The sequence below is a fragment of the Massilia luteola genome, assembly GCF_034420155.1.
GTDB lineage: Bacteria > Pseudomonadota > Gammaproteobacteria > Burkholderiales > Burkholderiaceae_D > Telluria > Telluria luteola.
In genome coordinates this window covers 1-57,671 of record NZ_JAXOFN010000006.1, presented here as the reverse complement: position 1 = coordinate 57,671, position 57,671 = coordinate 1, and the positions used below count along the sequence as shown (strand labels likewise).

Below are 57,671 nucleotides of genomic sequence, written 5' to 3'. Positions count from 1 at the left end.
GCGCCCCGTTCGCCGTCGTTGAAGCGGCTGCCTTCCGGACGCGCATACGCATAGGCCGCGTTGATGATGCGGAAATTCGGCACGCCAAATACGAGCTCATCCACCCCGATGCCGGGCAGCAGGCCGGATTCGCCGCGCAGGCGGTCGTTGGTCGCGTTGTCGAGGTCGAACAGGTCGCGCAGCATGCCTGCGCCGTCGGCCAGCGGGGCCAGCACGGAATCTTCGAGGTCGGCGAAGCGCGAGGGGATCAGGCGGCACGTGTCGAACTGCCGCAGCGCCGTCAGGCGGGGAATGAGCTTCACTCACAATCCTCCGCGGCGGGCGTCGAGGAGGCGGCGCACGGTCTGCATCGCCAGCAGGCCGCCGCCCAGCATATACGCCAGCGGGGTGCGGCCGTTGAAGATCGGATTGGTATTCGGGAGGTGGGGCCATTCGTCGGCGAGCTTGTCGCCGTACAGGATGTGCAGGGCCTTGTAGATGCCGAGCAGGTAGGAAATGCGTGTGATGCGGTCGACTTCGAGCAGTCGCGCGGGGTGCTTCTTCCATTCGTAGAACGAGGACGACGACAGGCCGCCGAGCAGCTCGCGCGCATCCTCGTCGCGGATCCGCCAGGCGTCGGCGAGCCGGAAGAATCCTTTCAGGGCCGACTCGGACAACCGTTCGCGCTCGGCGCGGGCGGACAGGTCGACGAGTACCGCCGGTTCGAACCGGCTCTTGGGGTAGGCGTAGGCGAAGCTCATGGGAATCCTCCGGTTTTGGATTATATATACTCCGCTTCCGGACAGCGTGCAAGCGTCTTGTGCAAAGCGTATCGCCATGCCAGAATGCAAAGCTTGTCAAACCATCATCCTGGCAAACGACGAAAAGGGGGGCGCGATGCGTCTGCTGTCGATTGGGGTCATGTGCATCAGCATGCTGATGCTGGCTATGGCGGGCGCGGCGCGGCCGTCGCACGACGAGCTGAAGAAACAGGTGGCCGACACGGAACGCGCCTTCGCCGCCACGATGAAGGCGCGCGACCACGCCGCGTTCATCTCCTTCCTGGCCGACGAGGCCATCTTCTTTTCCGGCGCGACGGCACTGCGCGGGCGCGACGCCGTCGCCGACGCGTGGCGCAAATATTACCAGGGCGAGCGCGCGCCGTTCTCGTGGGAACCCGAACAGGTGGAAGTGGTGGAGTCGGGCACGCTGGCCTACAGCGGCGGCCCGGTCTACGACGCCGGCGGCAAGATGGTGGGGCGCTTCAATTCGATCTGGCGGCTGGAAGCGCCCGGGCGCTGGAAGATCGTGTTCGACCGGGGCGAGGCGCCGCCGTGCCGCTGCGGCGCCGCGGCGGCGGCAAAGAAGGACTGACCGCCCCCGCGCTCAACAATGTGACTAGTTGCTCGTGCCGAGTTGACACTCTCCAGGCCTGTCCCGATACTCGTCCGCACCCCAACGACGACAGGCAGGAGACATGGATAAGCTCACGATTCGCACCTATGCACCGATCGCGCTGCTGACGCTCGCGCTGACGCAGTCCGCCTTTGCCGCGCAAGGCAAGCAGGTCGAAAAACTCGATCGCGGCGTCATCGCCATCGCGACCGGCAGCGGCGTCTTCATCAGCTGGCGCGTGCTGGGCGTGGACGAGCCCGACACCCGCTTCAACCTCTACCGCGACGGCGTGCGCCTGAACGATGTCCCGCTCGAGGCGAGCAACTTCACGGACGCCACCGGCACGCCGGCGGCGCATTATGCCGTGCGGCCTATCGTCAAGGGGCAGGAAAAGAAGGACGAGCCGGCCGCCGCGACCTGGAACCAGCCTTACCTGCGCATTCCGGTGCAGCGGCCCGCGGGCGGCGTGACGCCCAAGGGCGAAGCGTACACCTATGACATCAACGACGGCACGCCGGCCGACCTGGACGGCGACGGCCAGTACGAGCTGATCGTCAAGTGGCAGCCGAGCAATGCCAAGGACAATTCGCAGTCGGGCTACACGGGCAACACCTATGTCGACGCATACAAGCTCGACGGCACCCGGCTGTGGCGCATCGACCTCGGCCGCAACATCCGCGCCGGCGCCCATTACACGACGATGGTGGCCTATGACCTCGACGGCAACGGCAGGGCCGAGGTGATGCTCAAGACGGCCGACGGCACCGTCGACGGCCAGGGCAAGGTGATCGGCGACGCCAGTGCGGATTACCGCAATGCCAATGGTTATATCCTGTCCGGCCCCGAGTTCCTGACCGTGTTCGACGGCCGCACCGGCCGCGCGCTGGCGACCACGAACTACCTGCCAGCGCGCGGCTCGGTGGCGGCCTGGGGCGACAGCTACGGCAACCGCGTCGACCGCTTCCTGGGCGGCGTCGCCTACCTGGACGGCCGCCGTCCCAGCGCCGTGTTCTCGCGCGGCTACTACACCCGCGCCGTGGTGGCCGCCTGGGATTACCGCGACGGCGTGCTGTCCAGCCGCTGGGTGTTCGACACGGACAAGGAGGGGAGCGCCGTGCGCGGCCAGGGATCGCACTGGTTCGCGGTGGCGGACGTCGACGGCGACGGCCGCGACGACATCGTCTACGGCGCGGCCGCGATCGGCAGCGACGGCCATATGCTGTACAGCACCGGCCTGTGCCACGGCGACGCGCTGCACGTCGGTAAGCTCGACCCGAGCCGCGCCGGCCTGCAGGCGTATATGGTGCACGAAACCCCGTCCTGCTACGGCGCCTACGGCTCCGAGATGCACGATGCGGGCACCGGCCGGATCCTGTGGGGCGTGAGCGGCAGCGGCGCCGACGTCGGCCGCGGCGTGTGCGCGGACGTCGATCCGAATTACCTCGGCGAGGAATGCTGGGCCGCGCGCGGCGGCCTGATGGCGGCCAGCGGCCACCAGATCAGCACGAAACGGCCAAGCAACATGAATTTCGCCAGCTGGTGGGATGGCGACCTGGGCCGTGAGCTCCTCGACGGCACCGCCATCAACAAGTGGCAGCCGGCGACGGCGAGCGTGGTGCGCCTGCTGGACGGCGGGCCGTTCGGAGCGGCGTCGAACAACGGCACCAAGGCCACGCCGGTGCTGTCGGCCGACATCCTGGGCGACTGGCGCGAGGAAGTCGTGTGGCGCACGGCCGACAACTCGGCGCTGCTCGTGTTCAGCACGACGACGCCGACCACGGCGCGCATCCCGACCCTGATGCACGATCCGCAATACCGCGCGCAGGTGGCGGGCCAGAACGCGGGCTACAACCAGCCGCCGCATCCCAGCTACTACCTGGGCGTGGGCATGGGGCCGGTGGTGCAGGCGCCGATTTTTACGCGCTAGGTCCGTAGCATAAACGACCGCTCAAGTATCAAGACGTCGTCCCGCGAAGGCGGGGGTCCAAGTTGTCCGCGTTATCGTGACGCGTGCAAAATTGGGTTCCCGCCTGCGCGGGAACGACGATTGTAAGCCGGTGGACTGATGTGTGAGCGCGCATCAGCCGCCGCCCGACGTTGTTTTGGGGACGCGAGCTAAACCGCCTCGGCGTGCTCCACCAGCAACTGCACCTTGGTGACACCGTTGTACTCGTTGGCGTCGAGCCGGAACGCGACCCGCGCCTTGTCGCCCAGCGCGTCCGTGTGCCCGAACCAGATCGCGTCGTAGCGCCGGCCGTTGCGCTCCAGCAGCAGCTTGAGGTGCTTGTCCTTCAGGATGCGCTGGCTGACGACGCGGAATTCGTCGCAGAATACGGGCGGTGCGAAACCCTGGCCCCACACCTGGCCGTCCAGCAGTTCGATGAATTGCGTGCTGTAGAAATCGTCCTCCAGCGGGCCGTCCGTCTCGACGATGCGTTCGAGCTGGGCCTCAGTCAACCAGGCGCGGCCGACGGCTTCGAACGCCTGCGCGAACGCGTCGAAGCGGTCGGCTCGGATCGACAGCCCGGCCGCCATCGAGTGGCCGCCGAATTTGTCGATCAGGCCGGGGACCTTCTTCGACACGAGGTCCAGCGCGTCGCGCAGGTGGAAGCCCGGGATCGAACGTCCGGAGCCCTTGATCCAGCCGTCGCCCGCGGGCGCGAACGTGATCGTCGGGCGGTAGAATTTTTCCTTGAGGCGCGAGGCGACGATGCCGATCACGCCCTGGTGCCAGCCGTCGTCGAACACGGCGATGGTGCTGGCGTCCGCCGGGTTGAAATCGTCGAGGTGCAGCAGCGCCTCGCCCTGCATGTCGGCCTCGATCTCGCGCCGCTTCAGGTTGATGTCGTTGAGCTGCTGGGCGATGGCCCACGCGCGGCCTTCGTCGTCCGTGATCAGGCATTCGATCCCGAGCGCCATGTCTTCCAGGCGGCCGGCGGCGTTCAGGCGCGGACCCAGCGCGAAGCCGAGGTCGAACGGCGACGCGCAGCGCGCTTCGCGGCCCGCCACGCGGAACAGCGCCGCCACGCCCGCGTGCATGCGTCCCGCGTGCATGCGCTTGAGGCCTTGCGCGACGAGGATGCGGTTGTTGGTGTCGAGCTTGACGACGTCCGCGACCGTGCCCAGCGCGACGAGGTCGAGCAGGTTGTCGAGCTTCGGCTGCGTCTGCGCGTCGAACACGCCGCGCCGGCGCAGTTCCGCGCGCAGCGCCAGCAGCACGTAGAACACGACGCCCACGCCGGCCAGGTGCTTGCTCGGGAAGCCGCATTCCGGCTGGTTCGGGTTCACGATCACGCGCGCGTCCGGCAGGGCGTCGCCCGGCAGGTGGTGGTCGGTGACGACGACGTCGATGCCGCGCGCCTTGGCGGCGGCCACGCCGTCGATGCTGGCGATGCCGTTGTCCACGGTGATGATGATGTCCGGCGCCTTTTCGCGCGCCGTCAGGTCGACGATCTCCGGCGTCAGGCCGTAGCCGTACTCGAAGCGGTTCGGCACGATGTAGTCGACCCGCGCGCCCATCGCCCACAGGCCGCGCAGCGCGGTGGCGCAGGCGGTGGCGCCGTCGCAGTCGTAGTCGGCCACGATGGTCATCTTCTTGCCTGCCGCGATGGCGTCGGCCAGATAGGTCGCGGCCGCGTCGATCTGGCGCAGCGCGCCCGGCGGCACCAGTGCCTGGAGCTCGATCGCGAGCTCGCGCGGGTCGGTCAGGCCGCGCGCGGCGTACACGCGCGCCAGCACGGGGTGGATGCCGCCCTGGCGCAGCATTTCGGATTGGCGTACGGGGCAGGGGCGGGTGGCGATGCGGGTCTTCAAAGCAGTCGTTCCAGGGTCGGGCGGCGCCAGAATTTACGCTGCGCCAGTGGTGTCGTTGTCGTTTCGAGGAGGCCGTCGCGGTGGCTCAGCACGAGCCGCACCGACTTGGCGCGGCCCTGCGCCAGCGCCGCGAGCAGCGGCGTGAACAGCTCCGCTTCCAGGCGCTGCATCTGATGCAGCCAGCCGCTCCAGTCGGCCGCGATGCCGGGTGCCGCCACGTTGCCGCAGGCGAGCAGCCAGACGCCGTCCCCGCCCAGCAGGGTATCGAGTTCGGCCAGGCTGTCCATGCGCCGCTCGGCCAGCGCCGCCAGCCAGCCGGGCGCCTCGAACGCGGCCACGCGCGGGCGCGCGACCGTCTTGCCGGCCGCCTTCGCGACCAGTTGCTGGGCGTGCTCGGTCGCCACGCTGGCGTTCCCCCACGGCCAGAACGAATTGATCGGCAACTGGCCGCGCGCCTCGCGCGCCGCGTTGGCCGGATCGGTGAACCAGGTCACCTGCACGTCGTTCTGCAGCTTGCGGAAGGCGCGTGCCTGGGCGCCGGACGGCATCCAGTCGGTCAGGTTCATGTTCACGGCGGCGTCCGGACTCGCCGTCGCGAGCTCGGTCCAGTCGTCGGCGCGCATGAACCAGGTGTCGTGCGTGCCCCAGGCCAGCGTGTAGCCGGCGTCCTCGAAGCAGGGCCGGGCGCTGTCGAACAGGGCGCGCGCCTCCGGTTCGTGCAGGTCGAGCGCGCGGGTGTCGCCCATTTGCAGGTGCGTGCGCGCGATCTGGATGTGCGTCGGATTCACGACGAACCACATCCCCCCTTCCGGGTCGAGGCCGACGCCGCGCATGGCACTGGCCGCGACGCCCGGCACGAGGCCGCGCGCGAGGCCCAGCGCCCGTGCGATCCACAACTCGTGCGGCAGCACGCGCGCATCGGCATCCAGCGGGTGGTATCGCCTGTTTGATGTTCTTGACAACAGCGCGGCCAGCGCGGGCGCGTGCAGGGCGCGGGTCAGGTCGGGCGCGAATTCTGGAGCGGGGAGGGCGAACGGCAGGACGAGCGAAATGTGGGCCATCCCGGTATTGTAGGCGAAATCGGCCCGTTCAGATATCCGCTCCCCGCATCCCGTCGGTGCCGGGGAGGGGCGTCGTGACGTCCGGCGTGGCCGTGGGCGCCATCGACGCGTCCGGCGGCAGCCCGGCCGATCCGCCCGGCGGCAGCATGCCGGCCACGGGCGTGAGACCGATCGCCTCGTGATACCAACCCTGCACCAGCGCCAGCTGGCGGTGCTCGTCCTCCAGCGCCAGCGTGAAGCCGGCCAGCGCGATCAAGGTCTCCCGGCCGGCGCGGTCGGCCAGCTCGGCCGTCAGCAGCGCGTGCAGCGATTGGGCCAGGCTCGTGCGCGGATCGCCCAGCACCTGCACGATGCCCCGCGAAGCGGTAGACCTGGGACAAGTAGCTGTCGGGTTCGGCCCTGGCGACGCTCGCCGTCAGCTCGATGGCCAGCTGTTCGTGGGCGATCGTCGTCTCCAGCGGCGAATGGTCGGGCGACAGCAGGCCACCCACCAGCGTCGCCTGATGCTGTTCGACCCGCCGCACCTCGGCCAGCGGCTGGCGCAGCGCCATGTTGCAGCGTGCCGCCCTGTGCGAGAAGCGCACGGTCTCGCGTTCGATGCCGGTCATGAGGATCACGCGCATGCGGGTGAGGGCATCGTCGTCCAGCTTGCTGATCGGCTTGCGCACCATGTCGCGCCACGTGGCGTGCTGCCGGTCGAGCGGCGTGCCCTTGGAATCGAAGACGGAAAATGCCATGGTCGGCCTCCTGTCTCCGTTCGATAGGCCTGCGCGCCCGGAGTTCCGGACATTTTCCAGTGTGTGTATGCAGGAAAAAGTACTTCCAATTGTGACAACGCCCCACATGGATGAGCGTTGTGTGGCAAACTGCGGGACCAACGCATTTACCCCGGAGCCCATGAGCCTCATCCACAAACTGCCGTACGAATGGCTGGTCGGCCTGCGCTACACGCGCGCCGGCAAGCGCAGCAGCCGCAACAGCTTCATTTCCTTCATCTCCCTGATCTCCGTGTCCGGCATCGCGTTGGGCGTGGGCGCGCTGATCGTCGTGCTGTCGGTGATGAACGGGTTCCAGAAGGAGGTCACGGACCGCATGCTGTCCGTGCTGGCGCACATCGAGGTGTTCGACGCGAGCGGTTCGATGCCGAACTGGCGCCAGGCCGAGCAGGAAGCCTTCAAGAATCCCGCCGTGCGCGGCGCCGCGCCGTTCGTCGAGACGCAGGGCCTGCTCGTGCGCGAGGATACGATGAAGCCGGCCGTCATCCGCGGCATCCTGCCGTCGGAAGAGCACAAGGTGTCCGACGTGGCCAAGCAGATCCGCCAGGGCAGCATCGAGAGCCTGCATCCCGGCCAGTTCAACATCGTGCTCGGCTACGTGCTGGCGCGTTCGCTCGGCGTGGGCATTGGCGACAAGGTCAACATGCTGCTGGCCCAGGGCCAGACGACGCCGGCCGGCATGGTGCCGCGCTCGCGCGTGTTCACCGTGACCGGCATCTTCGAGGCCGGCCACTACGAATTCGATTCGGCGCTGGCGTTCATCGACATCGAGGACGCCGAGCGCATGGAGCGCCTGGACGCGCCGAACGGCCTGCGCCTGCGCATCGCCGACATGCACGACGCGCCGATCGTGGCGCAGGAACTCAAGCGCAGCATGTCGGGCGACCTGATCATGCGCGACTGGTCGCAGATGAACGCCAACTGGTTCGCCGCCGTGCAGACCGAGAAGCGCATGATGTTCATCATCCTCACGCTGATCATCGCCGTGGCCGCGTTCAACCTCGTCTCGACGCTCGTCATGACGGTGACGGAGAAGCAGCCCGACATCGCCATCCTGCGCACGCTGGGCGCGTCGCCGCGCTCCATCACGAAGATCTTCATGATCCAGGGCGCCCTCGTCGGCATCATGGGCACGGTCGCCGGCGTCGCGCTGGGCGTGCTGGTGGCGCTCAACATCGACCACATCGTGCCGTTCATCGAGCACGTGCTGGGCGTGCAGTTCCTGTCCAAGGATATCTATCTGATCAGCGAAATCCCGTCCGACCTGCGCTGGCCGGACGTCTTCAAGATCGGCGGCGTCTCGGTGCTGCTGGCCTTCGTCGCGACCATCTACCCGAGCTGGTCGGCATCGCGCGTGAAGCCGGCGGAGGCGCTGCGTTATGAGTAACATGAAAAACGAGACCGGCGGCCCCGCCATCCTGGCCTGCCGCGGCGTCGGCAAGACGTTCCGCGAGGGCGACTACGCCGTCCAGGTGCTCGACCACGTCGACTTCTCGATCGGCCGCGGCGAACGCGTCGCCATCGTGGGCGCGTCCGGCTCCGGCAAGTCGACCTTGCTGCACATCCTGGGCGGCCTGGACACGCCCAGCACCGGCATCGTCACGCTGCAGGGCGAAGACTTCGCCACGCTGTCCGAGACGCGCCGCGGCGACCTGCGCAACCGCTTCCTCGGCTTCGTCTACCAGTTCCACCACCTGCTGCCCGAATTCACGGCACTGGACAACGTCGCGATGCCCCTCTTGATCCGGCGCATGAAGCGCGCCGAGGCGCTCGCGCGCGCCGAGGCGATCCTCGCGCGCGTGGGCCTGACCAAGCGCGCCATCCACCGGCCGGGCGAACTGTCCGGCGGCGAACGCCAGCGTGTCGCGCTGGCGCGCGCCCTCGTCACGGAACCGGCCTGCGTGCTCGCCGACGAACCGACCGGCAACCTCGACCACGCGACCGCGCAAGGCATCTTCGACCTGATGCTGGAACTGTCGAAGACCCTGGGCACCGCCTTCGTCATCGTCACGCACGACCCGGAACTGGCGGGCCGCTGCGACCGCGTGCTGCGCATGACGGAACACGGATTGCAGCCGGCCGAGGCGTAACCACCCCATGTGGATCGACACCCACTGCCACCTCGACGCGCACGAATTCGGCACCGCATCCGCCGGCGTCGCGCGGCGTGCGCAGGCGGCGGGCGTCGGCATGATCGTGATCCCGGCCGTCGCACGGGATAATTTCGACGTCGTGCAAAGGCTGGCGGCGGACGTCCCGAACGCCAGCTATGCGCTGGGCATCCACCCGATCTACGTACCGCGGGCCACGGACGACGACCTGGCCGAATTGCGGCGCCGGGTCGAGGCGTCGCTCGGCGATCCGCGCTTCGTCGCGATCGGCGAGATCGGCCTGGACTTCTTCATTCCGCTGCTGTGCGAGCCGGCCATGCGCGACAAGCAGGAACGCTTCCTGCGCGAGCAGCTGCGCATCGCGCGCGACTTCGGCCTGCCGGTGCTCACGCACGTGCGCCGGTCGCAGGACCAGGTGCTGAAGCACGTGCGCCAGATCCGCCCACCCGGCGGCATCGCGCACGCTTTCAACGGCAGCTTCCAGCAGGCCCGGGCCTTCATCGACGCGGGCTTCCACCTCGGCTTCGGCGGCGCGATGACCTTTACGCGCGCGCTGCAGATCCGGCGGCTCGCGGCGGAACTGCCGCTGGACGCCATCGTGCTGGAGACGGATGCGCCGGACATCGCGCCCGCGTGGATCCACCCGGCCCGCAACAGCCCGGAACAATTGCCCGCGATCGGTGCCGTGCTGGCCGAGCTGCGCGCCGTCGACGTCGCTGCGGTGCGCGCGGCGACCCGCGCGAATGCGCTGGCGGCGATACCCCGCCTGGTCCCGCTGCTGGCCTGAGGCGTCGTTCTCCCCGGCGCGCATGCGCCGCGCATCAATCACATGGGTCGTACCCGCTGACCATCGAAGCGCGCCGCAATCGCAGCCGAAACCGCGACCGCGTCCGCGCCGTCGCGGTTCCCGGATGTTCACGGCGGCGCGTCGCGCGACCCCGCGCGGCGCGCGGCGTGCGACCATCCGCACGCGCCCAAGTTCGCCCCTGCGCACTCTGAGCCAAACCAATCCCGGGCCGTTCGAAGCATGGAAGAATCCATTCTCGTGCCGCAGCCGCGGCGTGTTCACGGGAGAGACAGTGGAAAGCGCGAGCGAGTTCCTGCGGGTCCTGCAGCACGAGAAGGTCCTGAGCACCGCGCACCGGCCGTTGCGCCTGCGCCTGGCCCACGGCGGGCGGCTCGCGGACGACGTGCTGCTGCCCCAGCGGGTCGTGGGCAGCGAGGCGATCTGCGGCGGCATCGACTACCGCGTTGCCTGCGTCGCCAGCAGCCCGCACATCGCGCTCAAGGACTTCATCGCGCTGCCCGCCGAACTCCAGTTCGTCACCGACCGCGGCATGCTGCGCAGCGTCTGCGGCATCGTCACGGAGGCGCGCGCGGGCGACGCGGACGGCGGCCTGGCCGGCTACGAACTCGTCCTGCGCGACGTGTTCGCCGTGATGGAAAGGCGCACCAACAGCCGCGTGTTCCGCTACCAGAACGAGCTCGAGATCGTGCAGCTGCTGTGCGACGAATGGCGCCAGTCGAACACGGTGCTGGCCAACGCGTTCGAACTCGAACTCGACCCGTTGTTCGACATGCGCCAGTTCCCGCCGCGCGAACAGACCATGCAGTACAACGAATCGGACGCCGCATTCGTGCGCCGGTTGCTCGGGCGGCGCGGCATCGCCTGGGTGTTCCGGCCGGGCCGCGGCCGCGGCAGCCCCGTCGACCCCGCGCACGACCGCACGCCGGCGCATACGCTGGTGCTGTTCAACGACCCGAACAGCCTGCCGCAGAACGGCGCCGGCACCGTGCGCTACCACCGCGACACCATGGCGGACGGCCGCGACACGATCCATTCCTGGCGCGCCGCGCGCCGCCTGCAGCCGGGCGTCGCCACCCGCCACAGCTGGGATTACAAGAACGCCGGCAGCCCGGAGTTCATGACGGCCACCGCGCGCAGCGCCGCCGACCAGGGCCCGAGCGGCAATACGCTCGCCGCGTCGCTGGACGACTACCTGATCGAGATGCCGCACGCCGGCAACGACGCCCTCGACCACTGGCGCCTCGGCCAGGTGCGCATGAGCCGCCACGAATTCGAATCGAAGTGCTTCCAGGGCGAGGGCAGCGTGCGCGACTTCTGCGTCGGCCAGTATTTCACGCTCGACGGCCATCCCGAGGTCGACACCCACCCCGCGCCGGAGCGCGACTTCGTGATCACGGAACTGCACATCGTGGCCGACAACAACCTGCCGCGCGGCCTCGACGTCGAGCGCGACCGGCACACGGCACGGCTGGCCGCGGATCCCGCCCCGAGCGCGCTGCCGGCGCCGCGCGCGGGCGACGGGCAGGCGCGCGTGCGCGTCAGCTTTTCCGCCGTACGGCGCGGGATCGCCATCGTGCCGGCATACGACCCGCGCACCGACCTGCCGCATCCGCCGCTGCAAAGCGCGATCGTCGTCGGCCCGGCCGGCGAGGACGTCCATTGCGACGCGCTGGGACGCGTGAAGATCCGCTTCCCCGGCATGCGCACCGCCGACCACCGCCACGCGCACGGCGCCGGCGCGTCCGGCTCGCCGGCCGATTCGGCCTGGGTGCGCGTGGCGTCGAACTGGGCCGGCAACGGCAACGGCAGCCGGCAGCAGGCGGGCGCGCTGGCGCTGCCGCGCGTGGGCAGCGAAGTGCTGGTGGCCTTCCTCGGCGGCGATCCCGACCGCCCGATCATCCTGGCGCAGTTATACAACCAGCGCACGGCGCCGCCCGCGTTCAGCCGGACGGGCGCCTTGCCGGGCAACCGCTACGTGTCCGGCACGCGCACGCACGAAGTGCAGGGCGCGCGCGGCAACCAGCTGCGCTTCGACGACACGCGCGGCGAAATCAGCGCTCAACTGGCGAGCGACCACGGCACGTCGGAACTGAACCTCGGCTGGCTGACGCGCCCGCGCGCCGACGGCACCGGCACGCCGCGCGGCGAGGGCGCCGAGCTGCGCAGCGACCTGTCCGTCGCCGTGCGCGGCGCCCAGGGCGTGTTGATCAGCGCCGAGGCGAGCCCGCAGGCGGAAGGCGGCCAGCTCGATCGCGCCGGCCTGGCGGGCCTGGCCGACGTCATGCAGGGCATTCTCGACGAAGTGGGCAAGCTGGCGGCCGTCCACACGGACGACGAACCGACGGGCAAGCGCCTCGCGGTCCTCGTCGACAAGCTGAAACGCTGGCACGCCGGCAGCAACGTGGCCGAAGGCGCGGCGGGCGGCGGCGAACCGATCCTGGCCGCGACGGCGCCGAACGGCGTCATCATCGCCAGCAACGACAGCCTCGCGCTGGGCGCGAGCGGCAAGGTGGACGTCGTCAGCGCGGGCGACGCCGAGGTCGCGGCCGGCAAGAACATCTTCGTGCGCGCCGCCCGGCGCCTGAGCCTGTTCGCCCACGAGCTGGGCGTACGGCTGGTCGCGGGCCGCGGCGACATCGTCATCCACACCCACCTGGGCAATATCCAGATCAAGTCGGCGGGCCGCATCAGCCTCGTCGCCGCCGAGCGCATCGAGCTGGAGGCGCCGGACGTCAAGATCATCGCGCCGGGCGCGCAGACCGACTGGGCCGGCGGCACGGTCACCCAGCAGACGAGCGGCCGCCAGGTGTTCAAGGGCGCCGGCTTCGACGAGCTCGGACCGGACGGCGCGACCCCCGCCGGCGTGCGCATGCCGGCGTCGCACCTGCACACGGACGAATACGTGGTACTGCGCCACGAGCAGACCGCGAAGCCGGTCCCGAACCAGCGTTACAAGGCGACGTTCGAAGACGGCCGCACCGTTACTGGACGCACCGACGCGGAAGGCCGCACGTCCTTACTGATCGGCGAAATGATCGGCGACGTGCACATGACCTTCCTCCCCGACGACGACACCGCCCACTGACCGGGCCCCAACCCTCGACCACGGAGCGCGCATGGCAGACCCGACCCGCCCCTTGCCCCACCTCGTCCCGCAGCCGGACGGCAGCTGGACCGGCCGCGCCGTCCTGACGCCGACCTCGTTCACGACGCGTGGGCTGTTCACATTGCCGTCGTCAAAGGTCATACCGGTGATCGTGGTGCCGGGGATCATGGGGACGAATTTGAGGGCGGCGACCAGTCCGGCGAAGCGGGCGAATGAGGCACTTGATCCGGGGGAGCCGGCGTGGCGGGCGCCGAATGGGACGTTTGAGGGGTTGAAGACGGCGCATAAATGGAAGAATTTCGGCCCGGTCCGGCGTCAACAAATTTTGGACGCTAAGACGCTTGAGGTGGACAACCGTGGCGATATCCATCTTCCGCTGGAAGCGCGCAACTACGGCACGACCGAGGCCGAAGTGCGGCAGCGCTGGTGGGGTGAAGTCCACTGGGATTCTTACGGTAGGTTGCTGTATGGTTTGCATGTGGGGCTCAACCACACTTTCGAGATGGACCCGTTGGACAATGTACGCGTGATATGTCGTCATTGGAAAGATGTGATGGCATGCGACCCGGCAAAATGGGGCGTGCGGCGTATCGACAAGCTCACTGAACCTGAGTTGGAAAAGCACGCGGGCTATTACTACCCGGTCTACGCATGCGGCTACAACTGGCTCGAATCCTGTGAGGACTCGGCCAAGTCGCTCCGACAACGTATAGAACGCATCATTGCCTTCTGGACTGAGCGCAAGCGTGAATGTCAGAAAGTGATCCTAATTACCCACTCGATGGGCGGTTTGGTCGCGCGTGCTTGCGCTAAGCAGATTCCAGAGCGGATTCTCGGGGTCATTCACGGCGTGATGCCAGCCCTCGGTGCACCGGCCTGCTACCGCCGGATCGCCTGTGGTACTGAGACGTGGAGTCCAAGCAATGGAAAGGTAGATAATATCAAGGCCGAGCACGTTGCCGACATCTTGGGTGAGCACCCGAGAGACACGATGGCCGTAATGGCTACCTCGCCGGGCGCACTACAGCTACTGCCGAATCATCTTTACCCGCAGCCTTGGTTGCATATCTGTCTGGTCAGCAGGGTCAATAATAAAGACGTGCCGCGGGAGGTGGTACATTTGCCGGTCGGAAATCCGTACGATATGTATCGTGATACGCGATCTTGGTACAGGCTGATTGATCCGGTATTGGCAGATCCGGCAAAAAAGTACAACGACGAGGCTGAGGTCATCGATATGATTCGAAAGGCCGTCAATAATGCCGAGCGCTTCCACCGCCAGGTTCTGGATACCTATTATCATCCAAATACCTATGCTTTTTATGGCGCGGACCCGGAACACATGTCCTTTGGCGCGGTGCGCTGGGTAGCGCGCGACCCTGGAGCGGGGGCCGTGTTCACGGAGTCGAACGTCCGCGGAGCGGTCTTGGGGGACTACACTCCAACCGGCGGGCGACGCGTTCGCGTGGAAAGGCGTACCGACATGTATTTTGTTCCGGCGGGCCAGGATGTTGCCGGTGACGGCACTGTGCCGCACCAGTCCGGCGCAGGGCCACGCGGAAAGGTCAGCCAGTTGTTCGACGTCCGTGGATTCGATCATCAAGGGGCGTTCAACAATGACGCAATCCTGATGTTGACCCAACATCTTATTGTCAAGCTGGTTCAGAAGCTGCAATGAAACGCACGGAGAAACAGCAATGGCGCAAGCGTTTCGCATTTCCCGCGCTTCAGAACATTGCCGGAGCCACTGTCGTGACTCATGACCTCTGCCGGAAAAGCACGGACGGGGTTACGAGCCTGATGAGACGCAAGAAAACTCCATGCGCCGTTCAGTACGCACGAGCCACCGAATGTAAATTGGACGGGCGAGCGATTGACGTCCATGGGCTCGATCCTATGGACGCGTTCACGCGGCGAGTTGTTCTGTCGTCGGCCCCGGTTTCCATTGTCAAGCTGGTACCGACGTTGCCATGACTCGAACGAGGAAACACGGTTGGCGGGAGCTTGTCGTCTTGCTCGCAGCTCTCGCCTGTGCGGGAACCTGGGCTGCAGGCCAGGTCCGTAGCATACGGGACAGATCCGAGGTGGCAAAAATGACGGAAAAAATGAAAACGGTATGCGTCGGACGATACCTGGTCGATGTACCGGGCGAGGCTGAGGTAAGCCTGTCGGGCGAAAGGATCTCTGGATTCGCGATTGATACTGTCGAAGAGAGCCAGGCAGCGTTCCGGCAGAGGGTTGCCGCGCGTGAGGCCGACATTGCGGCACGTCGTGCCGATCAGGATGACAACGGCGAGGGGGGCATGATCGAAGCACGCGATTTGCGTATTCCCGGCCTGGTTGGGCGATCATTTGTCTATGGACGTAGCCGCGGTTACATGATGAACGGGGATCGTCGGGTCGACATGGAGTCGGTATCGATCGAGGTCCATGCACATATGGGGGAATTAAGTTTTTTGTTGTCGGCGACGTCCAAGCAGGAGTCCGGTGTCAGAGAGGCGGAAGCCCTGCTGGCACGGTTGCAAATGCGTGGCGAAGAAGAGATCCCGCCTGTGCCGGGCTTCTGTATTTGGCGGGGCGTGTTTGCCGAACCTCTGCCCGAGCACAAGAACGAACACGTGATTCTACATCTCGGCCTGCCCGGCCATCCAGACATGGGTTTGGCTTTGTCCAGCACGCCCAGTGGGCAAACCGGTCGGAGTTTGCTTGAGCGCGTTGCGGAAACTGACGCTGAAGCCACTGCTGACGAGATGTTGCGTGTGACAAAGTTGCGATCGGGAAAGCGCAGTATTAATGGGATCGACGGCGAGGAAGTGCTGGAGAGAGTTCGTGAACTGAACTTTACTACCGGGTACAGCTTTATGTGGGAAGCACCGGGAGTCCAGGATGATCACTTGCGGCCCTATCTGCTATTGAACATGGAGACTGGCACCAACCCGCGACCCGGCGGCAAGCCCGTCGACTCCAGCCTCCATGAAGATGCCGTTTTGACTCTGTGGGACAGTATCTCGTCCAGTATTCGCCTTCGCAAGTCCGATTTGCCGCCGCCTGCCGATCCGCCGCCTGAACCTCCAGGCCCGAAGCTAGGTGCATTGGCAACCGCCGGCGAAGTTTGCCCGCAGTCCGGCTGGTGGAAGTGCCGCGAAGGCGGTCCAGGCGTCGACGTGCAGGGCGGCGCGGTCCAGTGGATCCGCAAGGGCGACAAGATGCCACAGGCGTTGCTGCTGCCGCGCCAGACCTTATGGCAGAAGTTGCGTGCTCTCCAGCCGAGCATCGAGCCCTCCCGGCCGACCACCTGGAAACTGCTCGACAAGCGTGTGCGGCCGCGCACACCAACTATAGTGGCACTTGCTCCGCCGGGACCGGGTAGCGTCACCGCGGATACGCCGACCAATGCAGGTCCGGCGGTCGTCCTTGGTACCAGCGTGAAGACGGGTGAAGTCTGCCCGGCCAGCGGCTGGTGGCGCTGCGAGGAGACACACGCCCTCGACGGTACGCGCTGGTTCCCGCGCGGCAGTACGCTTCCGGCCGCGACCTTTCAAGTACCGGTAGGCGTATTCGGTCGCTCCACCGGTCCCGAGGCCATTCAACGTCGCAGTACGTGGCAACTGATGCGTCAAGCTGCGCTTCTCGCGGATGCCCAAAAGGAGCCGCAGGACGGCACCGCGCCTCCTGCCGTCGGTCCGTCGACGCTGGCGTGAGCCAGCTGCAGCGCGCTCGTACATTCTTTGAAGGGTGGATACATCATGGGAAACGCAAGGCATTCCAGATGATCCAAAACAGCCTTTCTTATCGCTTGCACTACACGGAGGAATCGGTTCATGCCCTGGCGGCACACCGATCGATACCAGCCTACACGAAGGCGCCGTTCTGGCCCCGTGGGACAGTATCTCATCCAGCATCCGCCGCCGGCCAGTCAAGCCTTTGGAAAATCATCCGCCGTCCGACAAACCGGCCGCCGGCCGCCGCGACCGCACATGATCGACCGCCCGCCATAACGGTTTCACCCTTGTGATCGTTACGCCATGCGCAGCTTCATCCTGGGCTTCGTCATCGGCGTAAGCTGCCTGCAAACCGCCGCCACGCTGCCGTCGACAAAGCAGATGGCCGCCTGCGCTGCCGCCGCCGCGCTGCTCCTTCTGGCCTGCGCGTATGCGATCCGCCACCCGGCCGCGCGAATCGCTACCATCGCCAGCGCCGGCCTGCTGGCCGGCTTCACCTGGGCCGCGCTGCTGGCCCAAACGACGCTCGCGCCATCGCTCGCCCCGCGCGACGAAGGCCGCGACCTGCACATCGTCGGTATCGTCGAGACGCTGCCCTACCGCTTCGACCAGGGCGTGCGCTTCGACTTCCGCGTCGAACGCAGCCTCGATGCCGGCGTGGGCGTGCCGCCGCATGTGGCGTTGTCGTGGTATGCCGGCCGGCACGGCGCGGGTCGGGCCGTCGGCGACGTCCAGCCGGGCCAGCGCTGGCGATTGACGGTGCGCCTGCAGCACCCCCACGGGAACGCCAATCCGGGCGGATTCGATTACGAGGCGTGGCTGCTGGAGCAGGGCGTGCGCGCCACTGGCTATGTCCGTGCCGGCGACGACAACACGCAACTGAGCGCCTTCGTGGCCAGTCCGAGCGTGCTGGTCGAACGCGTGCGGGCGGCGCTGCGCGCGCGCATCCAGGACGCCCTCGCGGGCCGCACCTACGCCGGCGTCATCGTGGCGCTGGTGATCGGCGACCAGCGCGGCATCGACCAGGCCGACTGGCAGGTGTTCAACCGCACGGGCATCGGCCACCTCATTTCCATCTCCGGATTGCACATCACGATGATCGCGGGTCTCGCCGCGTGGGCCGTGTCGGCCTTGTGGCGCCGCTCGTTCTTCACGGGCGCGCGGCTGCCGTTGCTGCTGCCGGCGCAGAAGGCGGCGGCGCTGGCCGGGGCGATCGTCGCCTTGCTGTACGTGCTGCTGGCCGGCTTCGGCGTGCCGGCGCAGCGCACGCTGTACATGCTGTCGGTCGTCGCGCTGGCGTTGTGGATGGGGCGCCTGGCGGCCGTGTCGCACGTGTTGTGCGCGGCGCTCGGGGTAGTCGTGCTGCTCGATCCGTGGGCCGTGTTGTGGCCGGGGTTCTGGCTGTCGTTCGGGGCCGTGGCCGTCATCCTGTTCGCGGGACACGGCCGCATCGCGCCGCCGCCCGCCGGTCCGCGCGGCGCGCTGCTGCTGGCCGGACGCACGCAATGGGCCGTCACGGCGGGCCTGGTGCCCCTGACGCTGCTGCTGTTCGGCCAGGTGTCCGTCGTCAGCCCGCTCGCGAACGCGGTGGCGATCCCGGTCGTCAGCTTCGTCGTGACGCCGCTCGCGCTGGCGGGCAGCCTGACCCCCGGCCCGCCGGGCGACTGGCTGCTCCTGCTCGCGCACTGGGTCGTCGAGATGCTCGCCTGGCTGCTGCGCCACATGGCCGGCTGGCCGGGCGCCGTGTGGCGTGCGCCGGCGCCCCAGGCGTGGGTGTTCGCGCTGGGGCTGGGCGGCACGTTGTGGATGCTGATGCCGCGCGGATGGCCCCATCGCTGGGCCGGCGCCGTGGCGCTGCTGCCGATGTTGATGCAGCTTCCGGATCATCCGCCTGCCGGCACGTTCCGCGTGACGGCGTTCGACGTCGGGCAGGGCATGGCGCTGCTGGTCGAGACGGCAGGGCACCGCCTGCTGTACGACACCGGCCCCGCCTACGCGCCCGGCGCGGACGGCGGCAGCCGCGTGATCCTGCCGTACCTGCGCATGCGCGGCATCGCGACGCTCGACGGCATCGTCGTCAGCCACAGCGACACCGACCACACGGGCGGCGCGCTGGCGCTGCTGGAAGGCGTCGATGCCGGCTGGCTCGCATCATCGCTGCCGGACGGGCATCCGATCGTACGCGCGGCGCGCCGGCACGTGCGCTGCGTCGCCGGCCAGCACTGGGAATGGGATGGCATCGCGTTCGACATGCTGCATCCGACCGCGGCCAGTTACGCCGATGCGCGGCTGAAGACCAATGCGCGCAGCTGCACGCTGCGCATCAGCAATGGACACCGCACGTTGCTGCTGGCCGGTGACATCGAAGCAGCGCAGGAAGCGGCATTGCTCGGGCGCGCGCGCAACCGCCTGCGCGCGGACGTGCTGCTGGCGCCGCACCATGGCAGCGGCACGTCGTCGACGCTGGCGTTCCTGCAGGCGGTGCGGCCGGAGGTCGCGATCTTCCAGGTTGGATACCGTAACCGCTATCACCATCCAAAACCGGAGGTCTATGAGCGCTACGGCACGCTGGGCGTCGCGCGCTTGCGCACGGACGAAGCGGGCGCGCTGACGTTCGACTTCGGCACGGACGTCGGCTGGCGCAGCTATCGTGCCGAGCATGCGCGCTACTGGTACATGCGCTACGGTGTGGGTGACCGTGAATGACCTTGGGCCCCTGCCTTCGCGGGGGCGACGAACTTGCTCCCGGCGACACAAGTCAGTCGGATAGACTCCCGGTGCCGGTCAGGCGCGGCAGCGTGATGGTCATCCGCAGACCGCCTTCGGCGCGGTTCGCGGCCGAGATCCGGCCGCCGTGCGTCTCGACCACCCGCTTGGCGATGGCGAGACCGAGGCCGTGGCCATCGACGTTGTTGCGCGTGGGGTTCGAGCGGAAGAAGGGTTCGAACACGTCGCCCAGGTGTTCCGGCGCGATGCCCGGGCCCTGGTCGAGCACCTCGATGTGAACGAGGTCGCCGTCCGGATGCACGCACACGTCCACCCGGCCGCCGGCCCCGTGCTTGACGGCGTTGCGCACGATGTTTTCGACGGCGCTCCACAACAGGTCCGGCGCGGCGTGCACGGTGACCGGCTCCGGCGCGTCGACTTCGACGACCGCGCCGGCCTCGAAGCGGGCGTCGTCGGCGATCTGGTCGACCATCTCGACGAGATCGACGGGTTCCGTCGCAGGCAGCGTCGTCGACGCTTCCAGGCGCGACAGCGTCAGCAGCTCGCCGACGAGGCGGTCCATGCGCACGCTTTCCCGCTCGATGCGTTCCAGCGACGCCTGCAGGCGGTCGGGCTGCTGGTGCGCGAGGCCGATGGCTGCCTGCAGGCGCGCCAGCGGCGAACGCAGTTCGTGCGAGACGTCGTGCAGCAGGCGCCGCTGGCCCTCCATCAGCGCGCGCAACTGCGCGCTCATGCGGTCGAAGTCGTGGCCCAGTTCCGCCAGCTCGTCGCCGATCAGGCGCGGCCCGGCGTGCGCGAACCTCGGCGCGAGGTCGCCGGCGGCGGCGGCGTCGAAGGCGCGTTGCAGGGCGCGGATCGGGCGCGAAAAATACCAGGCGAGGAGCACGGCGAACAGCAGGCTGGCGAGCGTGGCGGCGACGATCGGCAGCCAGCGGCCCACGTGGCGGCCGAATTCCTGCGGCAGGCCGAACCAGCCGCCGCCCGGACCCCCAGGCCCGCCGTCCATGCGCGGGCCGGGACCGTCCGGACCACCGGGGCCACCGGGACCACCGGGGCCACCGACACCACCGGGGCCACCGACGCCACCGGGGCCACCGTCCATGCGCGGGCCGGGGCCGTCCGGGCCGCGCGGGGCGCCGTCGCGCGGGGCGGCATCCGGAGCTGGCCCGCCGGGCGGACCGAAGCCAGATTCGGCGCCGAATCCCGGCCGTGAGGGGCCGTCCATGCCCGGCACGTGCCAGGCGCGCGAGGCGAAGGCGACGTAGCGGCGGCCGTCGGCGCCGGTCAGGTGCGTGACGGCGTGTGAGGGACCGTCGCCGTTCAGGTTGCGCTCGACTTCCTCGCGCAGCTTGGCGGGCACGGGACGGTCGAGCAGTTCGTGGCCCTGCTCGTCGAGCACGTACAGATGCATGCGCCGGCTGCCGGCGGCCAGGTCGCGCAGGGCGTCGATGCCGCCGTGCTTGAGGGTGGCCGCGGCCGCGTCCAGCATGATCGTCGCGGGCGGGCTCGCGTCGAGCGTCGGTTCGCCGTTGCGCTGGCGCGCCTGGTCGCGCAGCCACAGGGTGCCGCCGATGCCGATCGTGGCAGCCACCTGGGCCAGCAGGATGGACAGGAAGAACTTCCAGAACAACCGGCCCATCGCTACTCGCGGATCAGCTGGTAGCCGAGACGGTAGACGGTCTGCAGGCAGGAACGGCCGTCGGCCAGCGTGCCGAGCTTATGGCGCAGGCTGGACAGGTGGACGTCGATGTTGCGGTCGAAGCGGGCCAGCGGCCGGCCCAGGCCCTGCTCGGACAGGTCGCTCTTGCTGACGGGGCGGCCGGCGTTGCGGGCCAGGACTTCGAGCAGGTTGAATTCGGTGCTGGTCAGGTCCAGCGGCCGGCCTTCCCACATCGCGCGGCGCTGTTCCGGCAGCATGGTCAGCTTGCCGACGGTGAGCGTGATGCCGGGGCCGTCGTTCGGCGAGCTTTGCGTGCGGCGCAGGATGGCGCGCACGCGTGCCGTGAGTTCGCGCGGCGTGCAGGGTTTCGTGACGTAGTCGTCGGCGCCCAGTTCGAGGCCGAGGATGCGGTCGGCGTCGTCGCCGCGGCCGGTCAGCATCAGGATCGGCATGCGGCTGGCGGCGCGGATGCGGCGCAGCGTCTCGATGCCGTTCATGCGAGGCATCATCACGTCGAGGATGGCGATCGCGTACTGGCCGGACAACGCTTCGCGCGCGCCGGTCTCGCCGTCGTGGGCGCAGGCGACGCGAAAGCCTTCCTGCTCCAGGTATTCGGAGAACATGCCAACGAGTTCGGTGTCGTCGTCGATGAGTAGGACTTGGTTCATGCTCGCATCTTAGCGCAGGGCGGCCGCGCCGGCCACGGCGGCCGGATTCTCTTTACCTCGTTTTACATGGTGATAACACCTTTTAACGCGGAGGAATCCGACAATGGCGTCTCCAAACAAAAAGGATGACAGACATGAAACTCACAAGCCTTTCCGCGGCGGCCGCGCTGCTCGCCGCCTGCGTCACCACCACCTGCGCCGTCCCGGCCTTCGCCGCCGGCGCGGCCGATGCGCCGCCGGCCGTTGGGCAGCCGGGTCCCGAGAATGATCATGGACGCGGTCACGAGCGCGGCCCGGAAGGATTCGGTTTCGGCGGCCACGGACCCGGCGCGCCGGGTCCGGACATGCCCTTCGACCGCATGCCGCCGCTGCACGGCCTGAAGCTCAGCGAGGCGCAGCAGGACAAGCTGTTCGCCATCATGCACGCCCAGGCACCGGAGCGCCGCGAGTACGACAAGGCGATCCGCAAGGCGCACGAGGCCTTGCGCGACCTGGGCCGCGCCGACAGGTTCGACGACGCGAAGGCCAGTGCGCTGGCGCGCGACCTGGGCCAGGCCGTCGCCGCCGACGCGCTGCTGCGGGCCCGCACGGAGGCGCAGGTGCTGGCCGTGCTGACGCCCGAGCAGCACGAGCAGATGCGCCAGCGCCGCATGCGCGGACGCGACGCGGGCGCGCGCGCGGACGGCCCGCCGGACCGCCGCTGAGCCGGTCGCCGAGGCCGTCGCCGCATGCGGCGCGACCGCGCCGCATGTAGGCGTTTCCCTCTAAACCCCGGAAGGTAATGACATTACAATGGGCCTCGTTCCGACTCTACGCAGCCGCGTCATTCCCTTTCCGATGCCCCAGCCATTACTCCATTTCACCCACGGGAACAGCTATCCGGCGGGATCGTACGGCCGCCTGCTCGACGAGCTGCGGCGCGATTTCGACGTCCGCACGACGGACATGCTGGGCCACGATCCCCGTTACCCGGTGCGCGACAACTGGCACACGCTGATCGATGAACTGACCGCGCAACTGGAGATCTACGGCCGGCCCGCGATCCTCGTCGGGCATTCGCTGGGCGGCGCGGTGAGCATGCTGGCGGCGCACCGGCGTCCCGACCTGGCGCGCTGCGTCGTGATGCTGGATTCGCCCGTCGTCGCGGGCTGGCGCGCGGGCGTGTGGCGCCTCGTGAAGGCGCTGGGGCTGCGCGAACGGCTGTCGCCCGGCGGGATCGCGCGGCGCCGGCGCAACGTGTGGCCGTCGCGCGCGGCCGCCTACGAACATTTCATCGCGAAGCCGATCTTCCAGGCCTGGGCGCCGGGCGCGCTGGACGATTATCTGGACCACGGCTTGAGGCCGCATCCGGACGGCGTCCAGCTGCGCTTCGACCGCGACGTCGAGGCGGCGATCTACAGCACGCTGCCGCACGATATGGACCGTGCGCTGCGCGGGCCGTTTCCCGTGCCGGTCGGCTTCATCGCGGGCACCGATTCCGCCGAGCTGCGCCAGGCCGGCCTGGACGCCACGCGCCGGCTCGTCGGCGACAATTTCGTGACCATCGAGGGCACGCACCTGTATCCGATGGAAAGGCCGCAGCAGACGGCGCAGCTGACGCGCGAGATGATCGCGCGGCTGTTGTCGCAGGCGGAGGAAAAAGCCGGTCGCCCGGCGGCGCTTTTCGCCTAGGCTGCTACGCTTTCGCGTAGAATTGCGGGATTGTTATCCCAATCTTTTTAGAAAAGAAGCCCAGCGATGAGTATCAAGAGCGACAAATGGATACGCCGGATGGCGGACGAACACGGCATGATCGAACCGTTCTCGCCGAAACAGGTGCGCGAGACGGACGGCCGCAAGATCATTTCGTGGGGCACGTCCTCATACGGCTACGATATCCGCTGCGCCGATGAATTCAAGGTGTTCACGAACATCAACAGCACCATCGTCGACCCGAAGAACTTCGATTCGAATTCCTTCGTCGACGTGAAGAGCGACGTGTGCATTATCCCGCCGAACTCGTTCGCGCTGGCCCGCACGATCGAATATTTCAAGATCCCGCGCAACGTGCTGACCGTCTGCCTGGGCAAGTCGACCTATGCCCGCTGCGGCATCATCGTCAACGTGACGCCATTCGAGCCGGAATGGGAAGGCTATGTGACGCTCGAGTTCTCGAACACGACGCCGCTGCCGGCCAAGATCTACGCGGGCGAAGGCTGCGCGCAGGTGCTGTTCTTCGAGAGCGACGAGGTGTGCGAGACGTCGTACAAGGACCGCGGCGGCAAGTACCAGGGGCAGCATGGGGTGACGTTGCCCAAGGCCTGATTGGAACAAGGGGCCGCGGCCCCTTTTTTTACGTCCGGCGCCGCCGTCCCCAGCGCCAACCCGCGAGCAGCACGCCGGCCGCCAGCATCGCCGCGGCCGGTGGCTCGGACACCGGCGACGCGGGCGCAAGCCCGAAGGCGCTGAGCGTCGTGATCTGGTAAAAGCCGATGTTGCCGTCGTACGGGTTGTCGGCGACGATGGCGAAATCGTGGTCGTAGCCGTTCACGCGGTCGAGCACGAGACTGTCCGTCACGAGGCCCTGGAACGCGAACAGCGTGGAGAACCGGGCGAAATCGCCATCGGGATCGCCGGTGCTGTCGACGCGCAGATGGCCGCTCAGGGTCAGGCGCGCATGGCCCGGCACGTCGACGAATGCGGTGGTCGTCGCGGTGGCCTCGGCCGTGTGCTCGTCGTATTCGGCGTGCCCGAACGTTGCGGCCGCGTGGATGTCGTCGAAGAGGCCCGCGATGCGGACCGTCGCGGCGCCGCTGTCGAGCAGCGACGTCACGTGCGTGGGCAGGCGCGACCCGTAGTCGGCATCGGGTTCGCTGTCGTGGTGGGCGTCGACGCGGGCGCCGGCGCGGACCGCGTCGCTGAGACTCCACGTGGCGTTCCGCCAGGCGACGGGCAGCGTACTGCCGTCGATCGTGGAGACCATGCTGAGGCGCAGGTCGGTCAAGTCGACGACGGCGCCGGACTGGGCAAACACGGGCGCGCAGCAGAGCAGGGACAGCGTCAGGACGGCGGCGCGCGGGAGTGGCAGATGCATGACGGACCTCGCTTCGCGTCCGAGGGGGACGCAGTGCCGGTCATTATCCACGGGACCGGGCCGGCGCCGCGCACCTTAGCGCTGGGCAAGCGCATAAAAAAAGCCCGGATCGCTCCGGGCTCATGACCTGCGGGGCTGGCGTCAGTCCTGCTGGACGCAATCCACGAAGTACCCCAGCTTGCCGTCGATCTCGCGCTTGACGAGGCCGTGCACGTCGGTCTCGAAGCCCGGGAAGCGCTCGTTGAAATCGCGCGCGAAGCGCAGGTAATCGACGATGGTCTTGTTGAAACGCTCGCCCGGAATCAGCAGGGGAATGCCCGGCGGATAAGGCGTCAGCAGGATCGCCGTGATGCGGCCTTCCAGGTCCTCGATGGCCACGCGCTCGATCTCGCGGTGCGCCATCTTCGCAAACGCGTCCGACGGCTTCATCGCCGGGATCATGTCCGACAGGTACATCTCGGTCGTCAGGCGGGCGACGTCGCGCGACTTGTAGAAGTCGTGGATCTGCTGGCACAGGTCGCGCAGGCCCCACGATTCGTAGCGCGGGTTCGCGGCCGTGAATTCCGGCATGATGCGCCACATTGGCTGGTTGCGGTCGTAGTCGTCCTTGAACTGCTGCAGGGCGGTGAGGAGCGTGTTCCAGCGGCCTTTCGTGATGCCGATCGTGAACATGATGAAGAACGAATACAGGCCGCACTTCTCGATGATCACGCCGTGCTCGGCGAGGTATTTCGTGACGATCGACGCCGGGATGCCGGAGGCGCCGAACGAGCCGTCCAGCGACAGGCCGGGCGTGACGACCGTGGCCTTGATCGGGTCCAGCATGTTGAAGCCTTCGGCCAGGTTGCCGAAGCCGTGCCAGTCGTCGTCGGCGTGGATCATCCAGTCGGCCTGCGTGCCGATGCCTTCGGCGCTGAAGTCCTGCGGACCCCAGACCTTGAACCACCAGTCGTCGCCGTAGTCCTGGTCGACCTTCTGCATCGCGCGGCGGAAGTCGAGCGCTTCGAAGATCGATTCCTCGACGAGCGCCGTGCCCCCAGGCGCTTCCATCATCGCGGCGGCGACGTCGCACGACGCGATGATCGAGTACTGCGGCGACGTCGACGTGTGCATCAGGTAGGCTTCGTTGAACGCGTCCTGGTCGAGCGCGACGGTCTCGGATTCGCGCACGAGCACCTGCGACGCCTGCGACAGGCCGGCCAGCAGCTTGTGCGTGGACTGCGTCGAGAAGATCATCGACTGCTTCGCGCGCGGGCGGTCGCGGCCGATCGCGTGCATGTTGCGGTAGAAGTCGTGGAACGTGGCGTGCGGCAGCCAGGCTTCGTCGAAGTGCAGCGTGTCGATCTCGCCGTCCAGCAGTTCGCGCAGCGTCTCCACGTTGTAGACGACGCCGTCGTAGGTCGACTGCGTGATCGTCATGATGCGCGGCTTCTTGTTCTTGGCCTCGCGTGCGAACGGATTCGCTTCGATCTTCCTGCGGATCGACTCCGGCGAGAACTCCGCCAGGGGGATCGGACCGATGATGCCGAGGTTGTTCCGGGTCGGCATCAGGAACACGGGGATCGCGCCGCACATGATGATCGAGTGCAGGATCGACTTGTGGCAGTTGCGGTCGACGACGACGATGTCGCCCGGCGCCACGGTCGAGTGCCACACCATCTTGTTCGACGTCGACGTGCCGTTGGTGACGAAGTAGCAGTGGTCGGCGTTGTAGATGCGCGCGGCGTTGCGCTCCGACTTGGCGACGGGACCGGTGTGGTCGAGCAGCTGGCCCAGTTCCTCGACGGCGTTGCAGACGTCGGCGCGCAGCATGTTCTCGCCGAAGAACTGGTGGAACATCTGGCCGATCGGCGACTTGAGGAACGCGACGCCGCCCGAGTGGCCAGGGCAGTGCCACGAGTACGAGCCGTCGTTCGCGTAGTGGACCAACGCGCGGAAGAACGGCGGCGCCAGGCTGTCCAGGTAGGCCTTCGCTTCGCGGATGATGTGGCGCGCGACGAATTCCGGCGTGTCCTCGAACATGTGGATGAAGCCGTGCAGCTCCTTCAGGATGTCGTTCGGGATGTGGCGGCTGGTGCGGGTCTCGCCGTAGATGTAGATCGGGATGTCCGAGTTCTTGTGGCGGATCTCCTGCACGAAGGCGCGCAGGCCGCTGAGCGCGAAGTTGGTTTCCTCGATGGTGCCGCCGCCGAATTCCTCGTCGTCGATCGACAGCACGAAGGCCGAGGCGCGCGACTGCTGCTGGGCGAACTGCGACAGGTCGCCATAGCTGGTCAGGCCCAGCACTTCCATGCCTTCTTTTTCCATCGCCGCGGCCAGTGCGCGAATGCCGAGACCGGACGTGTTCTCGGAACGGAAATCCTCGTCAATGATGACGATTGGGAAACGAAATTTCATGGACAGCTCCAAAGCGAAGCGCCGTGCGCGCCGCCCATCCGGAAGTGGAAGGCGGCCGGGCACGGCACCGGAAAAATGAAGAAGCGGATTTTCGCAGAAATTGCGTGGTCCCGTGCAAAAATTTTTAATAGGTTATCTACACGGGCGCGATCGTGGCGCACTCTTGTTTAACGGCGACGACGGCGGCCGATGCCGAAGCGCCGGGACCCCGGTAGGGTGGGGTTCCCCGAGCCCACGCGCGATGCCAATGCGGCGCTGCCGGGGTGAACGGCGCCCACTGCCGGTGGCTGTGCGGCGCGTGTCATGGTATTACTCGACCTTGTCGTAGGTGACGATGGCGTAATCGACGTCGGCCGTCGGTGAATGCAGGGGCTCGTTCGACACGGCCGTCCACGCGCCGCCGTCGATCTCGGGGAAGAACGTGTCGCAGCGGTAGACCTTGTCGATGTGCGTGACGATCAGCCGGTCGGCGACGCGCATCGCCTCCGCGAAGATCTGGGCGCCGCCGATGATGCTGGCGGACCCGTCGCCGGCGAGGGCGACCGCTTCCTCGAGCGAACCCGCCGTCTCCACGCCGTCGTGGCGCCAGTCGCGGTTGCGCGTGACGACGATGTTGCGCCGTCCCGGCAGCGGCCGGCCGATCGATTCGAACGTCTTGCGCCCCATGATGATCGGATGGCCGAGGGTCACGCGCTTGAAGTGCGCGAGGTCCTCGGGCAGGTGCCACGGCAGCTTGCTGTCGATGCCGATGCCGCGGTTGGCATCCATGGCGACGACGATGGACAGGTGGTTGGCCATGAAACCTCCTCAGACGGCGACGGGCGCCTTGATGGCGGGGTGCGGATCGTAGCCGACGATCTCGAAGTCGTCGAAGGTGTAGTCGAACAGGGACGCGGGCTTGCGCTTGATGACGAGCTTGGGCAGCGGGCGTTCGGCGCGCGACAATTGCAGTTCGACCTGCTCCATGTGGTTCGAGTACAGGTGGCAGTCGCCGCCGGTCCAGACGAAATCGCCGACGTCCAGGCCCGCCTGCTGGGCCATCATGTGCGTGAGCAGCGCGTACGACGCGATGTTGAACGGGACGCCGAGGAAGATGTCGGCGCTGCGCTGGTACAGCTGGCACGAGAGCTTCCCGTCCGCGACGTAGAACTGGAACAGCGCGTGGCACGGCGGCAGCTTCATCTGCGGGATGTCGGCCACGTTCCACGCGGAGACGATCATGCGGCGCGAGTCCGGATTATGCCTGATCTGGTCCAGCACCTGGCTGATCTGGTCGATGTGGCCGCCCGCCGGCGCCGGCCAGCTGCGCCACTGGTAGCCGTAGATGGGACCGAGCTCGCCGTTCGCGTCCGCCCATTCGTCCCAGATCGACACGCCGTTGTCCTTGAGGTAGGCGATGTTGGTGGAGCCGGCCAGGAACCAGATCAGTTCATGGATGATCGACTTCAGGTGCAGCTTCTTCGTGGTCACCAGCGGGAATCCGTCCCGCAGGTCGAAGCGCATCTGGTGGCCGAACACGGAGCGGGTGCCGGTGCCGGTGCGGTCGGTTTTGACCGTGCCATGGTCCAGCACATGGCGCATCAGGTCGAGGTATTGACGCATCGGTGTGGCTCGCAATGAAAGATTGAAAACCCGCGCATTTTAACCGATCGCGGCGGCGCGCCGCATGACGATGCTTACACGCCGCGGTCCACCGCGGCCGCCAGCAGCGCGACGGCTTCGCGCACGCGGCCGTCCGGCGTGTCCAGGAGGTTGTCGCCCACATACACCTCGAAGAACGAGGTGTCCGGCAGCGCGCCGTGGTTCACGCGGTTGAACGTCCAGATGCCGTGGTCGCGCGCCAGGTCGCGGCGGATCTCCAGCGCGCGATCGCGGCTCACGGGCAGATGCACGTGCAGCATATTGGCCTGCGGCCGGGCCGGATTCACGCGCAGCACCGGGTGGTCGCGCAGCACGTCGTACAGGAAGCCGGTCCGCTCGAAGTAAGCGGGCATGGCCGCCAGCCGCTGCTCGAACTGCATCGCGGCCGCGACCACGTACGGAGAGCGGTGGATGACGTTGCCGCCCTGGCGCTTGAACCATTCGGCCGCCTGCGCCACGAAGGCGCGGCTGCCGGCCAGCATGGCGCCGCCGAGGCCGCCGATGCCCTTGTACAGCGATGTATAGACGGTGTCGAAGCCGGCCGCGATCTCGGCCACCGGGCGGCCGTAGCCCGCCGCCGCTTCCCACAGGCGCGCACCGTCCATGTGCAGGTGAATGCCGTGCGTGCGGCAGTGCGCCTTGATGGCCTGCAGGTCGTCCCAGTCCGAGAGCTGGCCGCCGATCTCGCGCATGGGAATCTCCAGCGCGACGGCGGACAGCCGGTCGGGCAGGTTGACGATGTCCGCCGCGGCCCATGGCCGGTGCGGGTCGCCGACGCGCAGCGCGTCGAAATGCCCGAGAAGCTGGTAGTTGGAACGCTCGTGGACGAAGATGTGCGCGGTCGGATGCAGTGCCACCGGGGCGCGGCCGCGGGCGTCGGCGGCGAGGCGCAGGGTGGTCACCTGGGCCAGCGTGCCGCTGATGCAGAACACGGCGGCCTCGAAGCCGAGCAGCTCGGCCACGCGCCGCTCGAAGCCCTGGATCAGGGCGCCGTCGCCATACGTGTCGTGGGCGATGCCGTTGGCTTCGCACCAGGCGGCCATGGCGGCGAACATCTCGGCCGGGGTGCGGGCGCGGTGGCCGGGGAAAACGGTGGTGCAGCGGGCGAGCAGTTCGGTATCGGTCAATCGGGACTCCTGGGATGGGCGGCCCGCGCTACTCTACACCCAGGCGGGCCGGCGCGGAAGGGCGCGGCCGGCGCTTGGCCCGGCGGCGACGCACGCGTCGCGGGCACGGGGTGCCCGCCCTACGGCACGGTCCGATCAGTACTGCGCGAGCGCGGGGCGGGCCGTGGCCGGCTGCTGGTCCAGCTTGAACAGGCGCACGGCGCGCGCCAGCTGGTCGGCCTGTTCCTGCATGGCCTGGGCGGCGGCGCTGGCTTCCTCGACGAGGGCCGCGTTCTGCTGGGTGACCTGGTCCATCTCGCCGATCGAGCGGTTGATGTGCTCGATGCCGGTGCTTTGTTCCGCGTTCGCCGTGCTGATGCGCGCCATGATGGCGGTGACCTTCTCGGCGCTGGCCAGGACCTCGGTCATCGTGACGCCCGCTTCCTGCACGATGCGGCTGCCGGCGTCGACTTCCGCCGTCGACGCGACGATCAGGCCCTTGATCTCCTTCGCCGCCGCGGCGCTGCGCTGGGCGAGGTTGCGCACCTCGGTCGCCACGACGGCGAAGCCGCGGCCCTGCTCGCCGGCGCGGGCCGCCTCGACGGCCGCGTTGAGCGCGAGGATATTGGTCTGGAACGCGATGCCGTCGATGACGCCGATGATGTCGCCGATCTTGCCGGACGACGCCTTGATCGTGTTCATCGTGTCGATCACCTGGTGCACCATGCGGCCGCCTTCCTGCGCGACCATCGAGGTGTTCACGGCCAGCTGGTTCGCTTCGTGGGTGTCGCCCGCGTTGCGGCGCACGGTTGCCGTCAGGTCCTGCATCGAGTTCGCGGTCGAGGCCAGGTTGGCGGCCTGTTGCTCGGTGCGCGCGCACAGGTCCAGGTTGCCGGTCGAGATTTCTCCGGACGCGCCCGCGATCTGCTCGGCGCCGCTGCGCACCTTGCCCACGACCGCCGACAGGCTGCTGCTGATATTGTTCATCGCTTCGGCCAGCAGGCCGATCTCGTCCTTGCGGTCGACGTCCATGCGCACGCTCAGGTCGCCCTCGGCGATGCGCACGGCGGCGTCGCGCGCCCGCACGAGCGGCCGGGTGACGGTGCGCGTCATCACGACGTGCAGGATGGCGGCGAAGATCGCGAGCGCGGCGAGGCCGATCACGATGTAGCGGTTGCGCAGGCGTGCCGCTTCCTTCGTGATCTCGTCCTCGTACGTGCCGCCGGCGATCAGCCAGTTCCAGTCCTTGAACAGCGTGTACGCGGCCACCTTCGTGCGCGGCGCCGTTTCGCCGGCCTCCGCGTTCTGCCACGGATAGGTCATCAGGCCGTGCTGGGTGTCGAGCATCTCCTTGATGAATTCGCGGCCGCTGGCGTCGCGGCTGCCCAGGATGTTCTTGCCTTCCTTGACGGGGTGGACGATCAGGTCGCCGTAGGTCTTGCCGGGCGTGGCGTCCAGCACGAAGTAATAACCGGTGTCGCCGACCTTCATCTTCTTGATGCGGTCGCGCAGCGCGTTGATGTTGGCCTCGACGTCCAGGCCGATGTACAGGATGCCGATCACCTTGCCGGAGGCGTCGTGGATCGGCTCATAGTCGGTGATGAACGGCTTGCCGAACAGCTTGACCAGGCCGACGTAGGCCTTGCCGGCACGGATGGCGGCATACGCGGGGCTCGCGTGGTCGAGGATCGTGCCGACGGCGCGGTCGCCGTTTTCCTTTTTCACGGACGTGGTGACGCGCACGTAGTCGTCGCCGCTGACGACGAAGACCGAGGCGTTGCCGCCGGTCTGGCGGGTGAAGGCGTCGGGCAGCGTGAAGTCGAGGTTCAGCGGCTTGCCCGCGATGCTCAGCGTCGGCACCTGCTTGTCGCCGACCGCGACCATCTTGCTGTCGTCGCGCGTGAATTCGCCGGCGAACTGCGATGCGAAGATACGGCCGTAGCCGACGGCCTGGCTCTTCATGACGTTGTCGAACATCTCGACGGCGTTCACGACGCTCTGCAGCTCGGACTCGACGTTGGCGATGGCGCGCGCATGCAGCATCGAGGACGTCGTCCAGGTGATGGTGAAGACGAGGCCGGCGAGGATGACGCCGACGAGCGCGAACGTAAAGGCCGTGATCTTGGAGCCGACGGTCAAGTTGGCGACGCTGAACGATTTGGTGTTCATGGGAAGTTTGGGAAGCTGTGGCGTTGCGCTATCGTACGCCAACTATCCCTGCGGCAACAAAAGTGTGTCGCTTTTCCGATGTGTTCATGCAACAAAATTTTGCCGGAATGGCACGATTCGCCGCGAAACCACCTCCAGGCTTGTCGCGCCGTCAACTCAATGCTCGACGTGCACGTTGTGAAACTGCAAAGCCGCCAGGTTCGCGTAAATGCCGCCGAGCGCCACGAGCGACGCGTGCGTCCCCGTCTCGACGATGCGGCCGTCCTCCATCACGATGATGCGGTCCGCGCGCTGCACGGTGGCCAGGCGGTGCGCGATGATCAGCGTCGTGCGGCCCACCATGGCCGCTTCGAGCGCGCGCTGCACGAGGCGTTCCGATTCCGCGTCGAGGGCGCTGGTCGCTTCGTCCAGCAGCAGCAGCGGCGGGTTCTTCAGCAGGGCGCGCGCGATCGCGATGCGCTGGCGCTGGCCGCCGGACAGCCGCACGCCGCGTTCGCCCAGGTACGATTCATAGCCTTGCGGCAGGCGCTCGATGAATTCGTGCGCGGCCGCCAGCTTCGCCGCGGCGACGACTTCGGCGTCCGTCGCGTCGGCACGGCCGTAGCGGATGTTTTCCAGCGCGTTGGCCGAGAAGATCACCGTGTCCTGCGGGACGATGCCGATGGCCTCGCGCAGCACGTGCAAATCGAGGTCGCGGATGTCGACGCCGTCGAGGCGGATCGTGCCCGACTGCGGGTCGTAGAAGCGCAGCAGCAGCTGGAACAGCGTCGTCTTGCCGGCGCCGGACGGGCCGACCACGGCCACCGTTTCGCCGGGCTTCACGTCGAGGCCGACGTGGTCCAGCGCGGCCGTGTCGGGGCGCGACGGGTAGGAGAACTGCACGTTCGCTAGGTTCAGCGAGGCGCCGCCCGCCGTGCGCGCGGGCAGCGGCGTCGGGTGCGCCGGGTTGCGGATGCTTGACTGCACGGCCAGCAGTTCCAGCAGGCGTTCGGTGGCGCCGGCCGCGCGCTGGGCCTCGCCCATCACTTCGGACAGCGCGCCGATCGCGCCGGAGACGATCGACGCGTACAGGATGAACTGGCCGAGGTCGCCGCCCGTCATGCTGCCTTCCAGTACGGCGTGCGCGCCCAGCCACAGCACGAACACGATGGCGCCGAATATGAGCGCGATCGCGAGCATCGTGAGGATGGCGCGGGCGCGGATGCGCCGCATCGCCGTCGCGAACGCGTCCTCGACGGACGCGCCGAAGCGCCGGGCCTCGATCTTTTCGTGGGTGAACGCCTGCACGGTCGGCATGGCGTTGAGGATCTCGCCGGCCATCGCCGACGCGTCCGCGATGCGGTCCTGCGAATCGCGCGACAGCTTGCGCACGCGCCGGCCGTACAGCACGATCGGCACGACGACCAGCACCAGCAGGCCGAGGATGATCGACGTCAGCCTCGCGCTCGTCACGAACAGCATCGCGAGGCCGCCCACGAACAGCAGCGTGTTGCGCAGCGCGAGCGAGATGCTGGTGCCGACGACACTCTGGATGAGGGTCGTGTCCGTGGTCAGGCGCGACAGCACCTCGCCGCTGCGCGTGGTCTCGAAGAATGCCGGGCTTTGCTCGACGACGTGGCGGTAGACGGCGCTGCGGATGTCGGTCGTCACGCGCTCGCCCAGCCACGACACCATGTAGAACCTGGCCGCCGTCGCGACCGCGAGCACCGCGGCCACGCCGAACAGCGCAAGGAACGTGGTGTTGACGCTGGCGGCGCTCGCGGCGCCACCCTTCGCGCCGAAGCCGTGGTCGATCATCTGCTTGAACGCATACGGGATCGCGAGCGTGGCGCTGGCCGCGACGAGCAGGGCGATGCCCGCGAACAGGAACTGGCGGCGGTACGGCCGCAGGAAGGGCAGCAGGCCTTTCAGGGCGGCGAGGGCGCCCTTGCGCGTCGCGGGGGACGGGGCCGGGCCGGCTGGCGTGGGTCGGGTGTCGGTGGTGGAACCGTTGCTCATGTCGTTATTCTTTGTTCGTGGTGTTGCGGATGCTTGCGTGTTCATAGCTTCATGGCCGATACATAGCCCGTCAGTTCGAGGTAGCCGCGTCCGGCGGGCCGGCCGTCGCGGCGCACGGTCACGGCGCCTTCCCAGTACACGGACCCGGTCGAGCGGCGTGAATCGAGTTCCTGGTCCGGCAGCAGGGGCTCGATGCGCCATTGCGTCGCGCCGGTCGTCAGCAGGGTCGCCACCGGGTAGGCGGCGTTCGTGCGGGGCGAGGTCCAGGTCCGCTCCGGCGCGAAGCGCACCTGGTCCGGCCCGTACTGCGTCACGCGCGAGTCGGCGTCGCGCCAGGTCGCGTGGGCCCACAGTGTACTACCATCCCTGGCGCGGATCCGGAAGGCCATGAGGGCGCCGCCGTCATCGAGGTTGATGCCGGTCCAGTCCCACCCCGCGGCGCTCGCGTCCAGCACCTGGCTGGACCATTCGTGGTCGAGCCACGCGGTGCCCGTCACGGCCTGCTTGCGGCCGGCGCGGACGATCTCGCCGTCCACCTGCAAGTGCGGCTCGCTGTAGTAATAGCTGGCGTGGCCGGCCTGCGGGCCTTTCTGCGAATAGCCGGCGTCGCCCTGCAGCAGCATGGGTTGCGTGGGGGCGAGGCGCAGCGTGAACGACAGGTCGCCCGCGCGCACGACGACGCGGTAACGGCCGTCGGGTTCGCGGCGCATGCTCCAGTCGTCCAGCTTGACGTCCGTCGTGCCGGTGTCGGCATAGGCCAGGCCGAAGCCGGCGCGGGCGCTGCGCTGGTCGTGCACGAGGTGGCCGAGCGCCGGATCGGACAGCGCCGCGTGGCCGATGATCAGCTGCTTCGGCGCGAACGCGCTCGGGTTGGCGGGATCGGTCTCCGTGCGGCTGCGGAAGAACGTGACCTGGAAGCCGAGCGGCTTGCCGTCGGGCGTCCGCAGCCATCCGGTCGCGTACCACCATTCCGTGCGGTAGTCGGGATGCGCGCCGTAGTCGGCGGGGAACGTCAGGGCCCGCCCCGGCGTGACCGTTGCGAACGCCGGCGGCGCGGCGTGGGCGCAGGCCGCCGCAAGCAGCCACACGAGCAGGATGCGCAGCACCAGCATCACCAGTCCTCCCGCACGGCGCGCACGGGCCCGCCGGACAGCGCGTAGCGGCCCGACACCAGCGCCGTCGCGACGGAGGCCGCCACCAGCACGGCGGCCACGCTGGCGAGCAAGGGCCACGGCAGGTGCAACTGCATCGTCCAGTGGAACGATTGCGGATTGACGACGTAGACGAGGATCAGGCTGATGACGAGCCCCAGCACGAACCCGGTCAGTACCCCCAGCGCCGTCAGCGCGCCGCCTTCGACGGCGAGGATGCCCAGCACCTGGCGCCGCGTGACGCCCACATGGCGCAGCATGCCGAATTCCTTGGCGCGCGCCAGCGTCTGCGCGGAGAACGTGGCCGCCACGCCGGACAGGCCGATGGCGATGGCGATCGCTTCCAGCAGGTACGTGACGGCGAAGCTGCGGTCGAAGATCTTGAGGCTCATGGCGCGGATGTCGCCGGGACGCGCCATCTGCAGCGCGGCGCCGAACGGCAGGCGGCGCAGCGCGCCCTCGATCTGCGCGGTATCCGTGCCGGGCGCGGCCCACAGGGCGGCATCCGTGACGGTCGTATCGCCCGTCAGCGCGCGGTAGTCGGCCAGGCGCACGACGGCGGATCCGGTCTGGCTGGCATAGTCGCGCCAGACGCCGGCGATGAAGAACGGCTGCGGACGGCCGCCCAGCGGCAGCGTCAGCGTCTGGCCGACCTTCAACCGGTACAGGTCCGTCATCGCTTCCGAGATCCACATGGGGCGGCGGCCGGCCGGTATCGGGGCCGTGGCGCCGACGAGGGCGAGCATGCGGCCGGGGTCCTGCGCATCGATGTCGCGCGCCACGAGCACGATGTTCGGACGCGCGGGATCGAGCGACAGGGGGCGGGTGCGCAGGAAGGCGCTGCGCGCGACGCCCGGCACGGCGGCCAGCGCGGCCTGTTCGCGCGGACCGAACCCGCCGGTGTTGCCGCCGCCGCTGCTGCGCACGTACAGGTCGGCCGGCAGGATGTGCAGGATCCAGTCGTCGACGGAGACGCGGAAGCTGGCGACCATGATGCCCATCGCGACCATCAGGCTGAAGCTCGCCAGCACGCCGCCCAGCGCGATCGACGCCTGGCCCGGCGCGTTGGCGAGGCGCGCCAGGGTCAGCGCCAGCACGGGCGAATGCTCTTCCCGTCGGCGCAACAGTCGGTCGAGCAGGCGGAACGCGGATGCGGCCAGCCGCGGCATCAGGCCGATGCCGCCCACGAGCAGCAGGGCGACGGCAAAGTAGCCGAACAGCGGCAACCCGAACACGGGCGGGGCGAACGCGCAGGCGCCCGCCGCCAGCAGGCAGGCGAGCGACGGCCAGACGCGGTTCAGGCGCTCCAGCGCCGTCTCGTCGTTGCCGGATTTGAGCGCGATCGCGGGCCGCGCGCGTGCGGCCTCCAGGGCCGGGGCCGCGCAGCCGAGCAGGGCGACGCCCAGGCCCAGGCCGAAGTAGACGAGGGCGGCGCCGGGTGCGAACGCGACGCGCGGCTTCACGCCGGGGAAGTAGCCGGCGCCGAGGTCGCCGCCGAACAGCGCCAGCGCGGCCGCCGCGAGACCGTAGCCGGCCGCGATGCCGAGCAGCGCGCCGAGCACGCCCAGGATCGCGCCTTCGAGCAGCACCTGGCGCAGCAGGGCGCGCCGTTCCAGGCCGAGCACGCGCAGCAGCGCGAACTGGCCGCGCCGGCGCAGCACGGACAGCGCCTGCGTGGAAAACACGAGGAATGCGCCGGTAAATAATGCGACCAGCGCCAGCACCGTCAGGTTCACGCGGTAGGCGCGGCTGAGGTTATTGCTGCGGCTTTCCTGGTTGGCATCGCCCGGCCGGCCAACCGTGAAGCGGCCCGGATAATCGCGCTCGAGCTCCGCCGCCAGCGCCCGTTCGAACGCGCCGCGGTCGACGCCGTCGCGCAGTTTCAGGTCGATGCGCGACAGCTTGCCGGTGAGATGAAAACGCCACTGCAGCGCGCCGATGTCCATCACGCCGAGGCGCTGGCCGCTGCGCGCGCGCAGGATCGGGCCCGCCACGCGCAGGCGCAGGTCGTGCGTGCCGGCGCGCACGGCGATGGTGTCGCCGCGCGCCTTGCCCAGCCACGCCTGCGCGGCCGGGGACAGGAACACGGCGTCGTCGGCCAGCACGTCGTACGGGTGGTCGGCGTCCGGCACGCCCATCAGGTCGGGCGCGATGTAGCCGGCGCGGAAGGCGTCGAGGCCGACGATCTTGAGCGCGCCCGCCGTCTTTCCATTCTCGTCCGAGCGCGCCGCGTCCACCTCCAGCACGGGCGACGCGAGCGCGACGCCTTCATGCGTGGCGAGGCGCGGATAGATGTCTTCGTCGAACAGCGCTTCGCGGCCCGTCACCTGGACGTCGGCCTGGCCGGACAGGCTGTGCACGGCCGCGTTGAATTCGTTGAACGCGGCCGCGTTGATCAGGTGGATCGCAAAACCCATCGCCACGCCGACGGCGATGGCGACGACGGCCAGCACGGCACGCATCGGATGCGCGCGCCATTCGCCGAACAGCAGCCAGCGCGACAGCGTGTTGATGCCGGACGTCACGCCGGACATTCCACCGCCATCGCCTCGCGTGCCCGTTGCGCCCGGCGCTGCGCCGCCACGCGGCCGCGGCCCGTCAGGCGTGCGGCGTCTTCCTCGGCCCATTGCCGGCGCAGGTGCAGGCGTGCGCATTGCTTGCGGTGCGCGGCGGCGGCGCGGGCCGTGCGCGCGTCCGCCTTGTCGCTGCGCCGCTGTTCCTGTTCGCGTGCGAGACGCAGCTTTTCCAGCTCGACGAGCGTGCGCGCATCGCGCGTGGCGACCGTCTCCGCGCCTTCGGGGCGGATGCCGGCCGGCGGCGGCAGTTCGACGGACTTGCCCTGCGCGCAGGGGCGGTCCGCATAGGTCGTGCGGCCCTCGTGCGTGCATTTGTAGACGGGTTGGGCGAAGGCGCCGGACAGGACGCCGGCGGCCAGCAGGGGGATTAAGCGCTTCATGACGATCTCCCGGTCACAGGATTTTACCGGGGTTCATGATGCCGAGCGGGTCCAGGGCCGCCTTGATGGCACGCATCAGGTCCAGTTCGACCGCGGATTTGTAGCGCGGGAGTTCGTCCCGCTTCAGCGCGCCGACGCCGTGTTCGGCCGAGATCGAGCCGCCGTGCGCCGCCGCGCTGTCGTGCACGATGCGGTTGATGGGGCCCTGCTGCGCGAGGAAATCGTCGTGGCGGATGCCTTCCGGCGGCGCCACGTTGTAGTGCAGGTTGCCGTCGCCCAGGTGGCCGAAGCAGACCACCTGCACGCCCGGATATGCCGCGTCGAGCCGGGCGTCCGTCGTCTCGATGAAATCGGCGATGCGCGAGATCGGCACGGAGATGTCGTGCTTGATGTTCTTGCCGGCCGCCGCCTGCGCGAGCGGGATGTGCTCGCGGATGGCCCACAGCGCGCGCGACTGGGCGATCGACGTCGCGACGACGGCGTCCTGCGCAACGCCGTCTTCCAGTGCCCGTTCGATGGCGCGCTCCAGCAGCGCGACGCCGTGTGCCTCCGATTCGTGGCTCGACAATTCGAGCAGGGCGTACTGCGGATAGCGTTCCGGGAACGGCTGCGGCAGGTCGGGGAAGTGGGCGGCGACGAGGCGCAGGCTGACGTCGCTCATCAATTCATAGCCCGTCAGCGTGGGGCCGCACGCCGCTTCGACGAGTTTCAGCAGCGCCAGTGCATCGCGCGGGCTGGCCAGCGCGACGAGCGCGGTGATCGCCGCCTTCGGCTGCGGAAACAGCTTCAGCACGGCCGCCGTGATGATGCCGAGCGTGCCTTCCGCCCCCACGTACAGGTCGCGCAGGTCGTAGCCGGTGTTGTCCTTGCGCAGGCCGCGCAGCGCGTCCCACACGTCGCCCTGCGCCGTGACGACTTCCAGGCCCAGGCAGAGTTCTCTCGTGTTCCCGTAGCGCAGCACGCCGGTGCCGCCCGCATTGGTGGACAGGTTGCCGCCGATGGTGCAGCTGCCCTCGGCCGCCAGCGACAGCGGGAACAACAGGCAGTGTGCGCTCGCCGCCTGCTGGATGTCGTGCAGGATGCAGCCGGCGTCCACCGTCATCGTGCGGTTGAAGGTGTCGACGCCGCGGATGCGGTCGAGGCGCCGCAGCGACAGCACGATGGCATCGCCGCTGGCGTCCGGCACGCTGCCGAGCACGAGGCCCGTGCGGCCGCCCTGCGGGACGACCGGTACGCGCAGGTCGCGGCACAGGCGCACGACGGCCGCGACTTCCGCCGTGTTCGCGGGGCGGACGACGGCGCGCGCGCGCCCCGTGAAGCGGCCGCGCCAGTCGGTGAGGTACGGGGCGGTGTCGTGGTCGTCGACGAGGACGTTCGCCTGGCCGACGATGGCGCTGCAGCGTTCGATGAAGCCGTCAGTCATGCGGTACTTTGACCTTGTCGAGCAATTCCTTGGCCATCTTCTGGGCCTGCTTCTTGTACGGGCGCAGGTACAGCAGGGCGAACAGGAAGTAGGCGCAGACGAGCAGGGTCTCGCCCAGGGCCATCATGCGCGAGATGTCCGTGCGGTCGCTCCAGGCGCGCACGATGCCTTCGACCAGGTAGATCAGGATCACCATCGACGACCATTGCAGCGTGTACAGGTCGCGCTTGAGCACGCCGCGCAGCGGCAGCAGCAGCGGCAGGGCCTTGAGCGCCAGCAGCGAGCCGCCCGGATGCAGCGGCGCGACGGCGATTTCCCACGCGAGCAGCCAGGCGAACAGGATGACCAGGCTGGTCACCGCGCCCGTATGAAACACCCTTAGCGTTTGCATGCCTTAATCCGTCCCCTGCAGTTTGCGGCTTGCTTGTGCGAGGCGCCGGCCGAGCGCGATCGCAAGCCGCTTCTCGTCTTCGGTCACCGGGCGGTTGCCGTCCACGCCGGACCAGTGGGTCGCGCCGTAGGGACTGCCGCCGCTGGCGGTGGTCATCAGTTCCGGCTCGGTGTAGGGCAGGCCCATCACCATCATGCCGTGGTGCAGCAGCGGGATCATCATCGACAGCAAGGTCGATTCCTGGCCGCCGTGCAGGCTGCCCGTCGACGTGAACACCGCGGCCGGCTTCCCGGCCAGGGTGCCGGACAGCCATTGCGCCGAAGTGCCGTCGAGGAAATATTTCATCGGTGCCGCCATATTGCCGAAGCGTGTAGGCGAACCCAGCGCCAGTCCGGCGCATTCGGCCAGGTCCTCGAGCTCCACGTAGGGCGCGCCGGATCGCGGGATGTCGGGTTCCGTCGCTTCGGCCACCGTCGATACCGCGGGAACAGTCCGCAACCGGGCTTCCAGCCCCGGTACGCTGTCGATGCCCTGGCCGATCAGTTCGGCCAGCCGGCGGGTCTTGCCATGACGCGAGTAATACAACACGAGGATAATCTGATTGGTTGGGTTCATCGTTGGTATTATAGGGCGCTTTACAAGATGACACGCTCGCGCGGGAGGCTTTTTCTCGCCGGCGCGGCGCCCCTATCGATGCTTTCCAAGACCGTCACCAATCTTTCCCGCAGCACGACCGAGATGATCAACACGGGCGTCGACCGGGTGCGTGGATTGACGTGGAACGAGGCGCGCGACCTCGTGCGCTTCGCGCGCCGCCGCCTGACCGAAGAAAAGCTGCCGCAGGTGGCCGGCAGCCTGACGTTCACGACGACCCTCGCCATCGTCCCGCTGTTGACCATCGTGCTCGCCATCTTCACGACATTCCCCATGTTCGGCAAGCTGCGCACGGCCCTCGACAATTACTTCGTCCAGATGCTGATGCCGAAGGCCATCGCGAACACGATCACGGCCAACCTGACGCAGTTCGCCAGCAAGGCGACCGGCTTGTCGGCCGTGGGCGGCGTCGCGCTCGTGTTCACGTCGGTCGCCATGATCAGCACGATCGAGCGCGCCTTCAACCAGATCTGGAAAGTGCCGCAGCCGCGCCCGCTCGTCCAGCGCGTGCTCGTGTACTGGGCGCTCGTCACGTTGGGCCCGCTCGCGTTCGGTATCTCGCTGACCTTGACGTCGCAATTGTCTTCCGCCACCACCGGCCTGATGAGCCTCGCGCCGTTCCTGGGCGCGGTGTTCTACACGGTCGTGTCGGTCGCGCTGACGACAGGCGCCTACGTGCTGCTGTACATGACGGTGCCGAACCGCGACGTCGACTGGCGCGACGCCGTCTGGGGCGGCCTCGTCGCCGCGATCGCGTTCGAGGTCGCCAAGCGCGTGTTCGCCATCTTCATCCGCCAGTTTCCGACGTACGCCATCATCTACGGCGCGCTGGCGGCGCTGCCGCTGTTCCTCGTCTGGATGTACCTGTCGTGGATGATCACGCTCGTGGGCGCGCTGCTGACGGCCGCGCTGCCGATCGTCAAGTACGAGCGCTGGTGGTACGAACCCGTGCCGGGCGGCGCGTTCGTCGACGCGATGGCCGTGCTCAAGGTCCTCCAGGGCGGCGCGCGGATGACGGGCACGGCGCTGGTGTCGAACGCGCAGATCCGCGCCTGCACCCGCATCGGCTACGACGAGATGACGTCGCTGCTGGAGCAGATGGTGGCGGCCGGCTGGGTCGGACGGGTGCAGGCGGAGACGGCCGTTGCGCTGCGCTGGGGCCGGGGGGCGCGTGCCGGAACCCAGTGCTGGGTGCTGCTCGTCGATCCGGGCCTGATCCGCCTCGCCGACGTTTATCGCCTGTTCGTGTTCGGCGGCATCGGCAGCGAGGCCGGCCCGGCGGGCGGGGCGGCGCAATCGCCGCTCGCGCTGGACACCGCGGCGCTGGCGCGCCAGGTCGAGGCCGCCGTCGAGCGCGGGCTGGACGAGACGCTGGCCGAGCATTTCGAGCGGACCGGGACCGGCCCGCTCGGCTGATTACCAGCTGAGCTTGCCCGTCAGCATCTGCCAGTACATCACCCAGTCCGCACGGAACGAATACCACGGGTAGTCGAACGTGGCGGGGCGGTTCTTTTCGAAAAAGAAGTGCCCGATCCAGGCGCCGCCATAGCCCGTCACGACGGCCACGAGCAGCCACCACGGATTCAGGCTGTCGATGTACTGGGCGATGCCCGCGATGGCCGACGACGTCCCGAGGAAGTGGGCGCGCCGGCACAGCTGGTTCTCGTGCTGGGCCAGGTAATAGGGATAGAACTGCGCGAAGCTGTCGTAGCGTACGGCGGCCATGCCATGTCTCCTGATCGTTGCCCCCCGCTGCCCAGTGTAGATCAATTCAGGCCGCGCACGAAGTCCGCCAGCGCGGTGCTCACGGCGTCCGGCTGTTCCGTCATCATCGCATGCCCGCAATCGATGGCCACCAGCCGCGCGTGCGGGATCGCGGCCACGAGCGCCTGCGCCGAGCGGGGCGGCGTCATGACGTCGCGCCGGCCCTGCACGAACAGCGTAGGACAGGTGACGGCCGCCGCGGCCGCGCCGCCGTTCGCGTACGTATTGCAGGCAACAAAATCGGTGTGGAACAACTGGGCCGGATTCAGCTGCGACAGCCGCTGCATCAGCCGGCGCGAGGCCCCGGGCGCCCAGAACCCTTGCGGGCTGCCGGCCGCCGCCGGCGCGATGCTGGCGTGCGACCACAGGTTGACCATGTCGATGGCGGTCGCTTCATCCGTGCGGGCCGTCTCCAGCAGCGCGTCCGAGACCTTCATCGGCCACGTGCTGCCCAGCAGGGCGAGCCCGCGCACGCGCGCCGGCGCGCGTGCCGCGGCGTCGAGGGCGATCAGCGACCCCATGCTGTGGCCGGCCAGCACGGCCCGTTCGATGCCGGCCGCGTCGAGGAGCGCGAGCAGCCAGGCGGCCATCCCGTCCACCGTCGCCAGCGCGGGACCGGCGCTGCGGCCATGGCCGGGCAGGTCGACCGCCAGCACGTCGTGGCCCTGCCGCGCCAGCGCGCGGGCCTGCGCCGTCCACACCGAATGGTCGTTCTGCGCGCCGTGGATGAACACGATGGCGGGGCGATCCGCGCCCGGGATGGTGCCGGCGGTGTAGGCGTAGGCGGTGTCGCCGTTCACGTCGATCAGCATGTCAGGCTCCTTTTTGTGCCAGTTTCAGGGCGCGGGCGAGGTCGTCGAGCAGGTCGTCCGCGTGTTCCAGGCCGAGCGCGAGGCGGACCGTGCCCGCGCTGCCCGCCGTCGCCTGCGAGCGCGCGCCGCCGTCATCGTGCGCGCGGCCGGCTACCTTGAGCGCATCGAGGAAGCGGGCCGCGGCCGCCGGGCCGCCGTGCAAGGTGAACGGGACCACGGCCCCGCAGCCGCGCGGCAGCAGGCGTCGTGCGGTCGCGTGGTCGGGGTGGCTGTCCAGGTCCGGATACGCCACGCCGGCGACGGCCGGATGGGCGCCGAGCGCGTCGACCACCTTGCGCGCGGTCGCGACGTGGCGCTCCATGCGCACGCCCAGCGTCTCCAGGCCGTGCAGCATGGCGGCGGCATCGTGGGCGCCGAGCGTGGCGCCGAACGCGCGCAGGCCCTCGTGGCGCGCGCACAGCGCGAAGGCGCCGACCGTCGACTCCTCGGCGAACACGCGGCCGTCGCAGCCCGGATCCGGTTCGCACAGGCCGGCGAAACGACCGCTGCGCGCATGGGCCGCGGGCCAGTCGAACGTGCCGCCGTCGACGAGCAGCCCGCCCGCCGCACCGGCCTGCCCGGACAGGTAGCCGGCGCCATGGACCACGAGGTCCGCGCCGTGATCGAACGGTGTCAGGAGCCACGGCGTGGCGAGCGTCGCGTCCACGAGCAGCGGCAGGTCGTGCTCGTGCGCGATGGCGGCGACCTGCGGGATGTCGAGCACGTCGAGGGATGCATGGCCCAGCGCCGCGCCGACCAGCAGCCGCGTGTCGAGCCGGATGGCGGCGCGCCAGGCGTCGGGGTCGCGCGCGTCGACGAAGGTCGTGGCGACGCCGAAGCGCCCGAGGCCGTGCGCGAGCAGGGCGTGCGCGTCGCTGCCCAGATTGCGCGCGGCGACGATGTGGTGGCCGGCGCCGGCCAGCGTGGCAACGGCCAGGTGCAGGGCGGCCTGGGCGCTGGCCGTGGCGATGCCGGCCACGCCGCCTTCGAGGGCGGCGCTGCGCTCTTCCAGGGTCGCGACGGCCGGGGGCGTCGCCTGCGCGCCGGCGGCCGTGTGCAGCGCGAGGGTGGTGAAGCCGGGATATCGGGGTCCGCTCATGGCGTGCTGTTCCTGAAGACGAAGACGGCGCATGCTAGCATTCGATAGCGCTAACCGTTTCATTTATTCATCATCATGGTGCGTCGTGCACGGTTGTAGGGCGGAAAGCTGGATTTTTTGGGACGCTTAGGCTAGAGTCACCTTATGAGTTATACAACGCAGCACGCATCTCCAATCAAGGGGGTCCAAATGAAGGTATCGGAAATCCTGCAGGTCAAGGGCGACATCCTCTACACGGTCTCGCCGGACACCGACCTGGCCAACGCCGCCGCCACGATGGCCGAGCGCGACATCGGTTCGCTCGTCGTGATGGAATACGGCGACCTGGTCGGCATGCTGACCTTCCGCGAGGTCATCAAGGCCCTGCATGCGCATGGCGGCTCGCTGGAGCCGGCGGGCACCGTGCGCAAGCACATGGACGACAGTCCGATCACCGTCACGCCGGACACCGAGGTCAACGAAGTGCGCCGCATCATGCTGGAAAAGCACGCGCGCTACCTGCCCGTCATGAACGCGCGCACGCTGCTGGGCGTGATCTCGTTCTATGACGTCGCCAAGGCGGTGCTGGAAGCGCAGAGCTTCGAGAACCGTATGCTCAAGGCGTATATCCGCGACTGGCCCGCGGAGCAGATGGCCGACGACTGAAGGCGCTGGCTACGCATGTGGTTGGTGGGCACGGGGTGCCCACCGTACCGCCTGGGTCGCGTGCTGATCACGCGGCGCGCGTCAGCGCGTCGTTGCCGAGCCACTCGATGAGCGCCTCGGGCGCCAGGGGCCGCGCGAACAGATAGCCCTGCGCCAGCGGGCAACCCAGTGTCTGCAGGATCTGCGCCTGGCGCTCGTCTTCCACGCCCTCGGCGATGATCGACAGGCCCAGGTTGCGCCCCAGTTCGATGACCATCTCGGCGATGCTGCTGCCGCGCGCCGCGTCCGTGATTTCGGTCACGAAGGCGCGATCGATCTTCAGGCGGTCCACGCACAGGCGCTGCAGATAAGAGAGCGACGAGAACCCGGTCCCGAAGTCGTCGATGGCGATCGACACGCCCGTGCGCTTGATCTCGGCGAGGCGTTCGATCAGCAGGTCGGGCTCTTCCATCGCCATCGATTCCGTGATCTCCAGTTCGACGCGTTCCGGCGGCGCGCCGGTGTCGGCCAGGGCCTGGCGCAGCATGTCGATGAAATGCGGGTGGCGGAACTGGACCTGCGAGACGTTGATCGACATCGTGAAGTCCAGGTGCCCGGCCGCGCGCACGCGCACCAGTTCCGCACACGCTTCGCGCAGCACCCACGCGCCGATGTCGATGATCAGGCCCGAGTATTCGGCGATGGGGATGAAGCGGTCGGGCGGCACGAAGCGGCCGTCTTCCGTGCGCCAGCGCAGCAGGGCCTCGGCGCCGAACGCGCGGCGCCCGGCCAGCTCGACCTGGGGCTGGTAAGCGAGAAACAGTTCGCCGCGGGCGAAGCCGCCGCGCAGCGCGTGCATCAGGCGGACCCGTTCGCGGATCTCCACGCCCATGCCGCGCGAAAAATAGAAGTGCCCCCCGCGCCTTTGGCTCTTCGCGCGCTTGAGGGCGATGTCCGCATCCTTGAGGGCGTCGGTCGCGGTGCCGTCATGTTCGAGCAGGCGCACGAGGCCGAGCGTGGCCGACACCTGCACGTCCTGGCCTTCGATCGAGAACGGCGCCGCGAACAGGTCCTGCACGGCGGCCGGTTCGATCAGGTCGGCCTGGCCCAGCAGGCAGAAGATGTCGCCGCCGATGCGCGCCAGCGCCAGGCCCGCGTCCAGGCGCACGCGCAGGCGCTGCGCCACGGCCTCGAGCAGCGCGTCGCCGAACTGGTGGCCGAGCGCGTCGTTCGTTTCGGCGAACTGGTCGATGTCGACGAGGCACAGGGTCGCATCGGCGCGGGTCTGCAGGCTGTCGTCGACGAGTTCGACGAGGCGCGTGCGGTTCGGCAGGCCGGTCAGCGCATCGTAGAACGCGGCGCGGTGCAGGTCGGTCATCAGCGCGACGTTGTCCAGGCCGACGGCGATGCTGCTCGTGAAGACGTCGATGAGGCCGCGGCGCAGCCCGTCCAGCGGCCGCACGAGCCGCACCCACGCGGCGAAGTCGGAATGTGCCTTGCCGCTGAAGTAGAGCGCGAGGTGGTTGCCTTCGTAGACGTTGCGGCGCCCGGCCAGCGCCTGCGCGATGGCGGCCGCCGGTCCTTGCGTCGAAGCGGCCAGCATGCCGTCGCGCGCCAGTGCCGCGCTGGTCCCGCAACTGGCCAGCACCTGCCAGCCGGCAGCGATGCCCGGCGGGCACGCGCACAGCAGGCCGTCGGCCGGCTGGCCGGCGAGGGCGGCGACCTCGCGCAGGATGCCCAGGGTCATCTCGCCGACCGAATGCATGGCCATCAGCTCGCTGTTCGCGCGCACGACTTCGGCCAGGCCCGTGCGGCTGTCCTCCAGCGCGTGGATCTGCTGGTAGGCGCGGATGGCGGCGGCCACGCTCGTGTAGAGCTTCGTGCGGGTGAGTTCGGACTTGGTGCGGTAATCGTTGATGTCGTAGCCGCGGATGGCGTCCATTTCCGGCGCATAGCCGGGCTGGCCGGTGCGCAGGATGATGCGGACGTCGTGGCGGTCGAGGGTGTCGCGCACGTGGCGCACGAGGTGCAGGCCGGCGTCGGCCTGTTCCATCACCACGTCGAGCAGGATCACGGCGATGTCGTGCTCGCGCGCCAGCAGCGCCATGGCCTGGGCGGCGGAGTAGGCGTGCAGGAATTCCAGCGGCCGTCCATGCATCTCGAGGCTGCCCAGCGCGAACGTCGTCGTCGAATGCACGTCGGCATCGTCGTCGACGATCAGTACGCGCCATGCCCCGCTGCCTTTGCCGAGCGCGACTGCCGGCGTCTCGTCTGCGAACACCAGGTCATCGTCCTGCGCGGCGCCGGCGGGCGTGTTCGGTGCGGGCATGTGCTGCGTCTCCAGGTTGAGCTCCGTATTGCGATTCAGTATATATGCAATGCTATCAACCCTGCTAGAAAAATTCCATAAGGAAACATTTTTCTTGGTGCATATATGGTGTTCTCCCGCCTGTCTGCCCATGCTGGTAAAATCCATCATTCCATTCGCACAACCCAACGAGAATCCATGTCCGGCAACACATTTGGCAAGCTGTTTTCCGTAACCACTTTCGGCGAGTCGCACGGTCCCGCGATCGGCTGCGTGATCGATGGCTGCCCGCCGGGACTGGCGCTGTCCGAGGCCGACATCCAGCCCGAGCTGGACCGCCGCAAGCCGGGCACCTCGCGCCACGTGACCCAGCGCCAGGAAGCGGACCAGGTCCGGATCCTGTCCGGCGTCTACGAGGGCGTGACGACCGGCACGCCGATCGCGCTGCTGATCGAGAACACGGACCAGCGCAGCAAGGACTACGGCAATATCGCGGACACGTTCCGCCCCGGCCATGCCGATTACACCTACTGGCACAAATACGGCGTGCGCGATCCGCGCGGCGGTGGCCGCTCGTCCGCGCGCCTGACGGCGCCCGTCGTCGGCGCCGGCGCCATCGCCAAGAAGTGGTTGCGCGAGACATTCGGGACCGAGTTCGCGGGCTGCATGAGCCAGCTGGGCGACATCGCCGTGCCGTTCCAGGATTTCAAGCACGTGCACGACAATCCGTTCTTCGCCGCGACGGCCGACGCCGACCTGATCGTGCGCATGGAGACGGCGATGGACGAATTGCGCCGCGCCGGCGATTCGATCGGCGCCCGCATCGACGTGGTGGCGAAGAACGTGCCGGTCGGCCTCGGCCAGCCGATCTACGACAAGCTCGATGCCGCCATCGCGTACGCCATGATGGGCATCAACGCGGTCAAGGGTGTGGAGATCGGCGCCGGCTTCCACGCCGTCGTGCAGAAGGGTTCGGAGCATGGCGACGAACTGACGCCCGAGGGCTTCGTGGGCAATAACGCGGGCGGCGTGCTGGGCGGGATTTCGACGGGCCAGGACATCACGGTGTCCATCGCCATCAAGCCGACGTCGTCGATCCGCACGCCGCGCCGGTCGATCGACAAGGCGGGCAATGCGGTGTCGGTCGAGACGTTCGGTCGCCACGACCCGTGCGTGGGCATCCGCGCGACGCCGATCGCCGAGGCGATGCTGGCGCTGGTGCTGATCGATCACGCGCTGATGCACCGCGCGCAGTGTGGCGACGTGCACGTGGACACGCCGCGGCTGCGCTGAGCAACGCAACATTGAATACGTCGCCCCCGCGCAGGCGGGGGCCCAAGTTCCGCATGCTTGATGCGAGCGCGATAAAAATTGGATCCCTGCCTTCGCAGGGACGACGGTGACGCGCCGGCGCTCAATAGCGCCGATCCTTTGGTCACGCCCGGTTCGCCACCGCTTCCAGCGGCTGGCGCCGCTCGACGCTCTTCACGACGAGGCCGCGCAATTCGTTCAGCAGCGAGAATTCCGTCTGGCTCAGGTAGACGGACGGGAAGCGGTCGTCCCAGTCGCCGTAGATGAAACCGACCGGCTCGCCGCGGGTGCACAGGGGGATGATCACGAAGCAGCGCGCTTCGAGCAGCGTGCCTTTCCACCATCCCGGCAGCTTGCTCGAGAATTTCGGGTCGCGCGCGTTCTCGATGAAGATCACACGGTCGCTGCCGAGGGCGGCGAAGAACACGTTCGGTTCGTAGGTGTCGTCGAAGTCCAGCTTGGGCGCGAGCGTCTTGGCGTTGTCGCCCAGGCCGATCTTGGCCGTGTAGCGGCCGTCGCGGCGGTTGCGCAGGAAGCCGAAGGCGCGCGTGAACGACAGGCCGTGGTACGCCGTCTCGAGCGCCATCGACACCATCTGGCCCGGCGTTGCCTGGGCCGCGGCGTCGCGCATGTCGGCCACGCCGTCCATGAGAATCTTGTTGCCGGCTTCGCGCATGCGCGTGACGGCGGCGGCGCGGGCGCGCTTCTCGGGCGGATTCGCGAGCGGCGCGATCGACAGGTCGGCGGCCGCTTCGACCTTGGCCTTTTCGATGGCGCCGACGATGTTGTCCGGCTCGATGCCGAGCAGCGGCGCGAAGCCGGCCGCGAGCAACCGGACCCGTTCGGCGCCCGCTTCGTCGCCGTGCCACAGGCTGTCCGCGCACTGGGTCGACATCGTGCCGAGGGCGGCGAGCCAGTCGTCGTGGCCGAAGTCGGCGCCGCGCTCGCCCGGTTCGACGCGGCGCATGCCGGCGATCAGGTTGCGCGGCAGGCCCCAGTGCTCGGCCGTCGCGCGCCCGATCTGTTCCAGCGACAGGCCGAGTTGGGCGATGCCGATCGCATCGATGTCGCCGCGGCCGGCGGCCTGCTGCATCAGCGTCCAGTGTTCCGGCAGGTAGAACGTGACCATCATCCGGCCCAGCGAATGGAGGATCGAGCAGACGACCGCTTCTTCCGGATCGCGCGTGGCCGCCTCGCTGGCCACCTGGTGCGCCACCATGCCGGCCAGGACGGCCTTTTCCATCTCGATGTGGGCCTGCAGCGAATCCGGCGTGGACTTGGACAGTTCCTCGATCAGTTTCAGGCCGAGGGCGAGGTGGCCGATGGCTTCCGTGCCCAGCACGAGGATCGCCTTCGAGACGGTGTTGACGCGCTGGCCGAACGCCGAGTACATGCCGCTGTTCGCCAGGCGCAGCACCTTCTGGGTGAGCACGGGGTCGGACAGCACGGTCTGGGTCATGGAAAAGTCGCGCTCGTCCTCGCCGCGCATCGTCGCGAGGATGGCGTTGATGGCCTTGGTGAAGCCCGGCATGTCGCCGCGCCGGCGGATCCGCTCCCACAACAGGGAGAGGGTGGCATCGGCTTTCGGCGATCGTTCGATGGTAGCAGTCTGGTTCATGTGAGGCCCGCCCGTAATTCGTCCGGCAGCAGTTCCGTGTACAGGTTTTCCTTGAGCGCGGCCATGGCCACGTGGGCCGGCATCGGCTTTCCGGTCAGGTAGCCTTGTATGTAGTCGCACCCGCGCGACTCGACGTAGGTAAGTTGTTCTTCGGTCTCGACGCCTTCGGCCACGACGGACAGGTCGAGGTGCTTGGCCAGGTCGAGCACGGCGTTGCAGATCGCCGCGTCCTTGGTGGAGGCGGGCAGGTCCTTGATGAAGGCGCGGTCGATCTTCAGCACCGAGATCGGGAAGCGCTTCAGGTAGGCCAGGCTCGAATAGCCGGTCCCGAAGTCGTCGATCGCGATGCGCGCGCGGCGTTCCGCCATCTTGGCGAGGATGGCTTCCGCGTGGCCCGGGTCGATCATCAGCGTGCCTTCCGTGATCTCGAGCACCAGCTTGTCGCCGGACGCGCCGGAAAACGCGAGGGCGTCGTCCAGCACGTTGAGGAAGCGGTCGTTGCGGAACTGGCGCGGGCTGATATTGACCGAGATGTACAGGTCGCGCTTGGCCACTTCCTCGAACTGGCCCAGTTGCACGAGCGCCGCCTTGAGCGCCCAGGCGCCCAGCAGGTTGATGAGGCCATTCGTCTCGGCGATGGGGATGAAGCGCACGGGCGGGACCATGCCGAGCGTCGGATGCTTCCAGCGCATCAGGGTCTCGAATCCTTCAATCCGGCGGGTGCGGCTGGACACGATCGGCTGGTAGTACAGCAGGAATTCGCCTTCGCGCACGGCCTGGAACATCGCCGCTTCGAGCGAGATGTCGTGCTGCGGCGGACCGCTTTCGCGTACGCTGTAGACGATCGTGCGGCCCTTGCCGGTTTCCTTGGCGCGGCCCATGGCGGCATCGGCCAGGGCGATCAGCCGGATTTCATCCTCGGCGTGGTCAGGATAGATCGACACGCCCACGGACGCGCCCAGGTACACGGTATGCCCGTCGACCTCGAACGGCGCCTGCAGCGCGGCCAGCAGGCGGCCGCTGACCAGCTTGATCTGGTCCGGCGTGAAGGTGCCCGGCAGGACCCCCACGAATTCGTCGCCGCCGACGCGGGCCAGCGTGTCGCTGTCGCGCAGCGTCTTGCGCAGGCGGCTCGCGGCCTGGCGCAGGACGGCGTCGCCGACCGGGTGCCCGAGGCCGTCGTTGACCTTCTTGAAGCCGTCGAGGCCGATGGTGGCGATGCAGAAACCCTGGCCGGAGCGGCGCGCGTTGGCGATCACCATGCGGATGCGGTCGGACAGCAGCAGGCGGTTCGGGAGCTCCGTCAGCGCGTCGTGCGTGGCCATGTGGCGCAGGCGTTGTTCGGTGGCGCGCTGGGCCGACATGTCGCGGCCGACGGCCAGCAATTCACGGCAGCCCGGCAGCGCGGCGATGCGCAGCTCGAACCAGGTGTCCTTGCCGCCGCAGCGCAGGCGCACTTCGACGAGCACGGGCTCGCCGGCCGTGCCGGCATCGAGGAGGGCGTTGCGCAGGGCGGCCTGGTCGGCGTCCAGGGCAAGCGTCGTCAGCACGGTGCCGGCCAGCGGCTGGGTGCCGAACGCGCGCTGGGCGCGCTGGCTCGCGTATTGGATCAGACCGGAGGGATCGAGGCGAAGCGCGACGTCGCCCACCGCTTCCATGTAGCCGTCCGGGCTCGCCGCCGGGGCCGCATGGCGCGGATCGTTCGGTGCTGCGGGTGAACTGGCGCGCATTGTCGAAATATCTGCTTTCTAATCGTGGCAGCAAAGCCTGGGGTAATGCTGGAGTGTACCAAATCAACAAGCAATGTATCACCGAAAGATGCCGGTGAGCACTAAAAAGCACAATGTCCGGTATCTTTCTGTGCCTGCTTGATACGCCGCAGTTCCCCGATCGGATGGGTCGCGCTTGCCCGGCACAAGGCTTTAGGCTAGCCTTGTTGCTTAACCGATAATCACGAGCTGCGGCACCAGGGTTTATTGTCGCCGATACAGTGCGAAGAGGAAACTTTTGCACCGACAATATGATGCTCAGTTGCAACAGCTGGGCGTGCGGGCCACCGGAGGAGACGCCATGAACCGTTTCGACACCCACGAGGTTTTCAACCAGGCGCCGCCGTTCGGGGACGTCAACCTGTTCGCCTGCGACCGCGCGCTGCGCGAAGGACTGGAGAACGAAGGCGCCGGCTGGGCGGGCCCCGACCTCGACCGGCTGGGGCAGGCACTCGGCGCCGCGGCCGTGCTCGACCTGGGCCGCCTGGCCAACGAGTTCCCGCCGCGCCTCGTGAACTTCGACCGTGGCGGCAATCGCGTCGACGAGGTCGAGTTCCACCCGGCGTGGCATGAATTGATGCGCCTCTTGATCGGGAACGGCGTCCATTCGCTGCCGTGGGAAGCGGCGCGCCCCGGCTCCCAGGTCGCGCGCGCCGCGGCCTTCCTGCTGTTCGGCCAGGTCGAGAACGGCACGCAATGCCCGGTGACGATGACGTACGCGGCGGTGCCGGCGCTGCGCCAGCATCCGGGCATCGCGGCGCACTGGTTGCCGAAGATCCTGTCGCGCACGTACGATCCGCGCTCGCTGCCCATCGAGCAGAAGCAGGGCGCGCTGATCGGCATGGGCATGACGGAAAAGCAGGGGGGCACGGACGTGCGCGCCAACACGACGCGGGCGACGCGCATGAGTCCGGACGTTGCCGACACCCGCTTCGGCGCGGCGTGGCGCGATGCCTGGAGCCTGGTCGGCCACAAATGGTTCTTTTCGGCCCCGCAGTCGGATGCCCACCTCGTCCTGGCCCAGGCCGCCGAGGGCGGCAGCGCGGGACTCTCCTGCTTCTTCGTCCCGCGCTACCTGCCGGACGGCACCCGCAACGCGATCCGCGTGCAGCGCCTCAAGAACAAACTGGGGAACAAGTCGAACGCGTCGTCCGAGGTCGAGTTCTGCGATGCCGTCGGCTGGATGATCGGCAAGGAAGGGCGGGGCATCCCGACGATCCTCGAAATGGGCAGCCACACGCGCCTGGACTGCGTGACCGGCACGGCCGGCATCATGCGCGCCGCGCTGTGCCATGCGCTGCACCACGCCCGCGCCCGCAGCGCGTTCGGCCGCCGCCTGGCCGAGCAGCCGCTGATGCAAAACGTGCTGGCCGACCTGGCGCTGGAATCGGAGGCGGCCACCGCGTTCGCGCTGCGCCTCGCGCGCTGCGTCGACGTGGGGCCGGACGGCGCCGTCGACCCGCGCGAGACGGCGCTGGCCCGCATCCTGACGCCGGCCGGCAAGTACTGGCTGTGCAAGCGCGGACCGGCATTCGGCGCCGAGGCGATGGAAGTCATGGGCGGCAACGGCTATGTGGAGGACGGCCCGCTGGCGCGCCTGTATCGCGAATTTCCCGTCAATTCCATCTGGGAAGGTTCCGGCAACGTGATGTGCCTGGACGTGCTGCGCGCCTTCGCCAAGGGTCCGGAACCACGCGACGCGCTGGCCGCGGAGCTGGCGCTGGCTGCCGGCCGCGATCCCCGCTTCGACGCGTATTGCGCGCGGCTGCTGGATGGGCTGGGCACGCTGGCGGCCGACGAATCCGGCGCGCGCCGCCTCGCCGAGCAGCTGGTCGTGGCGGTGCAGGCCGGACTGTTGCTGCGCCATGCCCCGGCTTTCGTCGCCGCGGCGTTCGTCGCGTCGCGCATCGCCGCCGACGTGGGCGGCGCGTTCGGCCGGCTGCCGGACGGCGTCGACTGCGCCGCGATCCTGGCGCGCGCCCTCGTCGAGTGAACGTTGTCATGAAACTTGGACAAAGGACGGGACAAACGGGCGCGTGGCTGGGATAATGCTGGCCATTTACCGCAAACCACGCCGGCGCCACAAGTGACGGCCTACGCACGATTCCCACTCATGAAACAAGATCCGCGCTTCCCGAACCTGTTCATCCTCAACCATCCCCTGATCCAGCATAAGTTGTCGCACATGCGCGACCGCGGCACGTCCACGCGCACGTTCCGCGAATTGCTGCGGGAGATCACGCTGCTGATGGGTTACGAGATCACGCGCGACCTGCCGCTGACGACGCGCCAGATCGACACGCCGCTGATGACCATCGACGCGCCCGTCATCGCGGGCAAGAAGCTGGCTATCGTGCCGATCCTGCGCGCCGGCATCGGCATGAGCGACGGCCTGCTGGAACTGGTGCCGTCGGCACGCGTGGGCCATATCGGCGTGTTCCGCGATCCGGATACGCACATGCCCGTCGAATACCTGGTGCGCTTGCCGGACACGGCCGAGCGCACCTTCATCCTGTGCGATCCGATGGTCGCGACGGGCAACTCGGCCGTGCACGCGGTCGACGTGATGAAAAAGCGCGGCGTGACGGACGACCAGATCATCTTCCTCGCCCTCGTGGCGGCGCCGGAAGGCGTCGCGGTGTTCCACCAGGCGCATCCGGGCGTCAAGCTGTACGTCGCGTCGCTCGACAACAACCTGAACGACCACGCGTACATCGTGCCGGGCCTGGGCGATGCCGGCGACCGCATCTTCGGCACCAAATGAACACGAGTGCGGATGCGGAGTTCTTCGCGCGCCTGGCGGAACTGAACGATAAATTTGCGGCGAGCCTGCCGCGGACGCTGGGCCGGCTGTCGGCGGCGCGCAACGAATTCGATTCGAGCCATCCGCCTTTGGCGCTGGTCGAGCAAATGCATGCGGTGCTGCATACGCTGGCCGGCTCATCCGCTACATTCGGTTTCCGCATCCTCGGGCAGCAGGCGCGCATGCTGGAGCAGCGTTTGCGCGTCCTGATGACATTCGACGGCGTCGCTCCGCCGGAATGGGATGCATGGCTGTCGGAACTGGATGTGTTCGTCGCTTGGGGTATTGTCGACCCAAAAGCGGCCTATCCCAACGACGACTCTACCGTTTAGCGGTACAGCAAAGCACCTGTCCCGGAATCGTTTGATTTAGGACAAACTTTATCTGCATCCATGCCCTATATTTTGCGTACTGCCGAAGCAAACGGGATCGGTAAAAGGTTGATGATAGGAATTGTTACGGGTCCCGGTTTTATTTTGCGAAAACCGTGTACGTGCGGGTTTATTCGGTATAATTAGGGATCGTTGGATTCGCGGTAGCAGTGCAGTTAGTCTGTCATTTGTTTCTTGCTTCTTCAAACGATCGTAAACGGACTTCTGTCCACTTCAACTGAAATAGGAAATTGTAATGGCAACTGGCATCGTAAAATGGTTCAATGACTCCAAAGGCTTCGGGTTCATCACCCCGGACGAAGGCGGCGAAGACCTGTTCGCGCACTTCTCGGCGATCCAATCGCAAGGCTTCAAGTCGCTGCAAGAGAACCAGCGCGTTTCTTTCGACGTGACCTCTGGTCCGAAAGGCAAACAAGCATCGAACATCCAGCCGCTGTAATCCGCTGAATGTCTGATAAAAAATCCTCGGTCTCCGAGGATTTTTTTTTGCCGTGCGCCCAGCATGGGCGCACTCTTGCGGGTGAAAGTCCCGCCGCAAGCTGACCACAGCGAGCGAAGTGAAGCGCAACTGCGGAAGAGTAATCGACCGTGGGGAGGAAGCGTGAATCGTAAATCATGAGCCGATGGACAAGAATCGCATAGAAGGCGCTGCCGAGCAGGGCGAGCGGGCGACAAACCGCGAAGCTCTTGTGGTCGAGGCGAAGCGGCGTAGATGCGGCGGTTGTGTGATGAAGGAGTGCGGCCCTTACCTGGGGACGCCCCGCCTCACGCCTGAAAGGGCGGCGGCGCTGCCGTAGCGGGGTCTCAGCAGAGGTCATAGTAGTTGGCGGTAGCGCCGGGAAGGCTCGACCCCGCCGACGAAGGACCGAACGAGTAGGAGTGTTGTCCGGCATGTCGATGCGACAGGCAATGCGTCAGATGCCCGCCAAGGCGGGGCGGGAGGCCGTAGGTCAGGGTGAAGCCTTGGCTGAAATCTCCAGCGACGAAGCCTGTCGCCCGCGACATGCGTCAGGAGACGCGGGATCAATGCTGCTGCATGCAGCGTTGAGAAGGGAAAACCTGCTGCAAGCGTTCAAGCGTGTGCGCGCCAACAAGGGCGCAGCCGGGGTGGATGGTCGGGACATCGACGAAACCTCGCGCTACCTGGCCGTGGCCTGGCCGGGGATACGCGAACAATTGTTGGCGGGGACGTACCGGCCCAGCCCGGTACGCAGGGTAACGATTCCGAAGCCCGACGGTGGCGAGCGCGAGCTTGGCATCCCGACGGTGACGGATCGGCTGATCCAGCAGGCACTGCTCCAAGTGCTGCAACCGATTCTTGACCCCACATTTAGCGAGCACAGCTACGGCTTCCGCCCAGGCCGGCGTGCGCAGGACGCGGTACTTGCCGCCCGAGCGTACGTCCAGTCGGGGCGGCGGATCGTGGTGGATGTGGACCTGTCGAAATTCTTCGACAGGGTCAACCATGACATCCTGATCGACCGCTTACGGAAACGCATCGACGACGCTGGCGTGATCCGGCTGGTGCGCGCCTATCTGAACAGCGGCATCATGGACCATGGCGTGGTGCAGTCTCGGCATGAAGGCACGCCGCAAGGCGGTCCGCTCTCGCCCTTGCTGGCCAATGTCCTGCTCGATGAAGTGGACAAGGAATTGGAACGACGCGGCCATTGCTTTGCGCGCTACGCCGATGATGCGAACGTGTACGTTCGCAGCAAGCGTGCGGGCGAGCGGGTGATGGTGCTGTTGCGCCGCCTCTATGCCAAGTTGCACCTCGTGGTCAACGAAACCAAAAGCGCGGTCGGCAGCACCTTCGGTCGCAAGTTCCTCGGTTACAGCCTGTGGGTGGGAAGGGGGAGGGTGGTGAAATTGAAGGTCGCGGAGAAGCCGCTGGCAACATTCAAGCAACGCATCCGCGAACTGACAAGACGCTCTGGCGGCCGCAGCATGCTCCAGATCGTCGAGAGGCTGCGCTCCTACATGCTTGGCTGGAAAGGGTACTTCAAATATGCCGAAACCCCGAAGATATGGAGACAACTCGACGAATGGCTGCGTCACAGGCTCCGGGCGATCCAGCTCAAGCACTGGAAACGCGGGACGACCATGTATCGGGAACTGCTTCGACTCGGGGCAATGCCTGCTGTTGCCGAGCAGGTTGCGGCAAATAGCCGTCGCTGGTGGCGCAACGCCGACCGGCTGTTGAAGTCAGTCCTTACGGTTGCCTACTTCGACCGGTCGGGAGTACCACGCTTGTCCTGACCTCAACTACTCGAACCGCCCGGTGCGGACCCGCATGCCGGGTGGTGTGGCAGGGGCGCAGCTAACATTAGCTGCCCCCTATGCCGAT

General features: G+C 67.9%; 47 protein-coding genes and 1 pseudogene (1 of these 48 running past the window's edge). 21 read left to right on the top strand and 27 right to left on the bottom strand.

Annotated elements, in window-relative coordinates; genetic code table 11:
• A protein-coding gene (locus U9J41_RS09280; protein ID WP_322401907.1) for an RES family NAD+ phosphorylase crosses the window boundary here: on the bottom strand, nt 1-302 show its start. Its footprint begins 382 nt before the window's first position; only the first 302 of its 684 coding nucleotides appear in the window; it begins with the start codon at nt 300-302; the stop codon falls past the left edge of the window.
• Entirely contained in the window at nt 303-740 is a 438-nt protein-coding gene (locus U9J41_RS09275) for an antitoxin Xre-like helix-turn-helix domain-containing protein (RefSeq protein WP_322401906.1), read from the bottom strand.
• A 172-nt stretch (nt 741-912) separates the two neighbouring features.
• Between U9J41_RS09275 and U9J41_RS09270 the strand changes: the two genes are divergently transcribed.
• On the top strand, nt 913-1,353 hold the full coding sequence (locus tag U9J41_RS09270; RefSeq protein WP_322401905.1) for a YybH family protein: 441 nt from the start codon (nt 913-915) through the stop codon (nt 1,351-1,353).
• A gap of 103 nt (nt 1,354-1,456) precedes the next feature.
• Nucleotides 1,457-3,301 (top strand): rhamnogalacturonan lyase, encoded by a 1,845-nt coding sequence (locus U9J41_RS09265; protein WP_322401904.1) that lies wholly within the window; start codon nt 1,457-1,459, stop codon nt 3,299-3,301.
• 188 nt (nt 3,302-3,489) lie between these two features.
• On the opposite strand, the gene recJ is transcribed toward U9J41_RS09265, so the two are convergent.
• The 4 genes and pseudogenes from recJ to U9J41_RS29330 form a co-directional block, all read right to left on the bottom strand.
• Complete coding sequence (recJ, locus tag U9J41_RS09260) at nt 3,490-5,139, bottom strand: single-stranded-DNA-specific exonuclease RecJ (protein ID WP_322402052.1); 1,650 nt, start codon at nt 5,137-5,139, stop codon at nt 3,490-3,492.
• A gap of 44 nt (nt 5,140-5,183) precedes the next feature.
• Nucleotides 5,184-6,248, bottom strand: coding sequence for a hypothetical protein (locus U9J41_RS09255; protein ID WP_322401903.1), 1,065 nt, complete (start codon nt 6,246-6,248; stop codon nt 5,184-5,186).
• A 28-nt stretch (nt 6,249-6,276) separates the two neighbouring features.
• Nucleotides 6,277-6,597, bottom strand: a complete 321-nt coding sequence (locus tag U9J41_RS09250) for a hypothetical protein (RefSeq protein WP_322401902.1) — start codon at nt 6,595-6,597, stop codon at nt 6,277-6,279.
• Nucleotides 6,598-6,607: 10 nt separating this feature from the next.
• Nucleotides 6,608-6,985, bottom strand: a pseudogene (locus U9J41_RS29330) (hypothetical protein); the annotation flags it as partial.
• A 160-nt stretch (nt 6,986-7,145) separates the two neighbouring features.
• On the opposite strand from U9J41_RS29330, the gene U9J41_RS09240 reads away from it, so the two are divergent.
• From U9J41_RS09240 to U9J41_RS09210, 8 genes are all read left to right on the top strand, one after another.
• A complete protein-coding gene (locus U9J41_RS09240) occupies nt 7,146-8,411 on the top strand; it encodes a lipoprotein-releasing ABC transporter permease subunit (RefSeq protein WP_322401900.1) in 1,266 nt (421 codons plus the stop codon).
• Nucleotides 8,404-9,114 (top strand): lipoprotein-releasing ABC transporter ATP-binding protein LolD, encoded by a 711-nt coding sequence (gene lolD, locus U9J41_RS09235; protein ID WP_322401899.1) that lies wholly within the window; start codon nt 8,404-8,406, stop codon nt 9,112-9,114. Before U9J41_RS09240 ends, lolD begins: the two co-directional genes overlap by 8 nt.
• Nucleotides 9,115-9,121: 7 nt before the next feature.
• The gene (locus U9J41_RS09230) at nt 9,122-9,922 is read left to right on the top strand and encodes a TatD family hydrolase (RefSeq protein WP_322401898.1); all 801 of its coding nucleotides are present in this window, start codon (nt 9,122-9,124) and stop codon (nt 9,920-9,922) included.
• Nucleotides 9,923-10,214: 292 nt separating this feature from the next.
• Nucleotides 10,215-13,028, top strand: coding sequence for a type VI secretion system Vgr family protein (locus U9J41_RS09225; protein WP_322401897.1), 2,814 nt, complete (start codon nt 10,215-10,217; stop codon nt 13,026-13,028).
• Between the two features lie 31 nt (nt 13,029-13,059).
• Nucleotides 13,060-14,727 carry an esterase/lipase family protein gene (locus U9J41_RS09220; RefSeq protein WP_322401896.1) on the top strand — a complete coding sequence of 556 codons (1,668 nt, stop codon included), beginning with the start codon at nt 13,060-13,062 and terminating at the stop codon, nt 14,725-14,727.
• A gap of 415 nt (nt 14,728-15,142) precedes the next feature.
• Nucleotides 15,143-16,750: a T6SS immunity protein Tli4 family protein gene (locus U9J41_RS09215; protein ID WP_322401895.1), complete on the top strand. Its 1,608-nt coding sequence runs from the start codon at nt 15,143-15,145 to the stop codon at nt 16,748-16,750.
• 34 nt (nt 16,751-16,784) lie between these two features.
• Nucleotides 16,785-17,030, top strand: a complete 246-nt coding sequence (locus U9J41_RS29325; protein ID WP_425260217.1) for a T6SS immunity protein Tli4 family protein — start codon at nt 16,785-16,787, stop codon at nt 17,028-17,030.
• 44 nt (nt 17,031-17,074) lie between these two features.
• Nucleotides 17,075-19,477 (top strand): DNA internalization-related competence protein ComEC/Rec2, encoded by a 2,403-nt coding sequence (locus U9J41_RS09210; protein ID WP_322401894.1) that lies wholly within the window; start codon nt 17,075-17,077, stop codon nt 19,475-19,477.
• Nucleotides 19,478-19,529: 52 nt separating this feature from the next.
• On the opposite strand, the gene U9J41_RS09205 is transcribed toward U9J41_RS09210, so the two are convergent.
• A complete protein-coding gene (locus U9J41_RS09205) occupies nt 19,530-21,137 on the bottom strand; it encodes a sensor histidine kinase (RefSeq protein ID WP_322401893.1) in 1,608 nt (535 codons plus the stop codon).
• A gap of 2 nt (nt 21,138-21,139) precedes the next feature.
• Nucleotides 21,140-21,826, bottom strand: coding sequence for a response regulator transcription factor (locus tag U9J41_RS09200; protein ID WP_322401892.1), 687 nt, complete (start codon nt 21,824-21,826; stop codon nt 21,140-21,142).
• Between the two features lie 134 nt (nt 21,827-21,960).
• Here U9J41_RS09200 and U9J41_RS09195 point away from each other — a divergent pair, with 134 nt between their 5' ends.
• The 3 genes from U9J41_RS09195 to dcd all read left to right on the top strand — a co-directional run bounded on the left by U9J41_RS09195 (nt 21,961) and on the right by dcd (nt 24,130).
• Nucleotides 21,961-22,530: a Spy/CpxP family protein refolding chaperone gene (locus U9J41_RS09195; RefSeq protein WP_322401891.1), complete on the top strand. Its 570-nt coding sequence runs from the start codon at nt 21,961-21,963 to the stop codon at nt 22,528-22,530.
• Between the two features lie 133 nt (nt 22,531-22,663).
• On the top strand, nt 22,664-23,497 hold the full coding sequence (locus U9J41_RS09190) for an alpha/beta fold hydrolase (RefSeq protein ID WP_322401890.1): 834 nt from the start codon (nt 22,664-22,666) through the stop codon (nt 23,495-23,497).
• Between the two features lie 66 nt (nt 23,498-23,563).
• On the top strand, nt 23,564-24,130 hold the full coding sequence (gene dcd, locus U9J41_RS09185; protein WP_322401889.1) for a dCTP deaminase: 567 nt from the start codon (nt 23,564-23,566) through the stop codon (nt 24,128-24,130).
• A 28-nt stretch (nt 24,131-24,158) separates the two neighbouring features.
• On the opposite strand, the gene U9J41_RS09180 is transcribed toward dcd, so the two are convergent.
• The 13 genes from U9J41_RS09180 to wrbA all read right to left on the bottom strand — a co-directional run bounded on the left by U9J41_RS09180 (nt 24,159) and on the right by wrbA (nt 40,746).
• On the bottom strand, nt 24,159-24,899 hold the full coding sequence (locus tag U9J41_RS09180; protein WP_322401888.1) for a hypothetical protein: 741 nt from the start codon (nt 24,897-24,899) through the stop codon (nt 24,159-24,161).
• Between the two features lie 141 nt (nt 24,900-25,040).
• Nucleotides 25,041-27,296, bottom strand: coding sequence for an arginine/lysine/ornithine decarboxylase (locus U9J41_RS09175; protein WP_322401887.1), 2,256 nt, complete (start codon nt 27,294-27,296; stop codon nt 25,041-25,043).
• A gap of 309 nt (nt 27,297-27,605) precedes the next feature.
• Entirely contained in the window at nt 27,606-28,094 is a 489-nt protein-coding gene (locus U9J41_RS09170; protein WP_322401886.1) for a dihydrofolate reductase, read from the bottom strand.
• 9 nt (nt 28,095-28,103) lie between these two features.
• On the bottom strand, nt 28,104-28,898 hold the full coding sequence (gene thyA, locus U9J41_RS09165) for a thymidylate synthase (protein ID WP_322401885.1): 795 nt from the start codon (nt 28,896-28,898) through the stop codon (nt 28,104-28,106).
• Between the two features lie 74 nt (nt 28,899-28,972).
• On the bottom strand, nt 28,973-30,064 hold the full coding sequence (locus tag U9J41_RS09160; RefSeq protein ID WP_322401884.1) for a threonine aldolase family protein: 1,092 nt from the start codon (nt 30,062-30,064) through the stop codon (nt 28,973-28,975).
• A gap of 135 nt (nt 30,065-30,199) precedes the next feature.
• Nucleotides 30,200-32,212, bottom strand: a complete 2,013-nt coding sequence (locus U9J41_RS09155) for a methyl-accepting chemotaxis protein (RefSeq protein WP_322401883.1) — start codon at nt 32,210-32,212, stop codon at nt 30,200-30,202.
• A gap of 156 nt (nt 32,213-32,368) precedes the next feature.
• Nucleotides 32,369-34,210: an ABC transporter transmembrane domain-containing protein gene (locus U9J41_RS09150; RefSeq protein ID WP_322401882.1), complete on the bottom strand. Its 1,842-nt coding sequence runs from the start codon at nt 34,208-34,210 to the stop codon at nt 32,369-32,371.
• Nucleotides 34,211-34,251: 41 nt separating this feature from the next.
• The gene (locus U9J41_RS09145) at nt 34,252-35,322 is read right to left on the bottom strand and encodes a lipocalin-like domain-containing protein (RefSeq protein ID WP_322401881.1); all 1,071 of its coding nucleotides are present in this window, start codon (nt 35,320-35,322) and stop codon (nt 34,252-34,254) included.
• Nucleotides 35,322-37,895, bottom strand: coding sequence for an FtsX-like permease family protein (locus tag U9J41_RS09140; RefSeq protein ID WP_322401880.1), 2,574 nt, complete (start codon nt 37,893-37,895; stop codon nt 35,322-35,324). The genes U9J41_RS09145 and U9J41_RS09140 overlap by 1 nt, the downstream gene beginning before the upstream one ends.
• A complete protein-coding gene (locus U9J41_RS09135) occupies nt 37,883-38,317 on the bottom strand; it encodes a DUF4124 domain-containing protein (RefSeq protein ID WP_322401879.1) in 435 nt (144 codons plus the stop codon). Before U9J41_RS09135 ends, U9J41_RS09140 begins: the two co-directional genes overlap by 13 nt.
• Before the next feature lie 13 nt (nt 38,318-38,330).
• Complete coding sequence (locus U9J41_RS09130; protein WP_322401878.1) at nt 38,331-39,740, bottom strand: FAD-binding oxidoreductase; 1,410 nt, start codon at nt 39,738-39,740, stop codon at nt 38,331-38,333.
• Nucleotides 39,733-40,131 (bottom strand): DUF2069 domain-containing protein, encoded by a 399-nt coding sequence (locus U9J41_RS09125; protein ID WP_322401877.1) that lies wholly within the window; start codon nt 40,129-40,131, stop codon nt 39,733-39,735. Before U9J41_RS09125 ends, U9J41_RS09130 begins: the two co-directional genes overlap by 8 nt.
• 3 nt (nt 40,132-40,134) lie before the next feature.
• Nucleotides 40,135-40,746 (bottom strand): NAD(P)H:quinone oxidoreductase, encoded by a 612-nt coding sequence (wrbA, locus tag U9J41_RS09120; RefSeq protein ID WP_056449435.1) that lies wholly within the window; start codon nt 40,744-40,746, stop codon nt 40,135-40,137.
• Nucleotides 40,747-40,824: 78 nt separating this feature from the next.
• On the opposite strand from wrbA, the gene U9J41_RS09115 reads away from it, so the two are divergent.
• Nucleotides 40,825-42,201, top strand: coding sequence for a YihY family inner membrane protein (locus tag U9J41_RS09115; RefSeq protein ID WP_322401876.1), 1,377 nt, complete (start codon nt 40,825-40,827; stop codon nt 42,199-42,201).
• Here the strand turns inward: U9J41_RS09115 and U9J41_RS09110 are convergent, their stop codons facing one another.
• From U9J41_RS09110 to U9J41_RS09100, 3 genes are read right to left on the bottom strand one after another with little or no spacing between them, the layout of a single operon-like run.
• Nucleotides 42,202-42,510: an Mpo1-like protein gene (locus tag U9J41_RS09110; protein ID WP_056449432.1), complete on the bottom strand. Its 309-nt coding sequence runs from the start codon at nt 42,508-42,510 to the stop codon at nt 42,202-42,204.
• A 41-nt stretch (nt 42,511-42,551) separates the two neighbouring features.
• Complete coding sequence (locus U9J41_RS09105; protein WP_322401875.1) at nt 42,552-43,361, bottom strand: alpha/beta fold hydrolase; 810 nt, start codon at nt 43,359-43,361, stop codon at nt 42,552-42,554.
• 1 nt (nt 43,362) lies between these two features.
• Entirely contained in the window at nt 43,363-44,499 is a 1,137-nt protein-coding gene (locus U9J41_RS09100; RefSeq protein ID WP_322401874.1) for a PLP-dependent transferase, read from the bottom strand.
• A 189-nt stretch (nt 44,500-44,688) separates the two neighbouring features.
• Between U9J41_RS09100 and U9J41_RS09095 the strand changes: the two genes are divergently transcribed.
• Entirely contained in the window at nt 44,689-45,144 is a 456-nt protein-coding gene (locus tag U9J41_RS09095; RefSeq protein WP_056449417.1) for a CBS domain-containing protein, read from the top strand.
• A 67-nt stretch (nt 45,145-45,211) separates the two neighbouring features.
• On the opposite strand, the gene U9J41_RS09090 is transcribed toward U9J41_RS09095, so the two are convergent.
• On the bottom strand, nt 45,212-47,452 hold the full coding sequence (locus U9J41_RS09090) for a GGDEF/EAL domain-containing response regulator (protein ID WP_322401873.1): 2,241 nt from the start codon (nt 47,450-47,452) through the stop codon (nt 45,212-45,214).
• Between the two features lie 177 nt (nt 47,453-47,629).
• Here U9J41_RS09090 and aroC point away from each other — a divergent pair, with 177 nt between their 5' ends.
• On the top strand, nt 47,630-48,724 hold the full coding sequence (aroC, locus tag U9J41_RS09085) for a chorismate synthase (RefSeq protein WP_322401872.1): 1,095 nt from the start codon (nt 47,630-47,632) through the stop codon (nt 48,722-48,724).
• 142 nt (nt 48,725-48,866) lie between these two features.
• Here aroC and U9J41_RS09080 read toward each other — a convergent pair whose 3' ends face one another.
• Both U9J41_RS09080 and U9J41_RS09075 read right to left on the bottom strand, forming a co-directional pair.
• Complete coding sequence (locus U9J41_RS09080; protein WP_322401871.1) at nt 48,867-50,360, bottom strand: HDOD domain-containing protein; 1,494 nt, start codon at nt 50,358-50,360, stop codon at nt 48,867-48,869.
• Nucleotides 50,357-52,090, bottom strand: coding sequence for a putative bifunctional diguanylate cyclase/phosphodiesterase (locus U9J41_RS09075; protein WP_425260208.1), 1,734 nt, complete (start codon nt 52,088-52,090; stop codon nt 50,357-50,359). Before U9J41_RS09075 ends, U9J41_RS09080 begins: the two co-directional genes overlap by 4 nt.
• 340 nt (nt 52,091-52,430) lie before the next feature.
• On the opposite strand from U9J41_RS09075, the gene U9J41_RS09070 reads away from it, so the two are divergent.
• From U9J41_RS09070 to ltrA, 5 genes are all read left to right on the top strand, one after another.
• Nucleotides 52,431-54,122, top strand: a complete 1,692-nt coding sequence (locus U9J41_RS09070) for an isovaleryl-CoA dehydrogenase (protein WP_322401870.1) — start codon at nt 52,431-52,433, stop codon at nt 54,120-54,122.
• A gap of 120 nt (nt 54,123-54,242) precedes the next feature.
• Entirely contained in the window at nt 54,243-54,893 is a 651-nt protein-coding gene (upp, locus tag U9J41_RS09065) for a uracil phosphoribosyltransferase (protein WP_322401869.1), read from the top strand.
• Nucleotides 54,890-55,264: an Hpt domain-containing protein gene (locus U9J41_RS09060; protein ID WP_322401868.1), complete on the top strand. Its 375-nt coding sequence runs from the start codon at nt 54,890-54,892 to the stop codon at nt 55,262-55,264. Before upp ends, U9J41_RS09060 begins: the two co-directional genes overlap by 4 nt.
• Before the next feature lie 295 nt (nt 55,265-55,559).
• Nucleotides 55,560-55,763: a cold-shock protein gene (locus U9J41_RS09055; protein WP_036166698.1), complete on the top strand. Its 204-nt coding sequence runs from the start codon at nt 55,560-55,562 to the stop codon at nt 55,761-55,763.
• A 452-nt stretch (nt 55,764-56,215) separates the two neighbouring features.
• Nucleotides 56,216-57,583, top strand: coding sequence for a group II intron reverse transcriptase/maturase (ltrA, locus tag U9J41_RS09050; protein WP_322401867.1), 1,368 nt, complete (start codon nt 56,216-56,218; stop codon nt 57,581-57,583).
• The last annotated feature ends 88 nt before the right edge of the window (nt 57,584-57,671 follow it).

Excerpts from the sequence above, each read along its gene's own strand:
- U9J41_RS09170 (WP_322401886.1), bottom strand. The coding sequence starts at position 28,094 with ATGGCCAACCACCTGTCCATCGTCGTCGCCATGGATGCCAACCGCGGC.
- U9J41_RS09150 (WP_322401882.1), bottom strand. The coding sequence starts at position 34,210 with ATGAGCAACGGTTCCACCACCGACACCCGACCCACGCCAGCCGGCCCG.
- U9J41_RS09135 (WP_322401879.1), bottom strand. The coding sequence starts at position 38,317 with ATGAAGCGCTTAATCCCCCTGCTGGCCGCCGGCGTCCTGTCCGGCGCC.
- U9J41_RS09200 (WP_322401892.1), bottom strand. The coding sequence starts at position 21,826 with ATGAACCAAGTCCTACTCATCGACGACGACACCGAACTCGTTGGCATG.
- U9J41_RS09215 (WP_322401895.1), top strand. The coding sequence starts at position 15,143 with ATGACGGAAAAAATGAAAACGGTATGCGTCGGACGATACCTGGTCGAT.
- U9J41_RS09155 (WP_322401883.1), bottom strand. The coding sequence starts at position 32,212 with ATGAACACCAAATCGTTCAGCGTCGCCAACTTGACCGTCGGCTCCAAG.
- U9J41_RS09205 (WP_322401893.1), bottom strand. The coding sequence starts at position 21,137 with ATGGGCCGGTTGTTCTGGAAGTTCTTCCTGTCCATCCTGCTGGCCCAG.
- thyA (WP_322401885.1), bottom strand. The coding sequence starts at position 28,898 with ATGCGTCAATACCTCGACCTGATGCGCCATGTGCTGGACCATGGCACG.
- U9J41_RS09075 (WP_425260208.1), bottom strand. The coding sequence starts at position 52,090 with ATGCGCGCCAGTTCACCCGCAGCACCGAACGATCCGCGCCATGCGGCC.
- U9J41_RS09210 (WP_322401894.1), top strand. The coding sequence starts at position 17,075 with ATGCGCAGCTTCATCCTGGGCTTCGTCATCGGCGTAAGCTGCCTGCAA.
- U9J41_RS09255 (WP_322401903.1), bottom strand. The coding sequence starts at position 6,248 with ATGGCCCACATTTCGCTCGTCCTGCCGTTCGCCCTCCCCGCTCCAGAA.
- aroC (WP_322401872.1), top strand. The coding sequence starts at position 47,630 with ATGTCCGGCAACACATTTGGCAAGCTGTTTTCCGTAACCACTTTCGGC.
- U9J41_RS09055 (WP_036166698.1), top strand. The coding sequence starts at position 55,560 with ATGGCAACTGGCATCGTAAAATGGTTCAATGACTCCAAAGGCTTCGGG.
- ltrA (WP_322401867.1), top strand. The coding sequence starts at position 56,216 with ATGTCGATGCGACAGGCAATGCGTCAGATGCCCGCCAAGGCGGGGCGG.
- U9J41_RS09175 (WP_322401887.1), bottom strand. The coding sequence starts at position 27,296 with ATGAAATTTCGTTTCCCAATCGTCATCATTGACGAGGATTTCCGTTCC.
- U9J41_RS09115 (WP_322401876.1), top strand. The coding sequence starts at position 40,825 with ATGCTTTCCAAGACCGTCACCAATCTTTCCCGCAGCACGACCGAGATG.
- U9J41_RS09270 (WP_322401905.1), top strand. The coding sequence starts at position 913 with ATGCTGATGCTGGCTATGGCGGGCGCGGCGCGGCCGTCGCACGACGAG.
- U9J41_RS09190 (WP_322401890.1), top strand. The coding sequence starts at position 22,664 with ATGCCCCAGCCATTACTCCATTTCACCCACGGGAACAGCTATCCGGCG.
- U9J41_RS09180 (WP_322401888.1), bottom strand. The coding sequence starts at position 24,899 with ATGCATCTGCCACTCCCGCGCGCCGCCGTCCTGACGCTGTCCCTGCTC.
- U9J41_RS09070 (WP_322401870.1), top strand. The coding sequence starts at position 52,431 with ATGAACCGTTTCGACACCCACGAGGTTTTCAACCAGGCGCCGCCGTTC.
- U9J41_RS09130 (WP_322401878.1), bottom strand. The coding sequence starts at position 39,740 with ATGACTGACGGCTTCATCGAACGCTGCAGCGCCATCGTCGGCCAGGCG.
- U9J41_RS09230 (WP_322401898.1), top strand. The coding sequence starts at position 9,122 with ATGTGGATCGACACCCACTGCCACCTCGACGCGCACGAATTCGGCACC.
- U9J41_RS09110 (WP_056449432.1), bottom strand. The coding sequence starts at position 42,510 with ATGGCCGCCGTACGCTACGACAGCTTCGCGCAGTTCTATCCCTATTAC.
- U9J41_RS09240 (WP_322401900.1), top strand. The coding sequence starts at position 7,146 with ATGAGCCTCATCCACAAACTGCCGTACGAATGGCTGGTCGGCCTGCGC.
- U9J41_RS09095 (WP_056449417.1), top strand. The coding sequence starts at position 44,689 with ATGAAGGTATCGGAAATCCTGCAGGTCAAGGGCGACATCCTCTACACG.
- U9J41_RS09145 (WP_322401881.1), bottom strand. The coding sequence starts at position 35,322 with ATGCTGGTGCTGCGCATCCTGCTCGTGTGGCTGCTTGCGGCGGCCTGC.
- U9J41_RS09195 (WP_322401891.1), top strand. The coding sequence starts at position 21,961 with ATGAAACTCACAAGCCTTTCCGCGGCGGCCGCGCTGCTCGCCGCCTGC.
- wrbA (WP_056449435.1), bottom strand. The coding sequence starts at position 40,746 with ATGAACCCAACCAATCAGATTATCCTCGTGTTGTATTACTCGCGTCAT.
- U9J41_RS09060 (WP_322401868.1), top strand. The coding sequence starts at position 54,890 with ATGAACACGAGTGCGGATGCGGAGTTCTTCGCGCGCCTGGCGGAACTG.
- U9J41_RS09265 (WP_322401904.1), top strand. The coding sequence starts at position 1,457 with ATGGATAAGCTCACGATTCGCACCTATGCACCGATCGCGCTGCTGACG.
- U9J41_RS09125 (WP_322401877.1), bottom strand. The coding sequence starts at position 40,131 with ATGCAAACGCTAAGGGTGTTTCATACGGGCGCGGTGACCAGCCTGGTC.
- U9J41_RS09140 (WP_322401880.1), bottom strand. The coding sequence starts at position 37,895 with ATGTCCGGCGTGACGTCCGGCATCAACACGCTGTCGCGCTGGCTGCTG.
- U9J41_RS09100 (WP_322401874.1), bottom strand. The coding sequence starts at position 44,499 with ATGAGCGGACCCCGATATCCCGGCTTCACCACCCTCGCGCTGCACACG.
- U9J41_RS09275 (WP_322401906.1), bottom strand. The coding sequence starts at position 740 with ATGAGCTTCGCCTACGCCTACCCCAAGAGCCGGTTCGAACCGGCGGTA.
- U9J41_RS09080 (WP_322401871.1), bottom strand. The coding sequence starts at position 50,360 with ATGAACCAGACTGCTACCATCGAACGATCGCCGAAAGCCGATGCCACC.
- upp (WP_322401869.1), top strand. The coding sequence starts at position 54,243 with ATGAAACAAGATCCGCGCTTCCCGAACCTGTTCATCCTCAACCATCCC.
- U9J41_RS09090 (WP_322401873.1), bottom strand. The coding sequence starts at position 47,452 with ATGCCCGCACCGAACACGCCCGCCGGCGCCGCGCAGGACGATGACCTG.
- recJ (WP_322402052.1), bottom strand. The coding sequence starts at position 5,139 with ATGCTGCGCCAGGGCGGCATCCACCCCGTGCTGGCGCGCGTGTACGCC.
- lolD (WP_322401899.1), top strand. The coding sequence starts at position 8,404 with ATGAGTAACATGAAAAACGAGACCGGCGGCCCCGCCATCCTGGCCTGC.
- dcd (WP_322401889.1), top strand. The coding sequence starts at position 23,564 with ATGAGTATCAAGAGCGACAAATGGATACGCCGGATGGCGGACGAACAC.
- U9J41_RS09105 (WP_322401875.1), bottom strand. The coding sequence starts at position 43,361 with ATGCTGATCGACGTGAACGGCGACACCGCCTACGCCTACACCGCCGGC.
- U9J41_RS09220 (WP_322401896.1), top strand. The coding sequence starts at position 13,060 with ATGGCAGACCCGACCCGCCCCTTGCCCCACCTCGTCCCGCAGCCGGAC.